53 protein-coding genes, 1 tRNA gene and 3 pseudogenes (2 of these 57 cut by a window edge) are annotated in these 57,671 nt (G+C 41.3%); 19 read left to right on the top strand and 38 right to left on the bottom strand.

The genetic code is table 11. From position 1 onward, the window contains the following. The 4 genes from LC608_RS18935 to LC608_RS18920 all read right to left on the bottom strand — a co-directional run. Window positions 1-511 carry the 5' portion of an FHA domain-containing protein gene (locus LC608_RS18935; protein ID WP_229554986.1) on the bottom strand. 47 nt of this gene lie to the left of the window's left edge, so the window shows 511 of its 558 coding nt (coding positions 1-511); it begins with the start codon at window positions 509-511; its stop codon lies off the left edge, out of view. Next, entirely contained in the window at window positions 501-2,633 is a 2,133-nt protein-coding gene (locus LC608_RS18930) for a substrate-binding domain-containing protein (RefSeq protein ID WP_229554985.1), read from the bottom strand. Before LC608_RS18930 ends, LC608_RS18935 begins: the two co-directional genes overlap by 11 nt. 99 nt (window positions 2,634-2,732) lie before the next feature. Continuing rightward, window positions 2,733-3,413: a response regulator transcription factor gene (locus LC608_RS18925; RefSeq protein WP_229554984.1), complete on the bottom strand. Its 681-nt coding sequence runs from the start codon at window positions 3,411-3,413 to the stop codon at window positions 2,733-2,735. Window positions 3,414-3,496: 83 nt separating this feature from the next. Further along, a complete protein-coding gene (locus LC608_RS18920) occupies window positions 3,497-4,612 on the bottom strand; it encodes a sensor histidine kinase KdpD (protein ID WP_229554983.1) in 1,116 nt (371 codons plus the stop codon). Between the two features lie 542 nt (window positions 4,613-5,154). On the opposite strand from LC608_RS18920, the gene LC608_RS18915 reads away from it, so the two are divergent. The 8 genes from LC608_RS18915 (at window position 5,155) to LC608_RS18885 (ending at window position 12,821) form a co-directional block, all read left to right on the top strand. Further along, on the top strand, window positions 5,155-6,021 hold the full coding sequence (locus LC608_RS18915; RefSeq protein ID WP_229554982.1) for a Pvc16 family protein: 867 nt from the start codon (window positions 5,155-5,157) through the stop codon (window positions 6,019-6,021). 61 nt (window positions 6,022-6,082) lie between these two features. Then, on the top strand, window positions 6,083-7,744 hold the full coding sequence (locus tag LC608_RS18910; RefSeq protein ID WP_229554981.1) for a phage tail sheath C-terminal domain-containing protein: 1,662 nt from the start codon (window positions 6,083-6,085) through the stop codon (window positions 7,742-7,744). A 48-nt stretch (window positions 7,745-7,792) separates the two neighbouring features. Then, a complete protein-coding gene (locus tag LC608_RS18905) occupies window positions 7,793-8,251 on the top strand; it encodes a phage tail protein (RefSeq protein ID WP_229554980.1) in 459 nt (152 codons plus the stop codon). A 206-nt stretch (window positions 8,252-8,457) separates the two neighbouring features. Then, window positions 8,458-8,937: a phage tail protein gene (locus tag LC608_RS18900; RefSeq protein WP_229554979.1), complete on the top strand. Its 480-nt coding sequence runs from the start codon at window positions 8,458-8,460 to the stop codon at window positions 8,935-8,937. Window positions 8,938-8,945: 8 nt separating this feature from the next. Beyond that, window positions 8,946-9,293, top strand: coding sequence for a hypothetical protein (locus tag LC608_RS18895; protein WP_229554978.1), 348 nt, complete (start codon window positions 8,946-8,948; stop codon window positions 9,291-9,293). Window positions 9,294-9,321: 28 nt separating this feature from the next. Beyond that, on the top strand, window positions 9,322-9,702 hold the full coding sequence (locus LC608_RS18890; protein ID WP_229554977.1) for a phage tail assembly protein: 381 nt from the start codon (window positions 9,322-9,324) through the stop codon (window positions 9,700-9,702). Window positions 9,703-9,716: 14 nt separating this feature from the next. Further along, the gene (locus tag LC608_RS37315; RefSeq protein WP_308189894.1) at window positions 9,717-9,851 is read left to right on the top strand and encodes a DUF6760 family protein; all 135 of its coding nucleotides are present in this window, start codon (window positions 9,717-9,719) and stop codon (window positions 9,849-9,851) included. Between the two features lie 366 nt (window positions 9,852-10,217). After that, window positions 10,218-12,821, top strand: coding sequence for an FHA domain-containing protein (locus tag LC608_RS18885; protein WP_229554976.1), 2,604 nt, complete (start codon window positions 10,218-10,220; stop codon window positions 12,819-12,821). Window positions 12,822-12,965: 144 nt separating this feature from the next. On the opposite strand, the gene LC608_RS18880 is transcribed toward LC608_RS18885, so the two are convergent. The 4 genes and pseudogenes from LC608_RS18880 to LC608_RS18865 all read right to left on the bottom strand — a co-directional run. Further along, complete coding sequence (locus LC608_RS18880; protein WP_229554975.1) at window positions 12,966-13,235, bottom strand: hypothetical protein; 270 nt, start codon at window positions 13,233-13,235, stop codon at window positions 12,966-12,968. Window positions 13,236-13,260: 25 nt separating this feature from the next. After that, window positions 13,261-13,488 (bottom strand): hypothetical protein, encoded by a 228-nt coding sequence (locus LC608_RS18875; RefSeq protein WP_229555075.1) that lies wholly within the window; start codon window positions 13,486-13,488, stop codon window positions 13,261-13,263. A gap of 188 nt (window positions 13,489-13,676) precedes the next feature. After that, window positions 13,677-14,210, bottom strand: a pseudogene (locus LC608_RS18870) (hypothetical protein); the annotation flags it as partial. Window positions 14,211-14,341: 131 nt separating this feature from the next. After that, window positions 14,342-15,045, bottom strand: a pseudogene (locus LC608_RS18865) (IS5 family transposase); the annotation flags it as partial. Here LC608_RS18865 and LC608_RS18860 point away from each other — a divergent pair. Then, complete coding sequence (locus tag LC608_RS18860; protein ID WP_229554974.1) at window positions 14,992-15,249, top strand: WD40 repeat domain-containing protein; 258 nt, start codon at window positions 14,992-14,994, stop codon at window positions 15,247-15,249. The pseudogene LC608_RS18865 and the gene LC608_RS18860 sit on opposite strands and share 54 nt — an antisense overlap. 352 nt (window positions 15,250-15,601) lie before the next feature. Here the strand turns inward: LC608_RS18860 and LC608_RS18855 are convergent, their stop codons facing one another. Continuing rightward, a complete protein-coding gene (locus LC608_RS18855; protein WP_308189893.1) occupies window positions 15,602-18,070 on the bottom strand; it encodes a plasmid replication protein, CyRepA1 family in 2,469 nt (822 codons plus the stop codon). A 42-nt stretch (window positions 18,071-18,112) separates the two neighbouring features. Beyond that, window positions 18,113-18,253, bottom strand: coding sequence for a hypothetical protein (locus LC608_RS37310; protein WP_308189892.1), 141 nt, complete (start codon window positions 18,251-18,253; stop codon window positions 18,113-18,115). 221 nt (window positions 18,254-18,474) lie between these two features. On the opposite strand from LC608_RS37310, the gene LC608_RS18850 reads away from it, so the two are divergent. Beyond that, complete coding sequence (locus LC608_RS18850; protein ID WP_229554973.1) at window positions 18,475-19,890, top strand: recombinase family protein; 1,416 nt, start codon at window positions 18,475-18,477, stop codon at window positions 19,888-19,890. 401 nt (window positions 19,891-20,291) lie between these two features. On the opposite strand, the gene LC608_RS18845 is transcribed toward LC608_RS18850, so the two are convergent. The 5 genes from LC608_RS18845 to thrC (LC608_RS18825) all read right to left on the bottom strand — a co-directional run bounded on the left by LC608_RS18845 (window position 20,292) and on the right by thrC (LC608_RS18825) (window position 24,690). Continuing rightward, window positions 20,292-20,798, bottom strand: a complete 507-nt coding sequence (locus tag LC608_RS18845; protein ID WP_308189896.1) for a site-specific integrase — start codon at window positions 20,796-20,798, stop codon at window positions 20,292-20,294. A gap of 144 nt (window positions 20,799-20,942) precedes the next feature. Beyond that, entirely contained in the window at window positions 20,943-22,181 is a 1,239-nt protein-coding gene (locus LC608_RS18840) for a site-specific integrase (protein ID WP_229554971.1), read from the bottom strand. A gap of 232 nt (window positions 22,182-22,413) precedes the next feature. Beyond that, window positions 22,414-22,484: transfer RNA gene (locus tag LC608_RS18835), tRNA-Cys, on the bottom strand. Window positions 22,485-22,766: 282 nt separating this feature from the next. Then, window positions 22,767-23,357, bottom strand: coding sequence for a chromophore lyase CpcT/CpeT (locus tag LC608_RS18830; protein WP_229554970.1), 591 nt, complete (start codon window positions 23,355-23,357; stop codon window positions 22,767-22,769). 241 nt (window positions 23,358-23,598) lie between these two features. Continuing rightward, window positions 23,599-24,690: a threonine synthase gene (thrC, locus tag LC608_RS18825; protein WP_229554969.1), complete on the bottom strand. Its 1,092-nt coding sequence runs from the start codon at window positions 24,688-24,690 to the stop codon at window positions 23,599-23,601. An 842-nt stretch (window positions 24,691-25,532) separates the two neighbouring features. On the opposite strand from thrC (LC608_RS18825), the gene LC608_RS18820 reads away from it, so the two are divergent. Then, window positions 25,533-25,724, top strand: coding sequence for a hypothetical protein (locus LC608_RS18820; RefSeq protein ID WP_109007241.1), 192 nt, complete (start codon window positions 25,533-25,535; stop codon window positions 25,722-25,724). A 100-nt stretch (window positions 25,725-25,824) separates the two neighbouring features. On the opposite strand, the gene LC608_RS18815 is transcribed toward LC608_RS18820, so the two are convergent. After that, window positions 25,825-28,185, bottom strand: a complete 2,361-nt coding sequence (locus tag LC608_RS18815; RefSeq protein WP_229554968.1) for a hypothetical protein — start codon at window positions 28,183-28,185, stop codon at window positions 25,825-25,827. Window positions 28,186-28,505: 320 nt separating this feature from the next. Between LC608_RS18815 and LC608_RS18810 the strand changes: the two are divergent. Continuing rightward, window positions 28,506-29,319 (top strand): annotated as a pseudogene (locus tag LC608_RS18810) (iron uptake porin). Between the two features lie 454 nt (window positions 29,320-29,773). Here the strand turns inward: LC608_RS18810 and LC608_RS18805 are convergent. Next, complete coding sequence (locus LC608_RS18805; RefSeq protein ID WP_109007243.1) at window positions 29,774-30,049, bottom strand: ubiquitin-like small modifier protein 1; 276 nt, start codon at window positions 30,047-30,049, stop codon at window positions 29,774-29,776. A 96-nt stretch (window positions 30,050-30,145) separates the two neighbouring features. Next, window positions 30,146-31,456: a threonine synthase gene (gene thrC / locus LC608_RS18800; RefSeq protein ID WP_229554967.1), complete on the bottom strand. Its 1,311-nt coding sequence runs from the start codon at window positions 31,454-31,456 to the stop codon at window positions 30,146-30,148. A gap of 726 nt (window positions 31,457-32,182) precedes the next feature. On the opposite strand from thrC (LC608_RS18800), the gene LC608_RS18795 reads away from it, so the two are divergent. Further along, the gene (locus LC608_RS18795) at window positions 32,183-32,350 is read left to right on the top strand and encodes a hypothetical protein (RefSeq protein WP_229554966.1); all 168 of its coding nucleotides are present in this window, start codon (window positions 32,183-32,185) and stop codon (window positions 32,348-32,350) included. Window positions 32,351-32,393: 43 nt separating this feature from the next. Here LC608_RS18795 and LC608_RS18790 read toward each other — a convergent pair whose 3' ends face one another. From LC608_RS18790 to LC608_RS18775, 4 genes are all read right to left on the bottom strand, one after another. Further along, complete coding sequence (locus LC608_RS18790) at window positions 32,394-32,963, bottom strand: Uma2 family endonuclease (RefSeq protein ID WP_229554965.1); 570 nt, start codon at window positions 32,961-32,963, stop codon at window positions 32,394-32,396. Window positions 32,964-33,101: 138 nt separating this feature from the next. Beyond that, window positions 33,102-34,466: a tRNA (N6-isopentenyl adenosine(37)-C2)-methylthiotransferase MiaB gene (gene miaB, locus LC608_RS18785; protein ID WP_229554964.1), complete on the bottom strand. Its 1,365-nt coding sequence runs from the start codon at window positions 34,464-34,466 to the stop codon at window positions 33,102-33,104. A 354-nt stretch (window positions 34,467-34,820) separates the two neighbouring features. Next, complete coding sequence (locus LC608_RS18780; RefSeq protein ID WP_229554963.1) at window positions 34,821-35,402, bottom strand: Uma2 family endonuclease; 582 nt, start codon at window positions 35,400-35,402, stop codon at window positions 34,821-34,823. Window positions 35,403-35,544: 142 nt separating this feature from the next. After that, the gene (locus tag LC608_RS18775; RefSeq protein ID WP_229554962.1) at window positions 35,545-36,978 is read right to left on the bottom strand and encodes a carotenoid oxygenase family protein; all 1,434 of its coding nucleotides are present in this window, start codon (window positions 36,976-36,978) and stop codon (window positions 35,545-35,547) included. A gap of 206 nt (window positions 36,979-37,184) precedes the next feature. Between LC608_RS18775 and LC608_RS18770 the strand changes: the two genes are divergently transcribed. Next, window positions 37,185-37,646, top strand: coding sequence for a globin domain-containing protein (locus LC608_RS18770; protein WP_229554961.1), 462 nt, complete (start codon window positions 37,185-37,187; stop codon window positions 37,644-37,646). A 313-nt stretch (window positions 37,647-37,959) separates the two neighbouring features. Here the strand turns inward: LC608_RS18770 and LC608_RS18765 are convergent, their stop codons facing one another. Together LC608_RS18765 and LC608_RS18760 are read right to left on the bottom strand one after the other, a co-directional pair. Then, window positions 37,960-38,220 (bottom strand): type II toxin-antitoxin system HicB family antitoxin, encoded by a 261-nt coding sequence (locus LC608_RS18765; RefSeq protein WP_229554960.1) that lies wholly within the window; start codon window positions 38,218-38,220, stop codon window positions 37,960-37,962. 41 nt (window positions 38,221-38,261) lie between these two features. Next, a complete protein-coding gene (locus tag LC608_RS18760; RefSeq protein WP_229554959.1) occupies window positions 38,262-40,358 on the bottom strand; it encodes an NACHT domain-containing NTPase in 2,097 nt (698 codons plus the stop codon). Between the two features lie 65 nt (window positions 40,359-40,423). Between LC608_RS18760 and LC608_RS18755 the strand changes: the two genes are divergently transcribed. Beyond that, on the top strand, window positions 40,424-41,188 hold the full coding sequence (locus LC608_RS18755) for a thioesterase II family protein (RefSeq protein ID WP_229554958.1): 765 nt from the start codon (window positions 40,424-40,426) through the stop codon (window positions 41,186-41,188). Window positions 41,189-41,319: 131 nt separating this feature from the next. Here LC608_RS18755 and LC608_RS18750 read toward each other — a convergent pair whose 3' ends face one another. Beyond that, window positions 41,320-41,724, bottom strand: a complete 405-nt coding sequence (locus LC608_RS18750; protein WP_229554957.1) for a biopolymer transporter ExbD — start codon at window positions 41,722-41,724, stop codon at window positions 41,320-41,322. Further along, complete coding sequence (locus LC608_RS18745) at window positions 41,708-42,361, bottom strand: MotA/TolQ/ExbB proton channel family protein (RefSeq protein WP_229554956.1); 654 nt, start codon at window positions 42,359-42,361, stop codon at window positions 41,708-41,710. The genes LC608_RS18750 and LC608_RS18745 overlap by 17 nt, the downstream gene beginning before the upstream one ends. A 342-nt stretch (window positions 42,362-42,703) precedes the next feature. Between LC608_RS18745 and LC608_RS18740 the strand changes: the two genes are divergently transcribed. From LC608_RS18740 to LC608_RS18725, 4 genes are all read left to right on the top strand, one after another. Continuing rightward, window positions 42,704-44,215 carry an energy transducer TonB gene (locus LC608_RS18740; protein ID WP_229554955.1) on the top strand — a complete coding sequence of 504 codons (1,512 nt, stop codon included), beginning with the start codon at window positions 42,704-42,706 and terminating at the stop codon, window positions 44,213-44,215. A gap of 188 nt (window positions 44,216-44,403) precedes the next feature. Continuing rightward, complete coding sequence (locus LC608_RS18735) at window positions 44,404-44,784, top strand: signal peptidase I (RefSeq protein WP_109007262.1); 381 nt, start codon at window positions 44,404-44,406, stop codon at window positions 44,782-44,784. 131 nt (window positions 44,785-44,915) lie between these two features. Continuing rightward, the gene (locus LC608_RS18730; RefSeq protein WP_229554954.1) at window positions 44,916-45,440 is read left to right on the top strand and encodes a hypothetical protein; all 525 of its coding nucleotides are present in this window, start codon (window positions 44,916-44,918) and stop codon (window positions 45,438-45,440) included. Window positions 45,441-45,872: 432 nt separating this feature from the next. Beyond that, window positions 45,873-46,721 (top strand): cyanophycinase, encoded by an 849-nt coding sequence (locus LC608_RS18725; RefSeq protein ID WP_229555073.1) that lies wholly within the window; start codon window positions 45,873-45,875, stop codon window positions 46,719-46,721. 324 nt (window positions 46,722-47,045) lie between these two features. On the opposite strand, the gene LC608_RS18720 is transcribed toward LC608_RS18725, so the two are convergent. The 12 genes from LC608_RS18720 to LC608_RS18665 all read right to left on the bottom strand — a co-directional run. Then, on the bottom strand, window positions 47,046-48,323 hold the full coding sequence (locus tag LC608_RS18720) for a glycosyltransferase (RefSeq protein ID WP_229554953.1): 1,278 nt from the start codon (window positions 48,321-48,323) through the stop codon (window positions 47,046-47,048). A 3-nt stretch (window positions 48,324-48,326) separates the two neighbouring features. Beyond that, the gene (locus LC608_RS37305; RefSeq protein ID WP_229555072.1) at window positions 48,327-48,458 is read right to left on the bottom strand and encodes a fatty acid desaturase; all 132 of its coding nucleotides are present in this window, start codon (window positions 48,456-48,458) and stop codon (window positions 48,327-48,329) included. Between the two features lie 537 nt (window positions 48,459-48,995). Then, window positions 48,996-49,391, bottom strand: a complete 396-nt coding sequence (hpxZ, locus tag LC608_RS18710; RefSeq protein ID WP_229554952.1) for an oxalurate catabolism protein HpxZ — start codon at window positions 49,389-49,391, stop codon at window positions 48,996-48,998. A 145-nt stretch (window positions 49,392-49,536) separates the two neighbouring features. Beyond that, window positions 49,537-50,313, bottom strand: coding sequence for a sulfite exporter TauE/SafE family protein (locus tag LC608_RS18705; protein WP_229554951.1), 777 nt, complete (start codon window positions 50,311-50,313; stop codon window positions 49,537-49,539). Further along, on the bottom strand, window positions 50,313-50,966 hold the full coding sequence (locus LC608_RS18700; RefSeq protein ID WP_229554950.1) for an HAD family hydrolase: 654 nt from the start codon (window positions 50,964-50,966) through the stop codon (window positions 50,313-50,315). Before LC608_RS18700 ends, LC608_RS18705 begins: the two co-directional genes overlap by 1 nt. Before the next feature lie 15 nt (window positions 50,967-50,981). Then, entirely contained in the window at window positions 50,982-51,944 is a 963-nt protein-coding gene (locus LC608_RS18695) for a DMT family transporter (RefSeq protein ID WP_229554949.1), read from the bottom strand. 179 nt (window positions 51,945-52,123) lie between these two features. Beyond that, window positions 52,124-52,336, bottom strand: a complete 213-nt coding sequence (locus LC608_RS18690) for an SDR family NAD(P)-dependent oxidoreductase (protein ID WP_229554948.1) — start codon at window positions 52,334-52,336, stop codon at window positions 52,124-52,126. A 150-nt stretch (window positions 52,337-52,486) separates the two neighbouring features. Beyond that, complete coding sequence (locus LC608_RS18685) at window positions 52,487-52,768, bottom strand: hypothetical protein (protein WP_229554947.1); 282 nt, start codon at window positions 52,766-52,768, stop codon at window positions 52,487-52,489. Between the two features lie 21 nt (window positions 52,769-52,789). Then, on the bottom strand, window positions 52,790-53,842 hold the full coding sequence (locus tag LC608_RS18680) for a PstS family phosphate ABC transporter substrate-binding protein (RefSeq protein WP_229554946.1): 1,053 nt from the start codon (window positions 53,840-53,842) through the stop codon (window positions 52,790-52,792). Between the two features lie 16 nt (window positions 53,843-53,858). Beyond that, a complete protein-coding gene (locus tag LC608_RS18675) occupies window positions 53,859-55,145 on the bottom strand; it encodes a Na/Pi cotransporter family protein (protein ID WP_229554945.1) in 1,287 nt (428 codons plus the stop codon). 583 nt (window positions 55,146-55,728) lie between these two features. Further along, window positions 55,729-57,042 carry a dihydroorotase gene (locus LC608_RS18670; protein ID WP_229554944.1) on the bottom strand — a complete coding sequence of 438 codons (1,314 nt, stop codon included), beginning with the start codon at window positions 57,040-57,042 and terminating at the stop codon, window positions 55,729-55,731. Window positions 57,043-57,221: 179 nt separating this feature from the next. Then, a protein-coding gene (locus LC608_RS18665; RefSeq protein WP_229554943.1) for a histidine phosphatase family protein crosses the window boundary here: on the bottom strand, window positions 57,222-57,671 show its final stretch. The gene runs 903 nt beyond the window's last position; 450 of the gene's 1,353 nt are visible here — the last part of the coding sequence; its start codon lies off the right edge, out of view; it ends in the stop codon at window positions 57,222-57,224.

Here is a 57,671-nt window from a genome sequence, read left to right as displayed (position 1 = left end):
GCAATGAATCACCGTGACTCAAGCGATAATTAACACCTGGGGAAAGAAGATTACCGTTGATATAAGTGCCATTACGGCTGTGGTCGTCTAAAATCATGTAAGTATTTTGATTCCAGTCCCAATGCACTCGCGCGTGTGTTCGGGAAACTATTCCTTCATCGGGAATACCTACCAAGTCAATCTCTGGTACTGTTCCCTGAATTTGCGATCGCCTACCAATACAACCATCTTCCCTACGCAAGTAAAATTCTCTCCCTGTTGTATGAACCAGTTTTAGTACTGGTGGCACAGGAGATGGTGGTGAGGGTGGAATCGGCTGTGGGTAGGGCAGCCGAGGCTGATAATTAGTTTGCTCTCCATTGCGAGTAGGTGCTAATGGCAGACTAGGCTGAACTGGTGCAGCAATCATATCACCCAATGCCGTGCCGCATAGAGGGCAGATTTTAGCATGGTTGGGCAAGAGACGATTAAAATATTCGCAACTGGAGTTAGGGCAACGATTAGCAGCCATGAGCAATTTTATCGTTCTCAGGGATAATCTGTAAAGGAACCAGCCCTACTTTTTTTAGCAGGCATTGACCCTCACGGGTGGTAAGCATTTCGGCGAATTTTGAACCGACGTTAGGCAGACTATTATCCTTAGGGTACACTACATTCAAAGGATATCCTAAAGGATAGCGACCTGTTCTAAAACTTTCAATATCAAAATAATATCTTCGGTCACATAAATTCACTTCTGGGTTGATTGGCTGGTTATTAAGCTGCAACAGTGGCTGAGTTTCGCGGTTATTGTCATCAACTAAAGCTAAAGGATAGCCGTTGCATTGATTCCAAGTTTTACTGAGAATGCCAAAACTGATAATACCCGCTTCCCCTTTCTCGAATTTAGCCCTGATTTGCTTTTGAGTGTTCTCAGTTATTTCGGTAAATTGCTTAGTAACTTCTTTATATAAAGCAATTTGCTGTGGATCATCTTTTAATACTTGCTGTTGAAAAAGGCGCACTGCTTCCGGTTCTGTAGGAGCATAAGGTTGTATGGAAAGATTGGAACCACCAAGTTCTCGCCAGTTGGTGATTTTGCCTGTATAAATTTGTCGTAATTGTTCTAGACTGATTTTACCTTTAAGTACTTTTACAGGAGCAGAGTCATCCTTACTAGAACCAACAAATACTAGTAAGCCATCATAGGCAACAGGTTTACTTTCTAACTCTTGATCTACGTTTAAAGATGTTATTGCAAAATAGGCTTGACAACTTTGTTTTTCTTTATACTCTTCTTGACAGCTACGCACCTTTTCTATTGGCACGCTCACAGCCTTTACATCCGAAGATGGCACAGATTGATAATTAAATGTTACATCTGGTTTCGGTTTGGTTAAATTTTCTTCAAGAGTACCGCTCTCTGGTTTTTGTTTTAAAACTGTACTCCATGTACTATTGGTTTCTGCTGTATAAGTAAATTCTCCTGCGGGTACAGAGCTTACTTCTGAAAAACCAGATAAAAGTTTACACCACTGTCCGCAATTAGGGGCTTGTAGGCCAGAATGTAAGAAAAAATACCATATCCCTCCTCCAAGCAAGAGCAAAGCCAGAATTGCTAGTAAAATTAAAGGCGATCGCCAAATTTTATCTGGCTGTTCCAAAGCTGTTAAACCTGCTTCACCGCTTGCTTGGTTTTCTTTCGGTAGTTGCAACAAAGCTTTACGAGCTGCCTCGGCACTTTCAAAAGGTTTGTCTAGCCCAATTAAGTGATAAAGAAACTGCTGGAGGTGAGGGTCTGAATTCGACCAATTTTCAGGTTTTCTCGGATTCAGGGGTTGACCTGAAGTGCTATCTACAGCTTTTCCTGCCCATAGATAAAAAGCTACTAATCCTAATGCCACTAAATCTTGTTCGGGTTGAAGTTTTGCGACTTTAGTAGGGGGTGGGTAAAATAAGCTTTCCCAGATAGCTAAATCATCAAGATATGTATAAAACTGTTGATTACTCTCTACTTTAATTAAAATACTATCTAAATTGAGGTTGCCGTGAGCCAGTCCACGCTGCACTTGATTGGAGGGAAAGCGCAGCGATGAAGTATGAAGGAACTGTAAAGTTTGCAGAGTTTGATTAAGTACTTGGCGTACTTGCGGTGCATCCATTGCACCTTTAGCGATCAGGTATTGGCTTAAAGTTTGGGATGCTTCCACCCCTTTGGTAATTATATAACAGCGTTCTCCTCGCTCATCAGCGATCGCTTCCCAAGGCTCAATCAGGCGAAAGTTTTGGTTTCTGCCATCTGCGAGACTCACCCCCGCCACTTGCTGAAAAGTCTGTTTGCACTGCCGCGTCTCTTCGGCATTAAAACAACGATTGGGTAAAAGATATTCTTTAATTACTACAGATTGGTTATCGCTAATCTGTATCCCAGAATATAATCGCCCCATAGAGCGCGTACACAAAAATTTACCAACTTGATAAATGCCTCGATTGCCCTTAATTTCCGAATTTTGCGCTAAAGTCGCTGGAAAACCACATTCCAAACAAAACTTAGCCCCTGGTATTTCCTGCGCTGTCTGCAAAGGGCGATCGCAATTTAATGGTGCATTACGAGAACAGAGATATTGTTTATACAAATCTTCCTTGACTGGCACTTAGGAAACTCCTTGGCAAATGGAAAGTGGTTTCAAATAATTATTAAGGCAACTGGATTAAATAACTTACAAACCTCCACCTTTAACAATTAACACCCATTAATTAACCTGAATCAAACCTAACTTTAAGGCAGTTACAATAGCTTGGGTGCGGCTAGTAACCTTTAATTTTTCAAAAATACTTGTGAGATGAGCCTTAACAGTAGCCACGGTAACATATAAATGTTTAGCTATTTCTTCATTAGAAGAACCTTGAGTTAACCAGTGTAGAACTTGTTGCTCTCTTTCTGTCAAGTGTAGTTTTTGACTGGCTTGCAAACAAGACTCAGAATAAGCCTGAAAATGACGGAAAAAACCACTAGCAACCTCTAAAGGTAGATAAATTTCCGATTTTATCACGGTGGTAATAGCCTCACACAATTGAGTTGCTAAACGGTTTTTATACACATAACCAGAGGCTCCAGCTTGCATTGCCCTAAAGATCCAATCGTCTTCTTGATGCGCTGATAATACTAAAACCTTGCCATTATAGGAATTTTCTTTTAAATTTAAGAGAACGCTAATTCCATCACCTCCAGCTAATTCCATATCAAGCAAAATTAAGTTTGGATGCTCTTTAAACGCGAGTTGCAACGCTTGTTCTGGTGAAGCCGCTTCACCGACAATCTCTAATAATAATGAATTACTTCCGCTATAAAAATTCAAGAGCGATCGCAACCCCTGGCGAAAGCGTTGTTCGTCATCTACTAGTAAAATAGAAACCTTTTGAGGAGTAGTCATAATATATAATGTTCATTGAAAAAACAAAAAAACTATAGATTAACCCTGTTTTGTTATTTGCACCCTTGTATTTAAACTTTTTACTAACTCTTAGACCGAGGCAATATCAAAGAAAACTGAGCGCCTCCATTTGGCAAATTTTGACCCCAAAGACTTCCTTGATGGTCAAGAACAATTTTCTTGGCAATGGTCAGACCTAGCCCTGTACCTTTTGAACGACGAGAATAGAAAGGAGTAAATATCTTTTGCAAATCTTCCTGAGATAGTCCTGAACCTTGATCAGAGATTTTAATTAGTACTTCACTTTGAAAAACTTGCCAGTTACAGGTAATAGTTCCACCTTCAGGACTAAAATAAACTGCGTTGCTCAACAAATTGTCAAAAACTTGCTTCATTTGTGAACAGTCTATTACTAACATAGTAGAACTCTCAGGCAAAGATACTTGCAAATGCTTTTGATTAATTAAAATCTGTAAATCTTTGATACTTTCTAAAACTAAAGTTCGCAAGTCTTGCAGACTTACCCTTAATTTTGCACCTTGACCACAATAAATCAACTCTGTTAAATTATTATCTAGCTCTTCTATGCTTTCACATAAAATTGTTGCCTGTTCTTGCAAAGGACTATCTTTTAATCCCAAAGATAAATTTTGTGCGTACAGACCAATTAACCCCAAATTATTACGTAACTGATGTCCTGCACGTTGAATTATCTCCTCAAGCAATTTAATTTCAGCTTTCTGTTGCCCGCACTCCAAATAAATCTCTAAATAGTTGCTTACTAAGACGGCAGATTGCTTTACGTAATTTTGCAAAGTAGGCGAGAGAGATTCATCGCTTAATATTTGGATATATTCAGGTCGTTGATTCCTGTAACCTAGTGGACAAATATAACAATTCCCAACAGAATAATTTAACTTTATTTCATTTAATGTAAAACCAGGAAAAAAATCCAACAACCATTCTTCCGACCTTAAGTAAGCTAAGGTATTTTGAGAAAAAGGAAGTCGGGTTGGAGCATAATTAATAACTTCCTCATGAGTTTTCATTAATGGATCGTAATAGACAATCCGAGCGAAAAAAATAGGATTTTGAATTGTTAACTGTTCAAGTTGTAGCTGACATAAACTTTGTACGTTTAAAGAGTGTGAAGATTTATAACCAGTCTTTTTGTGTTGGATAGACGAGTCTACTACCATTGTTTAACTCACTTCTTAAGCTGTCAGGTAAGTAAATTGGTTTTATTTTCTACTAAATGGTAAATACCCTAATCAATTTGAGAATAAAATCTGGCTTAGATAATATTCAATATTTTACTTTTTTGGCTGCACTATTACGTAAGTATTATATAATAATACGTCTACCAATGTAGAATTTAATTGATTTACTAATATAGCCATTTATTTATAAAATCTTAATACTTAGCTATAAATATTACTTAATATAAAAAATTAAGATAAGTAGAGGAAAATTAAAACTACTACTGCTTGCGTTCGGAAAAAGTAAAAAGGAAAGGTTAAAACACTTATACCATAACCTTTTGGCTTATTTTAGATAGGATCTTTATTTACGCGAGTACTGTAATATTTATGTAACGAAATGTAAACATATCCTTCTTTGCCAATGATCTACTTATGATTAATTAGTATTTTTATCATGGTAAATGTCGACAAAAGTCTAATTAACTTTCTCAGGTTGATGCATTTATTCTAAAAGCATCTCCACGCCTGTGAGCATCTTTATGCTTGTCTCCCTTCTTCATACACTAGCGTCCATCCTAGCTGGGGGAACCTCCCTCATTAGTACGGAGCAAATTGACTTTAGTCGTCCAGGAAGTCGCAGGGACGAGAGTACCGGGCCTACTCTCAATTTGTACTTTTATGACATTCGAGAGAGTAAGCAAGTACAACACTCTGGCAGGCAGGTAGAACGTAAGTTTGCACAATCAGGGTTACAACCTGCTACTGTAACTTGGTCTCCCAGTTGGTTTGATGTCTCTTTAATATTAACGGCTTGGGATAGTACGACTTTAGGCGAACATCGGCTATTAACTGAAGCATTAACTTTGCTGCTGCGTCATCGCTCATTGCGTGAGGAATTTTTAACTCCTGAACTGTGTGGTTATGGCAATTTATCTATGACAGTTTCTGTAGAACCACCAGTTGAAGTAGGTTCTTTATGGAGCGCTCTCAATGTTCCCTTACGTCCAGCTTTATATTTAACAGTTACAGTACCCTTTGAACCACAAAAGACTTCCATACCTTTGGTTTGGGAGCGAATTATGAGCGTATATGATCAACTACAAAAAAATGGCAATGGCAAAGTATCAACTAAGCGGGTAGCGATCGCAGGCATTGTCAAAAATGCAATAACCCAGCAGCCAGTTGCTGATACAGAAATTAACATTAGGGGAGCCGAGAAATCAGCAACTAGTGACAAAGAAGGGTTGTTCTTTTTTGAAGATTTAAGACTAGGTAATTATGTATTAACACTGAAATGTATTGATTATGAGCCACAAGTCTGCAACATCTTAATCGATAGCCAAAATTACACAGTAAAAGAAATTTTACTTACACCTGCCTCAGTAATTGAAAATCGTCAAAACTAACAAAGGCAGAGATTACGACTGCATAAAATTATAATCTTTAATCCAAAATGGAGAGACTTTCATGGCAAGACTTGATTACAAAGCTCCTGGCGTCTACGTTGAAGAAATAGACCGAGGTAGCCGACCGATAGAAGGTGTTAGTACAGCAGTAGCTGGGTTTGTCGGCTTTACAGAAGATGTGCGTGGCGGGGCTGAGTTATTTAAGCCCATGTTAGTAACCAATTGGACGCAATATCTTAACTACTTTGCCCATACCAACTCTGATGGCTTCACCAACTTCAATGCTTATTTACCCTTTGCAGTCTATGGCTATTTTATGAATGGTGGCGGTCGCTGCTGGATTGCAAGTATAGGTACGCAATTACCAAGTACTTCCAGAACCGCCACACCAGAAGCTCCATCCTTACAAATTACTGGTCGGGGAAATCGTCCCTCCCTCACCTTTACCCTGCGTCCCGAACAGGTAGCAGATGGGGCAATTAGTATTGTGATTAATGACAGTACACCCCGCGCCCTACCTGAAGGTACTGAGGGAGAAGTGCCGCCAAACACAGGGGAGTATTTTACATTACAAATTATTCGTGGTGAGGAAGTTCTCGAACAGTACGAAAACTTGACTATGAACCGCGAATCAGCAACTCAGGTGGCAACTTATGCGATCGCTGCTTTGCGAAACTCCTTGTATGTCAGCGTTACAGACTCCTCTCCATCTGGACAACCCCTAGCGCGACGACCGGCAAATGGTCAGTACGAACTAACACCTGCGATCGTCGCATCCCCGCCCGATCGCTTTTCACAGGATGTTGAGGGAGTACGCGACGACCGTACAGGCGTGCGCGGTATTTTCGAGATTGATGAAATTACCATGCTAGCTTGTCCCGATTTGATGCGGGCTTATGAAGCTGGAGTAATGAACTTAGACCAAGTTCACGGCATCATGGAACTCATGATTAGCATGTGCGAGGGTTCTGCTAGTGGTGATGTTCCCAATCCACCTAATCGTATGGTTGTACTTGATTCGCCACCAGATCGCGCCAAACCCCAAGAAGTAGTTGAGTGGCTGCAAAGAAGCTTTAACCGTCGTTCTATGTTTGCAGCACTGTATTATCCCTGGATTAAAGTTCCCAACCCGCGCAACGGTGGCAGACCGATACTTGTACCTCCTTGTGGTCACATGATGGGCGTTTGGGGGCGAACAGATGAAACTAGAGGAGTTTACAAAGCGCCTGCAAACGAAGTACCAAGAGGCGTAATCGGCTTAAGTTACGATACCAATTTCCGTGAACAGGAGCTATTAAATCCCCTTGGTATCAATTGCATCCGCAACTTTCCTAATCGAGGTATTCGCATCTGGGGGGCACGTACCTTAGTCGAACCTGATAAAACCGAGTGGCGTTATATAAGTGTGCGCCGATTATTTAGCTATATTGAAAAATCGATTGAATTGGGTACACAATGGGCAGTTTTTGAACCGAATGATGAAGACTTGTGGGCACGCGTGCGCCGTACCGTCAGCAACTTCCTCGAACGCCTATGGCGTGAAGGGGCTTTATTCGGAGCCACACCAGAGCAAGCATTCTATGTCAAATGTAATGCAGAATTGAATCCTCCAGAAACCCAGATTCTCGGTCGTTTGTATATTGAAGTCGGTGTTTGCCCTGTACGACCTGCCGAGTTTGTCGTCTTCCGCATTAGTCAATGGAATGGTGTTGATGGCGAGTAGTTACTGTTACCAAACTATTCATTTTATTCAAATTTAAGGAGTTGATATATGGCTGAATTTCTCACTGCGGCTCGCTTCTATTTTGAAGCGGATGGAATTACCGAAAAAGTAATCAAAGAACTTAGTGGTTTAGGAGTTGAATCTACCCCTGCTCAGGATATTCATGGTTCTATGAAGGGAGGTTTTGCAGCTCGTCAAGCTACTCCTACTGTCGCTAAATTTACAAATATTACTGTCAAGCTCATTGCTACTGATGATTTGAGACTTTATGAGTGGTACGAAGATTGTAACAAGAATAATGGAGGCTCAAGTCAGTGGGAAGGCAATCGTAAAGATGCTTCGATATCAGTTTACGACCAGTCAGGTAAAATGCAAGCGCGTTGGGAAATTCTTAGATGTTACCCCTGTAAATATACAGGTCCTACCTTGACTGCAAGCAGTGGCGATATGGCGACTGAAACCTTAGAGTTAGTTCACGAAGGTATTAAACGAGTTCCTCCAAGGTAGGGATACAAATTCAATAGACTTCTTGCATAAATCAAAAAGAAGAACCCCACCCCGCCTTTAACTTACGTCAAAGTCTCCCCTCCCCCCCTGCGGGGAGGGCTTGGGGGTGGGGTTTTCGGGACTTTTGCTCATAGGTCTAATATAGCGTTGGTTCATGGAGGCATTTAATACCTGCCTCCTTAACTATTCATTTGGAGTGATAAACAATGCCGAAATTTGAAATTCTTACACCACATCGCTTCTACCTAGAATTGCATTTAGATGGATCTAGCGACTTGGTAGATGGTACTTTTTTAGAGTGTCGGGGATTTCAGCAGACTCAAGCACCTATTGAAATCTGTGAAGTCACTATTAATAAATGGGGCAAAGCCAAAAAAGGTCAGGCGATTAGGACTAAAATTCCTGGCAATGTTAAAAGCGGAAATCTGACTCTACGTAGAGGGATGACTAGCTCTGTTGCACTTTGGAACTGGTTTCAAGCAGTTCAAGATGGCAATTGGGCTAAACAACGTAAAAATGCTTCTTTGACTATTTACGGCCAAAATGCAAAACCACAAGCAAGATTTGATTTAGCCGGAGCTTGGCCTAGCAGTTACAAAATTACTGATGTTAATGCCCGTAGTACAGAGATAGAAATTGAGGAAGTCGAAATTGCTTTCGAGGAATTTAAAAGATCGAAATTATAGGAAGTTTTATGTTTCAAACAGAGTTTGAGTTTACATTACCTAAAGGCTATCTAGACTCTGATGGCAATCTCCATCGCAAAGGGATAATGCGGTTAGCAATTGCCATTGATGAAATAGCTCCTCTGCGCGACCCTCGTGTTAAGTCTAATCCAGCCTATGCTACGATAATTATTCTGGCTCGTGTAATCACCTCACTAGGGGCATTATCTGAGCTAACTCCTTTAATAGTGGAAAACTTTTTTGCTCAAGATTTAAGTTACTTACAAGACTTTTATCGTCACATCAATGGCTTAGAAAAGGAAACAGCCATCTTAGAAGATACTGTTAATAATTCTGAGCCTCTAGTTATCAATTAGATATTTTATTGTTCATTTCTAATTGTCTATGCGCCGCAAGGATATTGTTTGTACTGAATTTGCCTTTACTCTTCCTAAAGGTTTAGTTGATAGCCAAAACCGAGTACATCGTCAGGGAGTCATGCGTTTGGCTACTGCATTAGATGAAATTTTATTGCAAAAAGAACGTAAAGTTCAAGAAAATTCTGCTTATGGGGTTTTAGTGATGCTTTCACGGGTAATTACCCGCTTAGGTAGCCTTACTTCTGTTAGCGCTAATTTGCTGGAAGGGCTTGTAGTCAGTGACTTAGCTTATCTTAGGGAATTTTATAATCGAGTAAATCAACAAGGAAATACTCATATCCCTACTGAATGTCCTCATTGCAATGCTAAGTTTTTAGTGGAGCTAGAATTAGCGGGGGAGTCATAAGCTACCCCTCTGATATGTTATATGAGGAGGTAGCGTTTATTGCTTACCACTTTCACTGGTCACAAGATGATCTTTTAAATTTAGAACACACTACGCGTCAGCGTTGGGTAGAAGAAATAAATAAGATTAACCAAAAGTCAGGAGATTAGTTTCTTGAACAGTTGAAGAAAATGCAAAATTCAGAATTCAGAAGACGGTAATCAGTCCGAAATTCAGACCCATGACGCAATTGTTTAACACCAAATCTCTATATTTGGTGGGTGACTTAAAGAGAATGAAATTCAAAATAAGGCTTCGTACTCTTTTTCATACACTCCTAAGTAGCTCTAGAAAAAACGAATTGTTTCTTATTAAGAGTTTATATTTTTTCATAAATAATTAATAATATTTAATAGTTAATATAACTTTTTTATCCCTAAAATAGGATTAACTATAGATAAATAAAATTATCCTTTTTATAAAAATAAAGGGTTTAATTTTTTTTGACAAAAAATATCATAGCTTAATTTTATATTATGAAAGTAAAAGTTTTTAATTCACAGACCTTAAGTGAAGTCAAGGAACTTAACCTAGCTCTAGCAACCAGAACACAACGTGAATGCATAGTTGGTCGCTCTCCTAACGCAGGTTTAGTCATCGATAGTCCTGATGTGAGCCGACTGCATGGTAAGTTTTTTTACCAAGATGGGGATTATTACTTCTACGACCTTGGTAGTAGAAACGGCTCAATAGTTAACGGTTATCTGGCTCAGACAAATCAAAGCTACAAATTGAAAGCTGGGGATGTTATTCGCATTGGTGAATTTGTTCTTACAATTGAAGAAATAAACTCAGTACCTGAAGATTTACCAGAAACTGTCTACAAAAGCCTAGATGCTACAGTATTTTCAGGTTTACGAGAAGCTGCTAATTTAGATATTTATAAAATCCCTAATCAACCTCAAGAAGCTGTTAATGAAGTTTCGGAATCAGTAATCGCAGAAAAAGTTACCGAAACCTCCAATCAAGATGTCCAGTCTATAAATGCTACAACTGATACTTCTGATGTAATTAATTTTCAAGAAACAACTAACTTTCAAGAAGTAACTTTTGTTCAATCCCAGGAAGCTGAATCTCAAGTAATAGCTAAAACTCCAGAAACAATAAGTGAAGTTTTTGAAATAACTTATATTCAATCTCCTAAATTATCTGAAGAGCTAACAGTTTCCCAACTAAGTACTGAAACTGCTCAAGTAACTGAAGAACCAACCGTTCCCGAAGTAAGTACTGAAGCTGCTCAACTAACTGGAGAACCAACCGTTTCCGAAGTAAGTACTGAAACTAGTCAACTAACTGAAGAACCAACAGTTTCTGAAGGAAGTACTGAAATTTATCAAGCAACTGAAGAACCAACCGTTTCCGAAGTAAGTACTGAAACTTATCAAGCAACTGGAGAACCAACCGTTTCCGAAGTAATTACTGAAACTAGTCAACTAACTGAAGAACCAACCGTTTCCGAAGTAATTACTGAAACTAGTCAACTAACTGAAGAACCAACAGTTTCTGAAGTAAGTACTGAAACTAGTCAACTAACTGAAGAACCAACCGTTTCTGAAGGAAGTACTGAAACTTATCAAGCAACTGAAGAACCAACCGTTTCCGAAGTAATTACTCAAACTAGTCAACTAACTGAAGAAGCAACCGTTTCTGAAGGAAGTACTGAAACTTATCAAGCAACTGAAGAACCAACCGTTTCCGAAGTAATTACTCAAACTAGTCAACTAACTGAAGAACTAACAGCTTTTGAAGTAATTACTGAAACTTATCAAGCAACTGAAGAACCAACCGTTTCCGAAGTAATTACTGAAACTAGTCAACTAACTGAAGAACCAACAGTTTCTGAAGTAAGTACTGAAACTAGTCAACTAACTGAAGAACCAACCGTTTCTGAAGGAAGTACTGAAACTTATCAAGCAACTGAAGAACCAACCGTTTCCGAAGTAATTACTCAAACTAGTCAACTAACTGAAGAAGCAACCGTTTCTGAAGGAAGTACTGAAACTTATCAAGCAACTGAAGAACCAACCGTTTCCGAAGTAATTACTCAAACTAGTCAACTAACTGAAGAACTAACAGCTTTTGAAGTAATTACTGAAACTTATCAAGCAACTGAAGAACCAACCGTTTCCGAAGTAATTACTCAAACTAGTCAACTAACTGAAGAACCAACAGTTTCCGAAGTAAGTACTGAAACTGCTCAACCAGCAGAAGAACTAACAGTTTTTGAAAATACTAGCTCTATTCCTGAGGTGATTTCTGATTTAACTACTATTGAAACACCTGAAATAGTAGGTGAAGTTTCTAAAGAAATGACTCCAACACCTGCTGAAGATACTTATTTGCAGGCTGTTGAGGCTTTAAAAACAACAGAATATGTTGATGCAATTGCGCTACCAGAAAAAGATGCTGTATCTCAAGTTACTGATATATCAACCATTGACTTAGGAATGACAGCATTGGAAGAAGTCAGCGAACCCTCGCAAACGAGTGTTGAAGTTAAAAGCGAAAGGGAAACATCTCAATTAAGAGAAATTCAGCCTGCGGAAGTAGAAGTGGTGGAAGATGTTGCGGTATACACTCAAGTACCTGCTGAAGAATCTAAAACAGAGGCGGTTACACAAAAAAGTAATGTTGAATCTCCTAATTTAGCATCTTTACAAACACCTGTAAACGAAACTCCTAAGGTTTCCTCAATTATTTATACAAAATACATAGCGCTCATCGCTCACGAAAGTAAAAAATCGGATTTGGCAAAATTTGTTGCTCAACATCAAGAGTTTTTCTCCCAGTGTTTAACGCTTGCACCACCCTCTATTAGTCAAATATTAATCCAGCAACTAAATATATCTATCAGTTTGCAAATTTCTGCTACAACATCTGGAGGATATCAAACTATTGCTTCTATGGTTGCCTCAGAAGATATATTGGCAGTAATTTTATTGAAAGATTTTATGATGGCTCAATCTAGTCAGGCAAATGAAGAAGCACTCTTGAGGGTATGTAACATCAACGAAGTTTTAGTTGCAACCAATATCCCTACAGCAGAAGCGATTATACATTATATTCAATTTAAAGCATGATCGCGCTCTTCTTAACTTTCCAAACATGATGCATAAGCTGCACAAAGATTTTTTTGTAAAGCTTTAATATGAACTGTAAACTATCTTTGCACCAAGTCAAAGCTATAGTTGCATTATGCCCATAACACAATCTGACTTTTCCCGCTAAGTCTTAAAATGCTTACTGGCAAAGGCTTTAAGAAACAGCGCAGCATATACGGTACAGTAATTAAAATTCGGTGCTAAAGGTAATAAGCAATGTTGGATTGGTGGGAGAAAAATTTTGCAACCTGTGAACTGGGCGATAAGCCTGACGGCATGGCTACGCTTACCGCCGATTAGATGAGCGTGCAATGTCAATAGGCTATGCTCTAAGTCTTGGTTTGGCAAAGCACTGTCGGAAATTTTCAGCAGTGGAAATGTACTGAATGGCACTAAGAAAATCCGAAATACTTGTGGTTTAAGCAGTTTGCAATTGCTTTCGTAATTCGTGGCGGGGTTTGGTCATCAATGGGTAAATTTTAGGGCGACGTTTACGGACTCGTGGTTCATTTCTAGCAGGGCGGTCAGGAAAAGCCTTGTGAGCAATAACTTTTAGCAAAGTGCGATAAAGTCGGAGACGTTTTTGGGAAGAAGCAGCTAATAATTTGGGAATAAAGTTAATTAAATGGTGGCAAGTACCCTGCAACGATAGGCGTAACGGAGGAGTGGTGCATCAGTGAGAGGTTAGAGTGATTGCACATTTGTCAAGAGGGTGCGGGGAAAGGGGACATATCTAGCTTGGAAACTGGTTTTCGCAGCGCTTTGACAACTCCTAAATCTTGATTCTCTTTTGCAGCGAAGTACTTAATAGGGTCATCCGCCTTACCTTTGTCATATTTTCCCAGCTAACTGTTTTGTTTTCAGGTCTTCCAGGCTTTTTAGCTTCCTAAATAACGCTTCTAGGGTTGACCCATCAGCAATCCAAATTTGTTCAAAATTACGGAGTGCAAATTTAACACTATCTGGCAATGGTCGTCGGAGTCTTTGTTGCCAATTAAATTGTAACTTAGGTAGTAAATCTTTAAATACACGCTCAAATAATTCAGCAGGGAAAACTAAAAATCTTTCTGATAATGATTGTTGAGCAACTTTTGTGGGATGACACCATAATAAACCAACTCTAGCTAGCAGACGATTTAACTCTTGAACGCCAGGAACTTGCCGCCATAACAGTGTTAAAACTGCTGCTATCATTAACGATAAATTCAGAATTTTATCTCGTAATCCTAACTGCTTATAATATTTTTGTTTATTAAAAACTGCTGGGTTTAATAAAGCTTCTAAATGATTAGCGATCGCTTCATTATCTATTGTGGGAGTATTATACCATTGTGCGTGATCAGAGTTTTGTTTTGGTCGCTTGGGCATGACAGTAAACTAAACTTTTCATTACCTCATTTGATAATTGAATTTACCTAACAATGTTGTCCATGTTTTACGTCTTTACAATACTTTTTCATCTCCTGTTTAGCTGTCAAAGACTTTAAAGATAATGATAATCAAAAACTAGAGGGAGGATTCAAGCCTTGCTTGAATCCTCCCTCTTTCCCCATACGATTATCATTCTTATTAATAATGTAGATCATGGTTTCACTAGTTTGAGGATGATATTCGTAGTCTTTACTGAGACGACGATAGCGACCTAACCATGCAAGTGTACGGTACGTTCCACAACCTAACGTCGAGGCAATACTTTAAAGCCTGAAGTGTCATCAGAGCGTTTAACAATCTCCATTGCACAGCCAATAAAATACCTAACCCAATCAACTAGTTTTCCAGCATATCCGGCATCTGCCCAAATTAAATTGGTATTAGGGAATGAGTATTGAATTTTATCTAGTACTAGTTTTGCTCCGTCACGGTCTTGAATTGAAGCGGCATGTACAACAACCATTAAAAGCAAACCCATCGTATCGACAAGGATATGGCGTTTGCGACCATTAATCTTTTTTCCTGCATCATACCCCTTGACTCCTCCTTTTTCAGTTGTTTTAACTGTTTGAGAGTCTATAATTCCTGCGGATGGTTCTACGTCTCGTTCTTCGAGTTGCCTGAGTTGCGTTCGCAGAATTGAATGAATTTTTTGCCATACCCCTTTACGCTCCCAGCGTCGAAAATACGAGTATACAGTTTGCCATGCCGGGAAATCGTGAGGCATCATTCGCCAGGAGCAACCTGCACGCCTGATGGAAAGTATATTATCAGTGGTAGTGATGACAAAACATTAAGATTGTGGCGAGGTGGTCATTGGAAATCGTGGCTTCAAGTCTGCTGCGATCGCCTCCGTTACCACCCCATCTTCAAAAATCCTGAATCAATTGAAGATATAGAACAGCGTGAGACTGCGATCGCAGCCTGTGAAACTTGCCGAAAATATGTTTGGAGTAAGGAAGATATCTCAGTTTAGACAATGAAGTTCAGGCAGTTTACGCACTTGTCAGCTAAAGATGAAGAGCAATTACATGTTCTCATCCTGGAATTTTCAGATGATGGAGCGATCGCCTCTTTCATTATCCAGTTTTCAATAATTCTAAAATCTCGTTCCTGCCATAATTTCTAAGTATACTGGTGTTGTTATGCTCTTTTGTACCAAAATTGAAGGATGGTAATTCGTTGATCGTGTCAAAGAAAAGTCTAGACTTCTTCAAGCAATGTCTGTGATGACATCTGAATATCAAACTGGGTTGGGTAGAAAGCTTGACTTTCAGCCGGAAATTTGTTCAACCAAAAAAAGATGCAGTTCATGTTTGGGAACTTTCTTACAATTTTGTGTCCAAGCTAGCTGTATATATCTCTGTATTATCAGTGGTGGACACGGCATTTTCATCGCGCTTTAACCACCCCTGAAAAATTACCTCACGCCCATCCTCAGCTTCAACAAACTGGTAAACACGCTCACGATTTTCTCTCGCCCCAAACCGACCAACATAATCCAACTTTAAACCCACCTTATCCAGTAACTTCTGAGCGATCATAATTGGAGTATATTTGTCCGAAATAGAAAGCTTCAAGTAAGTTTTAATAACCTGCCTGTACTGCACCGCCAACGCTTTCAATTGTTGCAATTCTGGATCAGAACCTCGTAACATTACTCCAGGTGAAAGAAATTGTAAAATATTGAGACTTTTTAACACCAGGACTGCTGGCAACATCTGTCTCCGGTTAAAGTCAGGTTTCCAGATAGCATTCTCACCCGCATCAATCTGTGCCTTGGCTCTTTTAGCATCATGAACTGATAGAAATTCTCGTCCCATAGTCAAGTAATAATGCATTCGCAATTGAGGATACCAACCCTCATCATCTTTCTCAACCAACTCCGCCGTTACCTCAACTCCATAACGCTGTTGTAACTCGGCTTTGCGCTGCTGTTGTCGTTCAGCGCGAGTTTTGGCGCGTTTGTCTCTCAGTTTTTTGAGTTCCGTATCAGAGAGTGTTTCACCGTTTGCGATCGCGCTACACTCGGCAATATACAAATCTTCCGAAACTGCTCGAACTTCATTGATTACTTGCTGATTCTCTTGCGGTTCCGCATCAGTTGCATCGATGATTGTGTAGCCGTCAGTTTGCAAACCCTGAAGCACAGACTCACGGTAACGCCTCATTTCGGCGTTGATGGCACAAGCCCGTTTCCCCCAGCTTTGTAAAGATTCAGGCTGAAAGTTCTGATCAATGCAACTGTAATCTGCATTATCCGCCGCCGACAACAGCGCAATATTAGTCCGTGTAGCTGCGTATTGACTTCCCAAAAGCGCCCCTATCGACATTAAGCCGTTTCCAACAACACCTAGCCCATGCTTTCTGATCCAAATATGACGATCAACAGTATCTCTCAGCCTTGCTAACATCTGCCGCACGGAGTTAACGGGCTGTACTCCCTGGAAAATACCCCAAACTGCTGTGAAATGCGCTTTAATGTCTATTGATATCCCAGTTTCCAAACTTGGGGAAGTAATAACCAAGTCATATTTTGTGAGAATTTCGTTTAGGTGAGCAATGCAGCCATAAGCAGGGTGTGTAGGATCGGCAACAGACTCGCTATCAATTCGCAAAATCCGTAGATGTGGGAATTTGCGGCGGAACCGTTCTTCTAAAACCTGTGTTCCCCACTTGGATTTTGCTTTTTGAGCAGAACAACACAAGAGATGATGACCACCTTTAGCGATCGCTCGATCCATCGCTGCAATCAAATCTTTTGGGTCGTTCCCTTTGTAGCTGTAGCAGTTCCCAGCTTTGGATTGATAATTCTTGACAATCACAAAGGGGTTAACTCTAATTTCCCCAGCTAGTGATAGTACATAATTTACATCACAATCGGATACATCAGCAGAAGATAGATAAATCTTACCTTGTGGGCTGCTCAAAACGTTTTGAATCAATTGCTTGAGGTTTTTGAGGACGGATACGCGACGGTTAGCTACTTCTGTACCTGAGTTGAGAAGATGTTCTGGTATGAGAAGTTGACCCAGAAATCTTTGGTTGAGTGCGATGGCTGCTGGATAAGTGAGCAATGTAAAAAGCCGAAGTTGCCACATCTCTAAAGCTTCGGCTATATTGTAAAGTCCCTTAAATGCGTCTTGAGCTTGGGCAACAATAAAGTCATCAACACCCTTTTCTGGCCCTGGTAAATCAATTACTCTAACTGAACAGCTCTCGGCAACTAATAACCGTCCCATGCGATTAATGGCAGTTCTCACCTGTTGAACAGTCTCACGTTTGGTGTCCCGGTCAAAGCAGATGTCAACAGGTCTACCCTTGGTGGCAAAATGCTTGAGGTCAGGAATAAGAGATGGTTTAGCAATAGGGTTCCCCTCTTTATCTTTGGGAGTGCGATAGCCAGCGTTCACACCAGGAATAGCGATCGCTGCGTAACCAGCAGTGAGTAATGTCCCAGCTTTCTTTGCACCTTCCACAATTACCACTGGTACATTTCGCCGCCATACCCAGTACCAAAACCCCCAAGGATGCTGCCAATCTTCTTCAGTGCTGGGAATACCGCAACTGTCTGAGACTTTTGCCCAAATGTGTTTTGGGACTCGTAGAAAAAAAGCCCGTATCGGTTCTTTGTAAGGATGTTCGTACTTGATAAACTTATAAATTTTATTGTAGTCACGCCTAGGCTTGTCGCCCTTAAAACAGCCCCAGCCCATATCAATGTAGTCGTTGAGGGGGTCAATGCCACTACACCACCAACCCCCATACTCAATGTGGCGATATTTCTTTAAATCCAAATCCCGTAACCGTCCATCATTGCGGCGTGAGATGTTTGGACTTTAAAGTAAATACTCGTAAGGTGTTGTTCCTTCAAGTGACTTCACGTTGAGGTGAAAGATTTCCTGGTCAACTCCACTATCAAGCCATTCTTGGAGATGCCGAGCTTGAAAATTAGTCTCATTTATATCAATTACATTCATGTTTCCTCCTAGTTTTGATGCACGACAAAGATGCGGCATGGACAAAGTGCCGCTGTCAAAGCTGTTTGTTGTATTTGTGCTAGTTACAAACTCATCAAAAACTTGCCAGCATTCTTGTCTACATCGTTCTCACAGATGCACACAGAAAGTTAAATTAATTCTTGTGCTAACTAATTTTTTGATTTTGGCAACTTAATGCAGATGGTCAGAGTGATAGCTAGGTGATACTATCTGTCATATACTTCCTTTTTATTACCAGAATTGATCGCATTACTCGCTCTTTACCTACTCTGAGAAAAATTGTTGATGTCCTTCAAAAATATGATGTTAACCTGGTGATTCTTGATCAAAAAATGGATTTGAGTACCCCACAAGGAAAACTTATGCTCAATATGCTAGGGGTACTAGCTGAATGGGAAGTAGATTTACTTTCAGAACGGATTAAGCGAGGTAAAGAACACCAACGAAAACAAGTCTGGGCTAATGGTTCTTGTCCTTTCGGTCTAGTTGTTATTGATCGCCAATATTTTTTGGATCTCACCCCTTTTCTGTGTCTACTGACAGATCGACCCGAAAACTACCGGGATTTTTACAGTAACTCTATGGACGAGGAAGCAATCCAGCATTTGCCGCATCGAACAATAGCTGAAATCGCCAGAGATTGTATTGAGGTTTTTCTTGAGGTAAGAGGTATTACTCCTGCGATCAAGAAAATTTTTGAGAAGTATGGTGTTTGTAAAACAAAAGCTAAGTCTAATGGAACAGACAAAGTTCTTCATTGGACTAAACGAGGTTTGTCAGTATGGCTTCAGAATCCAATTTTGGATGGGCATACTTGCTATGCTAGGGATGAACGAACTGCTAATGGCAAAAGAAGGCTCAAACCTCGTGAAGAGTGGCAGATAACATACAATACTCATCCTGACCAGCGACTTCTCAGAGATGGAGAAGCTGAAGAAATTCAACGAATTATTGCAGCGAATATTAAAATGGGTGCTGGGGCATTTGGAACTAAGCACCGTCAAGAAGAATATCGTCCCTATGCCTATCAAATTGGTTTAGTTTACTGTGGCGAGTGTGGTTCTCGGTGTATTCACAAAGGAGTTTACACCGCATCTAAGCAGTATAGGTACTATGCCTGTCGGCATTCTGGGGTTGGTTGCAATAATTCCAAAAATGTAAAACAACCTGAAATTGAAGAAGCACTCATCACAGCATTACTGGAAAAATCTCATAATCTTAGTCAGGAGAATAATAAGACAACTAATTTGGTTCCTTTCAAAACTGAGCGTTTGCAAAAGCTAGAAGCACAACTCGCTTTTTTAGAGCAGTTTCCTGGATTTAACCCTGGCGCAGAGGATCTTAAAGCAGAACTACAACGCCAGATTGAAGAGGAAACTAATTTCTTTCAGTCTAACGCTAAAACTAGCCCTACCACATTATTTATAATATTTCCTATTAAAACCAAAGGAGAACTCAATATAACCCATGCAAAATGGATCAGGGGAACCAATACACTAAATATCAGACTAATAGGAAAACTTACTACAAACCAAATAAGCTTTAAAGGAATAATCAATAGACTGATAATAATGTCCATGTTTTATTTAATTAGAATATTTTTATTTTTTTCATAATAATTTATAAAATTACTTTATCCAACAGTCTTAGTACTGAATAGTAGGCTTTATCTACCAAGTAAGATAGGATAAACACGCATTAAATTTGAAATTTTAAACAGCATCAAGTGTTAATTTCATGCCAGATAGTCCTGGCAAACTACACCTATTTCATTCTCTGATTTACAATGCACTATTTCGGTAATTGCATAGTCAATTTCTAGAATCACATCACGCTCAAGCAGTTCGATAGCTCGTTGTATAACTTCAATCCAAAAGCGAACACCGCTATAGGTTCCATCTTTTAGTAGTGTTTTCGTACCACCTATGCTCCATTCCTTGCATCCACCAAGAAAGCGATTAGTAAACGGCTTGCATGGCGGTTGGTGACAGCTTGTCCACTTTTAACCCAATAGAATTCAAAAATTCAACATAGAGATAGCATTTTCCTTTTGCTGGTCAGTAATACCTAAATAATGCTCTAGGGCAGACAATGAGCGATGCCCACTGATTGACTGAATGCGGCGTAATGGAATCCCAGAATTACTCATCCAGGTCAACGCTGTCCTTCTAAACGAATGCGTGGATATTCCTCCTTCATCCAAATCAACACGACGTAGTGCCTCCCTGAGAATCCGATCAGCACTAGTTTTATGGATATGCCCAAGTCCATGCCTTCCTGGGAACAAATGAGGATTTCTCCCCTTTAGCTCCTGGCTGTATTCCGACAAATATTCATTGAGCTTGGGGTGAAGCTGAATTTCTCTAGTATCTTGGCCACCTTTAGTGTTGTATGCCCTGATGATCAGCTTGGGACGAACCCCCCTAGTGCCAATGACATCTCCCTTGAGCAAAGTGCAGCTCTCGTTGATTCGGGCAGCGGCATAAAGGCAGACACCGAATAAAGCGTGATCGCATCCTTGTATTATTTACACAGGTGCTAAGAGTTAATGAACAAGGTGATCATAAGTAGTGGCATTCTCTGCAAAAGCTACTTTTATCAGATCACCGTATTTTTTTATTGACACAATTGCTTTGTAGGCGATCGCCTATATTTTAATTCAACAAATTTATAATTCTGGCACCTGTAGGTTACGTTTATTACCTGCGTAATGCTTGTAAATAATTTCTGGAGAGTTACCAACCCACCTTCCTACATCCTTCGCATCAATATCAGCTTCCAGGCAAAGAGTAATAAAAGTGTGTCTACATTGGTAAGGTTTGCGATATTCGCTGACTACACCCTGTTTTACAAGTTGAGTTACGATTCCATCTATATGTGTACCACGATGATTTTTGTAACCTTTCCAGGCATGATTGAGAAAATCCCCAAAGTCTACTATGCCACCTTTCTTGCTTCTAAAGATAAAATCATCTGGGTTACAGTTCTCAGGTTTGATAGAGTTTAAAATTTCACAGTGCTGATGATTAATCGGAAAACGTCTTTGGCTTTGGGTTTTTAATCCATCTTTGAGAGCTAACCCTTTAGTACTGATGGTAATTGCTTGCTCAAAGGTAATGTATTTATCACTGATATGCTTCCATTGTAGAGCGATCGCTTCTGATGGTCTGCACCCAGTAAAAAATAATAATTTTACTAAAGGAGCATAGTAGCTGTAGAGTTTGCTCTCCTCAAATGCTTGAATTATGCTATCCCGTTCTTCCTTAGTAAATGGATTGATTTCATATTCTGCTGATTCTGACTTCGGTATCTGAATATCTTTTGCCATACCCTGGAAGGGATTTGATGTAATCAACTGGCTTTTAAGTGCCCAATCACAGCAAGCATTTATGTTTGTCAAAGTACGTTTAGCTGCATTAGCACTGAGATTTGCAATGAGATAATCTCGAATTGCGATCGCATCATCCAATGTTTTATTTGGGAAACTGGCGATGTGATTGCGATACTTTCGATAATCAACAGCGTAAGTAGAAGGACTAACCTGTGGTCTTTTAAACTCACTGTATTTTTCCCATAATTCTCCCAAGTCATATTGGGGGTTAACTGAAGGACTAATGGGCGTAATTGGGCTAACAGTGCTTAATGAAGCTGCTGGTTTGTACTTAGCTAAACTGGCATCAAACTCTCCATAGTCAATATCTCTCTGAATTGTTGCCGCTAAAGTCGATGCTTGATGTCTTCCTAAAGTTGTATCGTAGTGCCTTGTCGAAAGGTAGAAACGCTTGGTTTTTAGCTCTCCCGTCGGCGTAACAATAGGATGAGAAAAAACTAATTGGAGACTGCCGTTAGAGTTCTTAATCTGCACTGAACCCCGACGGGCAATACTTTGAGATTTTTGAGATTCCATAAGGGTAATTAACTGGGGTAAAGACCTTTATCCTTCTACTTTACCCCAGTTTTACCCCATAAATACCTATTGGGGTAAAGACCTCTACCTTACATTTTTACCCCAGTTTTACCCCAGTTCTTTACCCAAACTACCCAAAATTACCCCAAAAATATTGGAAGGCTCTGGAAACAAGCCCTACAACTACCATTAAAAAAGGGCTTCAAACCCTGTAATGCTTATATTTCTTTGAAGGCGGCACCCGGATTTGAACCGGGGGTGGAGGTTTTGCAGACCTCTGCCTTACCACTTGGCTATGCCGCCACAGCACAATTCCTTCAACTACTTTAATATTTATAAGATATTTTAGTAGCCATAGGGCGCTAGTTAACCCATAATAGCATAGGATTCTGACGTAGAGATAGTGGCTTAACTAGAGTTTCTGGTAGTCTTTAGGCGATCGCTAGATGGACATCATGAACTAAATCTAAAGTTTTTCAGGTAGAGATAGTAGGATGATAGTCTTTATGCGATCGCTAAAGAGTCCTGATTACAGGTTGACCATAAGTTATGAGTTATGAGTTTTAATTCCTCACTCCTCACTTCTTAAACTTTGACTTCATCGGCAAAACTACCCCATCGGACAAAGTGAAATGGGCCGGCGATAGAACCCCACAGATGTTCATCAGTGTCTAAATCCCTTCCCCGGTCGAGGCTGGAAAATTCTTTAGCGTCAATCTCAAATTCGTTATCCAGATAAGTATTTTTGCCGTCACGAACCACAATGCAGCATTTTCCAGGTTCAACCCTGCCTTTAAAGCTGTTACCTGTCCACTCTACGACCATGTTGCAACCTGACATTTTTTCCAATTGGTCAACGGATAAACCTTTTAAACGTTCAGGATCACGAGATGCGCCGTAAAATTTTTGTTCTTCTTTAACCGTGTAGTGTTCAATAACAATGTGGTTTTCTACCGGAATCAACTTCATTACCCGCATCCGGTAGGGTTGATTGAGCATAAAATCATAAGCTTGTTCGAGAAACAAACTTACTCCTGAGAAGAATTCCAACGGAAGGGGACGGATACACACGCGAATGTGGGCGTACAAAGGCGGATTTTCAAAAGCTTGTTCTTGATTGCTAAAGTCAGCTGCCATCCACCGAGCTAAAGTGGCAATATCAGTAGAATGAGTCACGTCGCTTCCCTCCGAATTCAAAGTTCACGCATTCAAAATTAATAATCCCCATAAATAAATTTAGAGGCTTGTATTATAAGTGTGTTTCGGTCATTACAAGATGATCACCTAGTGTTTGAAAATTATCTAGGATTATTTTGACACTCTCTAGACTGAAAAATCCTGGCTATGATACCTTTAATGGGGTTTAGCTACGCAATTTTTCAATTAGCTATTACGATCGCTTTGAGTTCCAGAGTACTTAAAATCCCATTGCTTCGGCTACTGCACCCAATTTTGCTGCAATACCCTGTTTAAATTGACTGTGATTGTGTTTAATGGCTGTATCTGGGTCTTTTAGACCATTGCCTGTGAGGACACAAACCACTGTCGCCCCTGTAGGAACTTGGTCTTTCACCTGCAACAATCCGGCTACAGAAGCGGCGCTAGCAGGTTCGCAGAAGATACCTTCTGATGCTGCCAAAAGTCGATAAGCGTCGAGAATTTCTGCATCGGTAACGGCGTGGAAATTTCCCTGACTTGCGGTTTGCGCTGCAATAGCTAATTCCCAACTAGCAGGGTTACCAATCCGAATTGCTGTCGCTAAGGTTTCGGGATTTGCTACTGGCTGACCGGTCACCAACGGGGCTGCACCTGCGGCTTGGAATCCCATCATTCGGGGTAAGCGATCGCACTTTCCATCTTGATGATATTGACAAAATCCCATCCAATATGCTGTGATATTTCCCGCATTGCCCACGGGGATACACAACCAGTCTGGCGCATCACCCAGCGCATCGACAACTTCAAAGGCTGCTGTTTTCTGCCCTTCTAGGCGGTAGGGATTGACGGAATTTACCAAAGTCACCGGATAGCTTTCAGCCATCTCGCGGACAATTTCTAGCGCTTGGTCAAAATTCCCTTTAATTGCCAATACTTCTGCACCGTAGAGTAAAGCTTGGGCTAATTTGCCCAGCGCCACATAACCGTCGGGAATCAGCACAAAGGCATTCATGCCCCCACGCCTTGCATAAGCGGCGGCGGCGGCTGAGGTGTTGCCCGTGCTGGCACAAATTACTGCTTTCGCGCCTGCTTCCTTGGCTTTGGAAATTGCCATAGTCATCCCCCGGTCTTTGAAGCTGCCGGTGGGATTAAGACCGTCGTATTTTACAAAAACCCGTACTTGTCTGCCAATGCGTTCTGCGATCGCAGGCGCTGGTATTAGGGGTGTGTTACCCTCCAACAGAGTGACAATCGGTGTTTTTTCGCTGACAGGCAAATATTCGCGATAGGCTTCTATCAGTCCGGGCCAGGGTTGGCGATGAGATTTAGCAACAGACAGGCTCAAAGTCACGGGATTTAAAATTTCTTAATGTAAAGGATTGGATATTTAGAAAGGGTGGCATAGGGAGGGCAGAATCGGGAAGAGGAAGAAAACGAATTTTTCTTTACCAGTTTCTAGTTAAGAGTCCCCTAATTCCAAAAGAATATTATTTAAGAATATTATTTTTTGTGGTGCAGGCGTTTGATTTTGCCATTTTTATTTATTTCGACTGTCAGTTTATCATAACCGCCACGGCGAACTGGGGGTGCTGACGGAGTGAAAAATGATAGACAAATCTGTGGGACTTACGTAATAACCCTCTGAAACACTTATTCTTACTTTGCAAAAAGCCACTTTTATGCTGGGCGCTCCGCGAATGCTTTTATGTGTATTTTACCACTTTAATATCTCCATTTTTTAACTTCAAATACGCAGTAACCTGCCTTTCCTTTGCGGTAGTTTTATTTTTCTCCTGACAAAGACGTTGCGCGTAGCTTGCTTTTACAAAGTGCTACAAAGGCTCTAGACGAACGGCGGTGCTTTCCCATACATTTTTAATAATCTGGTGTAATTTTTTAATATATAGGAAAATTTTTAAGTAAATTACTCAATAACAGCGAGAATAATTAATACAACTAGAATTGGCAGGCTATCAATTAAGTATTGCTAAGTACCATTGAGTGGACGGAAGCTTTGCACACTTCGGGTAATGTTTTCTCAGGAACACAGCCATTACGATCACCGTCCCTTATGATTGAACCTGAAATCCATTAGAGTAATTGATTGAAAATACACAATATTTTAATAAAGCTTAAAAAAGCAATATTATAATATTTCTAATGGTGTGAGTTAAGTTTTGGATTTAATTAGCGATGCCTACTTGTTTACCTAGTGTTTCCGATCGCGAGTCCCACGCTAACTGGGTCAGTAAGTTAACCAAGTCTTATTATCAAGACGATCAGCAAGCTAAGTTGATGCATTTACAAGCAGAGGTAGACTCTCTGTTACAGCAGTTGGAAAACTTGAAGCAGCAACGTCTAGCCGAAACCAACCAAAAAGAATAATTTTATTTTGGAGATAGCGATGTCTACGACGGGCTACGCCTACGCTTTTCCCCTCTTTAATCTAAATTTAAGTGAGGGGTAAATTTGAGTAAGGGGCGTGCTATTCAAAGCGCTGATTTTTCTCTGACCAGCGCCTCAAACTGTAGTTACGAGCATTTTCTACTAATAAAGCTAAGGATTGCACGCCTGAAAGCTTGGCGATCGCAGATAGTCTTTGTAAGTCATTTCCTGTAAAATCAGTGTAGATGACTTCATTCCTATCAGACAAAATTATAGTCCGGTCACGGCGTTGCTCTGGGTTTTCCTTCTGACTTTCAGGTGTAGGCTGATTCAAAGATGCTATTGCACCTGCTGAAATAGTCAGTATTATTTCTGGTTGAGCATTATTTGTTAAATCAATCACTTGAACCGGCCAATCACCCAACTTTTCCTGCATCTGCTCAAAACTAGGAATAGCACCACGCGGAACTTCATCAGATTGCTGTAAAGATTTCCACACACTCGATAAAATTACCTTCACCCCTTGGGGATTTTGTTGATGCAGTTCTCGTAGAGTGATAGGAGATGGTTGTACCCATTCCAGTGCTGCATTTGTCAACGCTAAAGGTTTGGGTTGGAGAACATTGTTTTGATTCTCTGGCATTTTTGGGCCAGCAGCTAATAGGCGCAAAACTTTACCTCGTAGTTGCACTGCTTTGATAGCGGCTATAGTAATTTGTTGTTCTCCATTTGGCAACCAGACCACAATTTGAATTTCTGGGTCAGAACTGATTCCCAAAGTTTTCCATAAAAATTTGGCGGCGTCAGTTTTGGGTGGGTTGAAATTCTCAAAAGGTGAATTTAGCCAGCGTTTCCCGTTATGAAATGCACTTACCTCCACCTGATACCAAACTTGATTATCTGTGAGTTTCAAATCTGCTAAGGAATTTGGTTGTAGCCAGTCGGTGTTGGTAACTTGAGTGATTGGTTGGACTGTACCAACAATCTGACTAGGGTGAGTAGAGGATATTTGCGATTTTGTACTCTCACCATTGAGTCTGGCTAACAGACCTTGAATATAGGCAAGATTATCTTTTGTAATTTTTGGTTGCGCCTTTAACCATGAATTAGCATGTTCTTCTCCCTGCTGAACTTTTAAAATCAAGGCGAACCAAGCTTGCACCTCTAGTCTATTTGGGTTCACCCGCAACGCCGCCGCCATGCGATTCCACAACCGTTTTTCATCAGTTTTGAGTAGGGTAGCAATTTCTTGGGCGTTATGTGGCGATGCTTCAAACACCTGTAAAGCTTTCCCCCAGCGACCATCAATCACATCTGCCAGCACTTCTTGACTAGGACTTCCCCAAATTTTCTCGGCTTGGGTTTTAGTAAGTTGAGAATGTAAGCGAATCAAATCTATTTGCGCCTGTGCTGCCTCTGGCAAAACTCCTTTGCGCTGTTTCTTGATGAATTTTAACCATTCCCAGGCTGGTGTCCACAGTCCACTACGGGCAATTGACAAAGCGTTTTGGTATGCATAATCATTGAGGGCTGGTGATTTGAGGGTAATCGCCTCCAATTGAATTGGTTTGAGGAATAACTTTAGAGGCTTGACTTGGTAAACCTGAAATTGCTGTTCTAAACCTATAGTTTGATCGAGAACTAACTCTTTTTTACCATCACCAGTTACCTGCCGCCATTTGGGCAATTGTCCATTAGGACTAGTCCAAGACAGCATTTGTAGTAAATTCCTGCGTTCTGGATTGTAGTAGACGACATAACCGTAGCGGATTAGACCAGTTCCTTGTTGGCGTTGACCGTGCAAATCAAACCAAACCCCTGGTGATGGTGTCGCATCTTCAAAGCGTTGCACTTCAGTTAAAGGTAGGGGAATGGTGATATCTTGGAGTTCTGATGTCCCATCAAGCAAAGAAGAAATTACAAAGGATTCTTCTGGTCCAGTTACAGGTAATTGAGTTGCTAGATAGTAGTAATTTTCTGACTGAGATTTAAACTCTAACTCTTCTGAGCGTTCATAAACCCTGAGTTCCACCAGTTCTTCACAATCAGATTGACAATTAGCACGCTGTTGAAAAACTGGCAATAAAAACGAATCTTCCACCTTTTGATGTAAAGGCAGAGTTTCCCCAAATATTTGGTTTTTTTTACTTAAATCGAGTTGAATTTGTTTGAGAGTTTGGGGGCGTTCGTGCTTACCAAGGGGGATTTGTGCCCATACAGGTAAAATTTTATTTAACCAGCTTACCTGATCTGGATTGAAGATGAAGAGAACACTAATCCAGGCGAAAGCCATAATTAGACTAGCACTACTTAAGAGAATTGCGCTCGCTAGCATTGACGACAACCAACTTCCCCGTTTTAGCTTTTTCTGGGGTTTCTTAACGATGCGTTTCACCATACCTGCATGAGGTTTATGTTGTTTAGAGGTTTTTGGCGTCAGCTTGCGTGGGCGATTTTGCATATTAGTTTTCAATCAATCCAGTAGATATTTTTGGGCATTAGACACAAGAGGCACAATAAGCAGAGGGGAAACACTTAATGCAACTTCTTCCCTGCTTCCCTACTCCCTACTCCCCACTCCCCACTCCCCATTACCTAATACCCTGTTATACTCGTCCTTTCAGAAGTTGCCCAGAAAGATTAAATCTAATTTGGGACAAATACGTAAATTTTCCCATGTGAATGCTTGATGATTGCGAATACACTTTTCACTTAAGTATGTGAGCAGAATTTAAAAAGTTGAAAAGTATACTTATAAGCCACAGCCATAGCAAAATCTGGATGCTCGCATGGTTACTAATTGTGGGAGTAAATGGAGTTGCACAAAAAGCACTAGCACAAGAGTATACAGACACAGAAACTACTCAGGCGCAGGAGAGTATAGATTTAAATTCTTCTTCCCTCTCCCCAGTAAATCCGATGGCGCAAGTTACATCGGTTTCTCAACTCAAGGATGTACAACCCAACGATTGGGCATTCCAAGCATTACAATCTTTGGTAGAACGTTATGGTTGTATAGCTGGCTATCCAGATAGCAGCTATCGCGGTAATCGCGCCTTAACTCGGTATGAATTCGCCGCCGGAGTGAATGCTTGTTTAGATAGAGTCAACGAATTAATCACTACAGCCACCAGCGATTTAGTCACCCGCGAAGATTTAGCAATATTACAAAAATTGCAGTCAGAATTTACCCCTGAATTAGCAACTTTGCGCGGTCGTGTCGATAGTTTAGAAGCCAAAACCGCCGAAATCGAAGCCAACCAATTCTCAACAACAACCAAACTCAGTGGACTACTAATAGTTGGTATTCAAGGACGGACTAGCAATCGTGGTGATGATTTATGTCGGTCAACCTCCTAAAATTACCAGTAGCAACTTACCTGTAGGGAATAATGTTCCTGATTTTATTAATACTGGTTTAGGACGTGCAGGTGGACAACCAGGGACGACCACTCAAATTGAGGCATTTTATCGTTTTCAGCTAACAGATAACATCAGCATTACACCAGGAATAATTCATATCATGGAGCCTGGTCACACACCAGATAGTGACTCAGTTACCATTGGCATTCTGCGGAGTACTTTTCTTTTTTAATTCCGGTTGCACATAAATATTATTGAACTTCAGTATTGACAAATACTTGTAGCCAATTGACCACAAAAACCAATGAAATTTCTTTTTCAATCCCCCATACTCAATTTCCTATACACCACGCCGCATTTTGAATAGATATAAAAATAAGGTTTGGCGGAGAACCAAACCTCTCTATAAATCCAGTGCATAACAACATCCCGAATTAATTTACTCATTATTTATTCATGGGGCATCTTTCCATAGGAACTATGCAAATATCCTGAAACCTGATATAAAATTACCCTAGTATAGCCGAATACTAAAATAGAAAATCAATCTGCCATAGGCTACAGGCTATGGCAGATTGATTAGATGTTAAATTCAATAAAATAACTAGAAGGATTTTTACGTCCAGAACTTGCATTAAAACGATTTTTCCAACTAGCAAGCCAAATAAAAGATGAGATAAATAGTATTAACCACCGGCGACAGCAGGGACAATACTTACTTCATCGCCATCTTTCAGTGCTGTGTTAATACCATCTAAATAGCGGATATCTTCGCTATCGACGTAAAAATTTACAAACCGACGTAACTTTCCTTCTTCATCGCATAACCGCGATTTAATCCCAGGAAAGCTTTGTTCTAAAGAGTCTAATAATTCAGCAATGGTGCTACCGCTAGATTCGAGAGTAGCTTGATTATTAGTCAAATTCTGAAGAGTCGTAGGAACTAAAACTGTTACAGCCATAGAAGTACAAAGTGAAGAGTGAGGAGTGAGGAGTGAGGAGTTAGGAGTTAGGAGTTAGTAATAAAAAACTCATAACTCATAACTCCTAACTCATAATTAAACAAGGACTTGTTGCCATTCCAAGCGATCCAGAGTACGCGATCGCTCTAGCGCACGTTCAAAACTATCGAGTTTAGCATCAATAGTCAAGGGTTCGCCAACGTAGCCTTGGATTGCTTCTTGAGTTTTCAGACCATTGCCGGTGATGTAAATCACGGTGGTTTCATCTGGATCAATTTTGCCAGCTTCTACCAGTTTTTTCAGCACCGCCACAGTTGTACCACCAGCTGTTTCTGTGAAGATGCCTTCGGTTTCTGCCAGCAGCTTGATGCCATCAATAATTTCTGCATCATTGACTGATTCAATGTTACCACCAGTTTTCTGAGCTAACTCCACAGCATAAATGCCGTCTGCTGGATTACCGATCGCTAACGATTTAGCAATTGTATTCGGTTTTACTGGCTTAATAAAGTCGCGTCCTTCTTTAAAGGCTTGGGCGATAGGTGAACAACCTTCAGCTTGAGCGCCACTGAAACGGACGCTCTTGTTTTCTACCAAACCAACTTCGATAAATTCTTGGAACCCTTTATAAATTTTTGTAAAGAGTGAACCAGAAGCCAAGGGAGCAACAACATGATCAGGTAGTTCCCAGCCTAGTTGTTCCGCAACTTCAAAACCTAGCGTCTTAGATCCTTCAGAGTAATAAGGACGCAGATTAATGTTGACAAAACCCCAGCCATGTGTATTAGCAACTTCCGAACAAAGACGATTTACTTGATCGTAGTTGCCCTTGACGGCCATCAAGGTGGGACTGTAGATCAGGCTACCGATAATTTTACCGGCTTCTAAATCTGCGGGGATGAATACACAGCAGTCTAAACCTGCATGAGCTGCGATCGCAGCTGTAGAATTTGCCAAATTACCAGTGCTAGCGCAAGAAACGGTAGTGAAACCCAACTCTCGCGCCCTCGATAGAGCAACTGAAACTACCCGATCCTTAAAGCTAAGGGTGGGCATATTAACGGCATCATTTTTTATATAAAGCTTATTTAGACCCAGGCGACGGGCAAGGCGGTGAGAACGAACCAAGGGAGTCATACCCGTTCCCACATCTATAACATTGTCAGTTGCAACAGGCAAAAAGGGACGATAGCGCCAAATTGAATTGGGCCCGGCTTGAATTTTTTCACGAGTGACAGTCAGACGGAGGGCGCTGTAGTCATACTTGACTTCTAAAGGGCCAAAACATAACTCACAAACATTACTGGCTTTGAGTTCATATTCCGCACCACATTCCTTACACTTCAAGGCTGTAAAGTAGGCAGTGCTGGTTTGGGTTTGGGTTTGGGTTTTGATTGCCTGAGTCATAAACTAGCTTTCCCTGTTTGTCTTTCTGCGTTTGTCTGTCTGCTGTCGCCTGATACTAACACGAGCAAAAATACCCGTCAAACATACCCGACTAAAAATGTCGGGTATTGCTAGTATTCAAAAAAAGGATTTCTGTAAAATTTTTATATACGTAATCGTTATATTTAGTATTTACACATAGATTATACTTGTTAAAAAATTAGATACTAGCTCCAGATACTCAGTCTTAACACTGATGATTAATATGATGAATTTGCATTAATTGAAATTACTACCCAATTTTGAGTGATCTATATCACTTAAATTAACCTTCTATTTTTTATTTCAATGACTCTAGCAGGTAGTAAACATTGATGACAAAAAAGACTCAAAAGCATTTATATATATAAGTTTTAGTCTTTTTAATGTCTGATTAAACCCCTAAAATTGCTATGTGTGTTGCCAAAATGAAGTTGACTTTTCAGCTTTGATGCACTAATTCATTGCTAAAGAAGTTACTTATTTATACGGAAGTCTTTTTTTGCTACAAAAGAAAGCTACATTTCTATTTACATCGACGATTCAGCAGGACACAGTAGTAAGTTATCTATATTTGCGATCGCTAGCTTTGATAATCAACGGTAAGCGACCACGGTAAACAGTGATGTCACAGGGTAAATGATATGAAAAACAATTGTTTTGACGTAGCAATGCCACGTCTCTATAAGGGTTTTGTAACGCAAATTAATGAAAGTAGGACTTACGCATGAGTTACGGAATAACGTAGACGCTTCTCTACGAGACGCTACGCGAACGGCTTGCCGCAGGCTACCGCAGAGGCACAGAGAAGCCAGTGCGTTGGGCGGGTTCCCCGACTTGAAGCAACTGGCGCGACACGGAGAAATCAGAGTTTGAGAGATATTTTGCGTAAGTCCTAGAAAGGTTGAATTTGCACTTTTCACCATACTTTATTTAAATTCAATTCAAACCCAGGTAAAACATCTTCACCAAATACAGTTGTAGGAGATTTTAATATTTCTACCTCTTTCTCTAAACGAAAAATTTCTACTGTTTTATTCTTCGGGTCAAGTAACCAACCTAAACAAACACCATTGTTAATATACTCTTGCATCTTTTCTCTGAGTTTTTTCACAGAATCACTACTAGAACGCAATTCGACTACAAAATCAGGTGCGAGAGGAGAGAATTCTTCTTCTTGTTGAGTCTGAGTTAAAGCCTCCCATTTTTCATTACTTACCCAAGAAGCATCGGGTGAGTAAACCGCCCCATTAGGTAAAGTAAAACCACTGGAGGAATCAAATACAATACCTAAATTTGTGCGATCGTTCCAGTTCCATAGTTGAGCATTCAAACCAGAGTTTTTCTTACCTGTCGATGGATAGGTTGGAGGCATAATTATAACTTCTCCAGTTTCAGTACGTTCTAACTGCAAATTTTGATTAGCTTGACAAAGTTCATAAAATCCCTCGATACCCAGATTAGGGATATTCAAAGTGATGGCGTTCATAAGCTTTAATAATGAGGTTTTGTGCTTATATCAATTCTAGACATAGGAGTGAAAAACAATTGTTTTGACGTAGCATTGCTACGTCTCTACAAGGGTTATGGATAACGCATATTTAATTTCACTCCTATGTCTATTTTCTCAGACAGATAAAGCTTGCTTAACTTCAACTGGTTCACCCGTCAAGCTAAAAGGGCGAACTTCGGTAATTTTTACCTTGACTAACTGCCCTTTCAATTCTTTGATGTCACCACTGAAGAATGTCAGACGATTACCGCCAGTGCGTCCCATCACCTGGGTTTGATCTTTGAGATTTTGGTCTTCTACTAAGACTTCTTCAATGCGTCCAAAGTAACGTTGCGATCGCTCGGCTACTTTCAAGTTTCCTAAATGATTCAGGCGTTGGAGGCGATCGCTTTTAACTTCTTCACTTAGCTGATTGTCCCACAAAGCGGCTGGTGTCCCTGGACGCGGTGAATATGCTGCTGTATTCAACATGTCAAAGCCAATATCTTCCACCAGTTTCAGGGTATTTTCAAACTGTGCTTCTGTCTCCCCAGGAAAACCGACAATCGCATCAGCACTAATGGAAGCATCTGGCATATACCGCCGAATGGTATCAATAATCCGGCGATATTTTTCATGGGTATAACCCCGCGCCATCGCTTTTAAAAGTTCATTATCTCCAGATTGAAAGGGAATGTGGAAGTGTTTGCAGACTTTGGGCAACTCAGCACAAGCCTTAATTAATCTCTCTGTAAAATAGCGGGGGTGGCTAGTAGCAAATCTTAACCTTTCAATTCCTGGTACATCATGGACGTAATAAAGTAAATCTGTGAAGTTGTGCAGATGCCGTCCTTCTGCTGTTGCTCCCGGCAAATCTCTGCCGTAAGCATCAATATTTTGACCGAGTAGAGTAATTTCCTTGTAACCTTGCCTTCCTAATTCTTCCATTTCAGCCCGGATAGCTGAGGGTGTACGAGATTGTTCGATACCGCGCACATTGGGAACTACACAGTAAGTGCAGCGTTCATTACAGCCGTAAATTACGTTTACCCAAGCTGTTACTTTACTATCCCGTCGCGGCTGGGTGATATCTTCAATAATATGAACAGACTCGGTTGCGACAACTTGGTTGCCCTCAAACACTGACTCCAGCAAATCTTTGAGGCGGTTGGCGTGTTGTGGCCCCATAACCAAGTCTAATTCTGGGACTCGCCGCAATAGCGCTTCACCTTCTTGCTGGGCAACACAACCTGCAACGATGAGGGTTAAATCAGGCTGCTCATGTTTACGCTTCGCTTGTCTGCCAAGGTAGGAATATACTTTTTGCTCGGCATTATCCCGAATTGTGCAAGTATTGTAGAGAATCACATCTGCATTATTCGGATCTTCTGACCATTCAAAGCCCATGTCTTCCAAAACGCCAGCCATGCGTTCTGAGTCAGCTTTATTCATCTGACAACCGAAAGTAGTGATGTGGTAGTGGCGTTTAGAAGTGGTCATGGGCAATTGTGTTTAATCAGGGTAATGTATCTAAGGTTTATTTCTATTCTAACCCGCGTAACGCAGTGTCTCTTTTTTACTCGTTATCTCAGCCGTAGTCCATTCATCTGTAAAAATGTTTGTAGTCAGGACTGAAGTGCTGCTTTTATTCGCGTAACCCTCTTGACGAGACGTTATGCGTAGCAAGATCCCCAAAGGGGTACACTACAAACTAACGTTTTTATTATGGAAATTCTGACCGAGGTTAGATAAATTTAAATGCAGTTTTTTGCAGCTTTATATACATAATAATAGACTTATCAGTGATAAATGCTGATATTTACGTTGTTGCTTAGTTAACCACTTAGAGTGAGGTTATTCTTGAGCCTCAAAGTCAACTTTATCATAAATATCTGATAGAGGGATTTGAAATTGAATAGAGGATAGTGTTAAGATATTACCTTCTTCTTCATACTCTGAAAAAATCCATTTATTTTCGTCAGTTTTAGAATACTGTTCTACATGATTTTTGTATTGATCAATCAAAACATATTCCTGAAAACTGGGTATGGTCCGATAAGCGGCAAATTTTTCATCTAGGTCATAGCTTCTGGTAGATTTGGATAGCACTTCACAAATCACTAAGGGATTAGTAATTGTATCTTTACGTCCCTCAGAAAATTCTAATGAACCTGCAACAACCATGACATCAGGATATGTATGAATTCGCTTTTTGGGAATCCATAGACGTTGATCAGCCATGAATACTCGATAAGGTTGCCGCTTGAAGGCAAAATTGAGGGCTGCATAAAAATTACCAGCTATTTGGTTGTGATTTGGTGTTCCACCTGTCATAGGTATAATTTGACCATCTATATATTCATGACGATACTCGGAAATGACTTCTAGTTCTAGGTATTCTATGGGAGAATAGTCGCGTTTTTCTTGTAATTGCATAGGGCAAGATTTTTTGGTATTTTTGATTTTGCATTGACCAGATGCGATTAAGTCCGATCAATGCTATTCGTTTTTACTGTAGCGTTGTTTTTTTAACGCAGAGGAACGCTAAGGGAAACGCAGAGGTAACGCAGAGGGTTTGTTAGGCTGGGTTCCAAGTACCGTGGAAGCTGTGGGGGATGACGCTGGGTAATCCTAGTTTGCAAACGGGTTCGGCATCCAGGCGATCGCTATCAAATACCCAAACTTCGCTAGTATGAGAATTACCATCGTAGACAACGGTTAGTATCCAACCTTGTTCAGGGTTTTGGGTGTCTTGGGCGTGGATGGGTTCTGAAGGATAACGATTTTCTCCTAAATTTGCTTCGGTGAGGGTTTCGGTTTTATGATCAAAACTAGCGATCGCATTTACTATTTCTTGGCTAATATCTGTTCCTGAACGGGATTTTGACATATATGTGTACCGCGAAGCTTTCCCCACGTTTTGCTGTGGTACATTCGGAAATTCGCAGTGTCCCTTGAAGAGTTGCTGAATTGACGTAACTTTGCCAGTTTGGGGATGCAAATGAACTCGTGTTAGTGTACTTTTAGCTGGGGTGTGAGTCTCACCTGTAGCTACTTCCTTGAGATATTGGTTAGTTTGAAAATCTTCATAACGGGCGATATCCACAATCACTGAGCCGCTAGCATCTACATAACCGTTACCAAAATGCCACTGGAACCAAGGTTCGGTTTCTCCACGACTCACCACAGATAGGGTTTCTCGATCAATAACTAAAATCTGAGTTCCTAATCTAGGTTGCCACTCTAGCGAATCACTATAGTTGTTTATCCCTATTAGCAGGGGTAAGACATTCAACCGCACTGGCGGAATGAAAAATACAAGATACTGCCCTGCTAAAACGAAATCATGCACCAATGGTACACCATCTAGCTGATATGCGGCTTGTTGGATAATCCGACCAGTCGAATCGCTTTTGTAAATATTAAGCGTCGCATTTTGTCCAGGGCTAATGCCAAAGTTAAAAATCTCCCCTGTTTGCTTGTCACGCTTATAATGTGCGGAATAGTTTAATCCTTGAGTTAACCCCCCTAAATCATCTTCGCCTGAAGTTTCTAAAGTTTCTAAATCAAGGGCGTGGGGTTTACCACCTTCCCACAGCGCCAAAAGTTTATCTGGAAGTGCTAGCACTGAAGTGTTGGCAGCATTCTTGATGGGCTTTTGCCATTGATTCCAAATTGGCCCTGGTGCAGTCATGCCATAATTACCGTAGAGTAATTTACCTGCTGCGGCTTCTTCTTGATAGCCAGAGGTTTGTACGTAGCGATAAACCCCGGTTGCACCTGCATCGTTAAAATTTACAGCTAGAATTGCTCCATCTCCATCAAACCAGTGTCCCATGCGAATGCCACCGCGTTCTAGCCGTGCGGGGCCATTGCGGTAAAGTGTGCCACGCAAGCCATCTGGAATTTTGCCAGAGATAATTGGCAGTTGGGTAGAGGGGAATTCTGTAGCTGGTTTGGCGTTAGCACCTGCCCAAGCTTTTTTAGTTGACTTTTGCTCGATGGTATGCATTTTAAAGTTTTGTTTGATAAATTATCGATGTACATAGTTGCATTCTTACATTTTTATCTTTGTTACAATTTTTTAACAATGCCTCTGGCTGTAGATGTATAGAGGCTTTGACATGATATTAGCCGTTAACTGAGCTAGCTCATAGTAACTCCCAAAAATAACCACTAAATTGAAGTCAATCAACATTCCCAGTGGTTCAAGATACTATGATTAGCCAACAAACAATAGATATCGTTAAATCTACTGCACCTGTTTTGAAAAAGAACGGACAGCAAATCACAACTCGGATGTATGAAATTATGTTTCAGAACCATCCAGAAGTCAGAGAACAATTTGATATGTCTGCTCAAGCAAATGGTTCTCAGCCTGCGAGGTTGGCTACAGCAGTTTATGGCTATGCTGCCCAGATTGATAATTTGCCTGCTTTAAAATCGATGGTGGAAAAGATTGCCCATCGTCATGTGCAAACCCATGTTACACCAGAGCAATATCCTATTGTTGGAGAAAGTTTACTGCAAGCGATGAAAGATGTTTTAGGGGAAGCTGCTACAGAAGAAGTTATGACAGCTTGGACTGAAGCTTATCAGGCATTGTCTGAGGTGTTTATCAACAGAGAACATGACATATATATAGATGAAGAGAAAAAACCACAGCTTGTGCATTCCTAACCACAGAACTTAGTGTTATAACGACAGAAGTTAGTAGAGCATTTCATTAATTCGTAGGAAATTAAATTTGGCAATATCCTACAATGCCAATGCATCCCTCTGCAATACTAATGCATTCCGATACATTGTTAATGCGTGCCGATACAATGCCAATGCATCCTGATACAATGTTAATGCGTGCCGATACAATACCAATGCATCCCGATACAATGTTAATGCGTCCCCCTGCATTAAAAACGCTATGTTTATTATGCAAAACTGTACTAAGCGTTCCAGAACACTAATAACTTTAGAGGCTCGAACTCTTGGTAGCTTAGGCACTGGTTACCTCAAATGTGGTTAGCAACAGACGAGGTGCTGTCTCAGAAAGTGGGAACTCTTCTAAATAAAGTTCCATTGCTTCCCGCAAATTAGCGTAGGCGTAGCCCGTCGTAGACATCGCTTCTTCTATCGTCTCTCCTTGGCTGGCGGTTCCCACCTCTGGACATTCAGCTACGTAAACATCCTCTTCCCAATGCAAGATTGCTGTAAAGGTTCGAGTTTTTGTATCTTTAGCCTGTTGTAATGAACTCATGGAGCGTTTATCTGGCTATCTTTTTATTGTTCTATTGTTGCTTAATCACCTGGAACCAACAACATTCGCGCCTCAATTGCTTCCCAGGTTTGGGGTGACACCCGTACTGCTGCTTGTTTGCATTGCATGATGAGGTAATTGGCGTAGAGATAATCGCCGAGTGCTTTCGCTTCTTCCTCTGATAAGTTGACCATTTCTTGGGTGAGATTGAAAGCATTAAGTAAAGTTTTTTGGAGGCGTTCAGGAAATACAAGACGCGCTTCTTGTGGCTGTTGATCATCAGTAACTTTAGCTCTCAGTGCTTCTAGCCGAGCAATCAGCACAGTAAAATTGATGTTATTGAAGATTTTTAATTTTTCTAGTTCACGAGAGTAATTGATACCTTTAGCGATGTTGATGGGGTTGGTGATGGCGATGGCATAGGTGTTGGCAATCTCAATGGCATAGGTGTTGGCAATCTCAATGGCATAGGTGTTGGCAATGGCATTAGCAAAGCTGTTGTCAAGGTTGTAGCTGTTGGCGTAAGTGTTGGCGTAGGTGTAGGCGATCGCAATTGCAACTGCGCGTTTACCCACAGGTTTAAAATCCCCTGGCGATCCAGCTGTTACCTGTTCTGCCCAGTTTAATAAAGCTTGTAACTTCGGGGTATTAATATATTTTTGCGCTTCCTTTTCCATCAACCGCAGCAAATCATCTGCACCACCACGCATTAACCCAGCTACCAACAAAAATACCTCTTTCCAGCGTTCATCTACAAGATGTTCAGTAACTAATTTCTCAACTTGCCGATGGTCATCAATATACTGTGCTGTTAAATATTCCTGTAGCGTTAGATGTGAAAAAGAAAATACATCCTCGGCGCGTTCTACTAAAATTCCTTGTTGAATAGCGATCGCATTCAGCACCGATTCCCCATCTAAATGCTGAGGTGCATTCAGATTACTCGCTAAAAATGTTTTAATTTGCTGAACAATATCGCGCCCTGAAAAGAACAGTCTGTCAGACTCAAAACCTGTATAAGCAATCTCTGATAGTAATATCTCTTCTAATTCTGTATGTAGTCCTTGATAAATCTCATCTCTGAGAATTCGCTTTTCTGATGCCCACTCTTCTAGCAATATCCGCAGTGCCTTCCGATAAAGAACACTGCGATTATCTGGAAAACTTTGGGAACGGTCATAAACTAAACACAAAAATGTCAGCAATAAAGGTGTGTGTGCTAATTCTTTTGCAGCTTGATGTTCTGGTTTTTGTAGTAGCTCCCAGCATTTCTCGCCTGTCTTCTCCTGCTTATCTGTATCTGAATGAAACCAGTTATAAATAAATTGCTGAATTTGAGCATCGTCAAAATCTGCCATTGATACATCGCTAAAGCGACGAAAATCGCTGCGATAAGCCGCCGTGCGACAGGAGGCAATGAAACGATTTTGATCATACTTGTCAACAAAGTTTTGAATTTGGCTAATTGCCTCAGTCAAATTTTTTGTTGGTACTTCATCCAACCCATCCAGCAAAATTAGTAATTTACGTTCTTCTAAAGCTTTGGCTGCAAATTTATCTGGTGATGGAAAGCCACAAATACCAAACTCTTCAGTAATAAATGCTTTAATATCGATATTGCCAGATCCAAACCTTTTCAATTCGATAAAAACTGGAATGCAGGCATGTTTAAATCCTCCTTTTTTACCTTTGAGTGCTTCTAGTCCTATCTTCCGTACAAATGTAGACTTTCCTGCACCAGGTCCACCAAGAACCATCAGATATTGCTTATCATTAGCAACTTTTATTCCTTCTTGTTTGCCACAATTTTGAGATTGGAATCTGCGGCTGTTAGCTTGGCGATATAAATTTTCTAAATTTTCAATAGATTCAAAACTCTGAATAGCATCATCATCTAAAAACTGCACCGATGTATAGAGCGATTCCAGCTTGACAGGTTCATGCATTCCTAATACTTTGATAATGCCATGCCGTTGTTCGTAGTTCTTTTCATATTGATTTGATGCAGCAAAAATTAACTTCTTGGTTTTTTCATCCAGAGTTTTGCCCAATACTCCTAAAGCCTGACCACCGATTTGGACAAACATAGCGGCGACACCGCTAACGGCTGATATAGCCCAAGGTTCCATTCCTGTCATAAGATTATCAGTTAATATACTTAAAAATTAAAGCAAAGTTGTATTATCCAACTCTAAGCTCTATTATGACAACTACACCAAGCTTCAATTCCTGGGTTATCTGTCCTCAACCAAATCCTCAAGCCAACTTGCGTTTATTCTGCTTCCCCTACGCTGGTGGAAACTCGGCAATTTTTCGCACATGGCCTAATAATCTTCCTAGTAATGTCGAAGTCTGCGCTGTGGAATATCCGGGACGAGGAAGACAGATTAAGTCAGCACCTTTGATGCGATTAGAATCTCTTGTTGAAGCGATCGCTCCAGTTCTATTACCATACTTAGACAAACCATTCGCTTTCTTCGGTCACAGTATGGGCGGATTAGTTAGCTTTGAGTTGACCCATCTACTTCGCTCTCAGTATAGTCTTGCTCCCTTTCATCTCTTCATCTCTGCTCGTCGCGCCCCACAAATCCCGTCCACAAAACCACCCTTCCATATCCTATCAGACCCTGATTTGCTCAATGAGCTACGCAGTCTTAACGGTACACCCAAAGCAGTACTAGAAAGCCAGGAACTGATGCAGATGTTCCTCCCCATTTTGCGGGCAGATTTTGCCGTTCTAGAAACTTATATTTACACTCAAGAACAGCCCTTGGAGTGTCCTATTACTGTTTTTGGTGGTTTGCAAGACCAAGAAGTTAGTCATGAGGCATTGCAAGCATGGCGAGAGCAGACTATCGCTGCTTTCTCATTACATGAGTTCAACAGTGACCACTTTTTTATCCATTCACAGCAAGAATTATTATTAAAACTTATATCTCAAAAATTGCAAATGCGTCAGCGCCTTTAGAGAAGTCAAAAATCAAAATTAATAATCCCTATAAATAAATTTACTTGCTCTGCCATCACACAAAAAAGAGTTAGGAGTCAGAATAGAGAAATTTTCTGACTCGCTGAACTTTTTATGTACAATATTGAGACTTATTGTTTTTGGGTAGCGATCGCTAACTTTGCCCCTTCAACTTGACGTACCCGATCCATCACCGCTACTACCCGACCATAATCAACTTTTTCATCAGCATTAATAATTACCAACACTTCTGGGTTTGAACCAACTAGAGTACGTACTTGCGCTGTCAAATCATCAATTGCAACTGGGTTACGGTTCAGGCTTACCTGTTCTTTTTCATCTACCGTAATCGTAATTCTAGTGGGAACTTGCTGTTGTTTCGCTGTGGTGGCCTTGGGTAAATTTACTGGTAAACCTTCTGAGCGGGTTAAAAACAGAGTTGACATGATAAAAAATGTCAAAATTGCAAATATCACATCAATCATCGGCACGATGTTGATCTGTAATGGAAGTTCTGGCTCATCTGGTAGACGCATACATTTTTTCTCCTCGTTCATAGCGACGGCGGTAAAGTAATTCTAGCTGTCCCCCATACTCCTGAATTAGTGCAATTTGCCGTTGGTACAGCCCCCGGAAGGTATTGGCAAACAAGAGTATGAATATAGCAACTATCAATCCTGATGCTGTTGATACTAGGGCTTCACTAATCCCAGCTGTAACACTTGCCGTTTTGCTACCTCCCACGTCACCAAGATTTAGGGAAGCAAAGGAGGTTATCAATCCTAATACTGTGCCGAGAAGACCCAACAGTGGTGCCAGACTAATGATTGTCTCGAAAAGGTTTTGGAAACGTTTTAACACAGGGATCTCAGCCTGCGCTTCGCTTTCTAACGCCAAACGAAATTCCTCTGGATTTGGCTCCTCTAATTCTAAAGCCGCTAGAAAAATCCGGGCGAGTGGCAAATCTGCGTTTTTCTGAAGTTTATCCATTGCACCGACAACATTATCGAGACGGTAGAGATTCAAAACATCTCGCACCACGCGGCTTTGACGCTGATTGATCCTTACCCAAAACCTGATCCGCTCGATGATCAGTGCCACGCCCAAGACCGAAAACGCCAACAGGGGCCACATGACGATACCGCCTGCTGCAAACAAATTCTGAATTCCCATGTAGTGCCTCTATAACGTCATCCACAATACAAAATTAGACTACCAGAATCTAGAGAAAAGCTGAAACTTATTCTCAATAAAATATAAAATATAATGATAATTTTTTCAAATGTAATGCTGATGATTTTTATTTACTTGTTCGTTTGTTTTACATAAATTAATTTAATTAGATTGCAACAAAAATTAATTTTATCCAAAAACCATGATATAGGTGGTTTGATAAGATGTTTTTACTAATGCAGGGTTCCATAAGGCGATCGCAAGTAATTTTAATTTTTTACTTGATATTTGTAACCTTGCATTCTAAGATAGCTAAGTTAGTGAGAATGGGTAGCAATAGCTATGAGCTTTTCTGGCATTACTGTCGAGCAACGTTCCAAAGAAGTTGAGGCTCTCAAGTCTTTTCTGACTTACAGTCTGATAGGTTCACTGGCGCTGCATATCGGCGTACTGTCCTCAGGCATAAGTAATTATTTGACGAGAGTCCCTACAGGAGAAGAAGAACCAATAGAGTTGGCGATGGTTGATTCTCCAACTGCGGAACCAGAAAAACCAATCGCACAGATTCCAGAAGAAATAAAAAAAGAACCAGAAGTTGTCCAAAAACAGCCTATAGAAACTCCACCAGTAGAAAAAGTTCAGCAGCAATTTGAACAGATTACAGCAGTTGCTCAGAAGCCACAGCCGACAAATACACCGCCAGAAGCAATTGCTAGCAAGCCAGAAGTTCCTGTGAAGTCTGCACCCATTCCACGATTAGCGCCAGAAGTTCCTGTGAAATCTGCATCCGTTCCACGATCAGCTTTATCTGGAGATTCCAAAGCAAGTTCGGCGGGTGGTGGCGGTGGTGGCGGTGGTGGTGGCTCTGGTGTTGGTTTAGGTTCAGGTAGTGGTATTGCTGTAGGTACAAGTAGTGGTACTGGCACTGGTGGAGGTACTGGCACTGGCACTGGCGGTGGCATTGGTAGCGGAACTGGCACTGGCACTGGTAGTGGAATTGGTAGTGGCATTGGTAGTGGTACTGGTAGCGGCATTGGTAGTGGCATTGGTAGTGGTACTGGTAGCGGCATTGGTAGTGGTACAGGAAACCGTCCCGCAGTAGCAACAGCGCCTACACCTCCAAAAATTAACAGTCCAGGTAATGGTCGTGCAGCCTGCCGCGAATGTAATGCCAAGTATCCAGAGGCAGCAAGACGGCGGGGAGTTGAAGGCAGAGTAGAAGTAGCTGTAGATACTGATGCACAAGGCAATGTTACCAATGTGCGGATTGCTCGCTCCAGTGGAAACCGTGAATTAGATGAAGAAACCGCCAGACAAGCGCGTGAGTGGAAATTAAAACCCGCAGAAGGTGGTAGACAAGGGGTAGCTATAGCCACTGAATTTGCCATAAAAGGTTCACGGCGATCGCGCCAAGTTCAAGAACGGCAAGCACAAAGACAAGCACAAAGACAAGCAGAAGAAAGAACCCAGCAGGCAACTACTGCAAACTCCACACAACAAACTTCAAGACGTAGGCGCAGAGAGTTGCCACCTTCATTTAATGGAGCTACAGCCACAAAACCAGCAATATCTGGATTTAGTCGGCGACTAGAACCTCAAAGAGCGGAAAGTCCTGCTACAAGCCCATCATCTCCAGCTAGAACAACTCGCACTCAAGGAAGTGCAAGAGATTCCTTACGCAGTATCCAACGTGAGCAAAGGGCTACCGATTCATCACAAAAGCCACCAGCAACCATAAAGCGGCGGCGGCGAAGAGATAACACTAGCCAGAACAAGTTGCGGGAGTCTTTGCGCGGTTTACGCCAACAACCTCAATCACCTCAATCGCAACCTGCTACTCCCAGTCAAGAGTAGCTACGGTGTACGCAAACTTACTTATCTATCCCCTTGCAAAGCCAGATCGATTTTCTTCCAAAGGAAGAGGTTAGTCGAACTCACCTTAATCTAAATCCCTAGATGGACGCAGATGGACGCAGATAATTTTGATAATTAATTATCTGTGTTCATCTATTTTGATTAGTTATGAATGAAGAAGGTGAGTGATGCAGCCTAAAGTTATTTTTGGGAATGCTGCTAGCGAAGGTGCAAATCGCTGGGGTTGGTTTATGGGTTACTTCATCACCCCAGATGATGATCCTCGCTCAACCACAGCACTAGAAATAAAGTGGGGTGTCCATAAAGCAGGAGACAGTAGAACTGAGTGGGGAGTAAATGACACAGCCGCGACTCTTTCGATTTTGATTAATGGCCAATTTTGCCTTCAGTTTGAGGATCGGGAGATGATTCTATCTCGTGAGGGTGATTATGTGCTGTGGTCTGCGGGTGTGCCACATTGCTGGGTTGCTCAGTCTGACTGTACTATTCTGACGGTGAGATGGCCTTCAACACCAGGTGATAGTGTAGCAGTGCGATCGCCACAATAAATAACAATAATAATTTTCAACCCACATTCCGCACTTCTTCGGAATAAAGGGGTAACTATCCACTTTCATAGAAACAACTAAAAGCTTTCTTGGCTACAACCTAAATAACGTTTTATGCTATACGAATTTCTATGTTAATTTCCATTGATGCTCGTATCCCCTTTCCTCGTCCTTCGGTTTATGCGACTTATCGAGACAAGCTAACGGAACTTGTACCCTACATATCAAAGGTTAGACAAATTAAGTTCAAATCAAGCCAAGAGCAAAACGGGCTTTTATACTTAGTACATGAGTGGTATGGTGGTGCTAATCTTCCAGCAATAGCGCGTGCTTTTCTAAGCGAAGATTTGCTCAATTGGACAGAAGATTCTATTTGGAATAATTCTGAATTTACAACTAGTTGGCATATTAAAACCCACGCTTTTACTGAAGCAGTTCACTGTACAGGCAAAAATCACTTTCTCGAAGATGATAAAGGAACGCTAATCCAAAGCCGGGGTGAACTAATCATTGATCCGCAGCAGATCAAGGGTACACCACAGCAGTTAACAGTGGCGATCGCTGGTATCGTTGAGAATTCATTAGTAAAACAGATTACACCTAATTTCCAACAAATGAGCGAAGGAGTTCGTCAATACCTGAAGAAAGTGCAATAAAGTGCGAACTTGCATGATTGCCAATTTCACAACTTATTAGTCAACAGCCTATAGCTTTTGATGACATTAGGACTTACGCACGAGTTACGAAATAACGTAGACGCTTCGGCTTGCCGCAGGCTACCGCAGAGGCGCAGAGGACACGGAGAAATCAGAGTTTGAGAGATATTTTGCGTAAGTCCTAGACATATCAACATAGGCAATTTCCAAACATCAAGCAAAGTCACAGGACTGCTGTACAAAAGGGAAACAGGTTGTCTTTTTAATTACAGCAAAGCTGAGAATTTTATTTTAGATTATTCACCCTAAATTAAATAATTTTAATCAAAAATTTCATCTTCAAGGATGTAGTTCAATATCTCCAAAGACTGATGGAGTAATGTTAATTTTCATAGTTAATTGAAGTTACTTAATTTAATATTAGGAGTCGTTATTGTGGAAAGTAATAGCAAACAACTCATAATTATTGGCGGAGCTGAAGATAAAAAGGAAGATTGTGAAATCCTGCGCGAATTTGTACGACGCGCTGGGGGTACGAAGGCAAGAATAGTAATTATGACAGCAGCGACAGAACTACCTAGAGAGGTTGGAGAAAATTATATTAGAGTATTTGAACGGTTAGGATCTGAAGATGCTCGGATTGTTGATACAGAAACTCGTGATGATGCATCTTCTTCTAGTGCATTAGAAGCTGTCAGCAAAGCCACAGGAATATTCTTTACTGGAGGAGATCAAGCTCGAATTACAAGCGTTATTAAAGATACTGAACTTGACAGAGCTATTCACAAGCGTTTAGCTGAAGGGGCAGTTATTGCAGGCACAAGCGCAGGAGCAGCTATGATGCCAGATAAAATGATTGTAGAAGGCGATTCTCAAACTAACCCTCGGATAGAAATTATAGAGATGGGCCCAGGTTTAGGCTTTCTGCCAGGAGTAGTAATTGACCAACATTTTTTACAGCGTGGACGCTTGGGGCGCTTAATTTCAGCTTTGGTACAAGAGCCTGCTGATTTAGGATTTGGTATTGATGAGAATACTGCGATGGTAGTTACTGATAGACAAGTTGAAATCATTGGTGAAGGTTCAGTCACAATTGTTGATGTAAAGGCTACATACGACAATATGGGCGAAATTTTAAAGGATGAGGCTTTAGCAATTTGTGGAGCAAAGCTTCATATATTACCGCGTGGCTACAAATTTGATTTGGAAACTCGCCAACCTATCTTAAATAATGGCTCTATCCCAAATGTGTCTGTATTAGCAGGTTCACCAAATACTTAGGGACTTCCAACTAAAAAAATATCCTATCGCTGTGTAGGCAGGGGGCAGGGAGCAGGGGGCAGAGGGCAGGGGGCAGGGGGCAGAGGGCAGGGAGCAGGGAGCAGAGGGCAGGGGGAGAAAGAAAATATATATTATCTGAGTAAATTGGATAATTTATTTTCTGGAAGTCCCTTAACTTTGAAGCCTTTAACTCATCCCACGGCTACGAAAATATCGTAAGTCTTTTTGACACGCTCTTGCGATCGCGACACTCGTAGACTCGTTAACGCTCCGCTATCGTTTTCATAAAAAGCCGTGGGAAAATCTAGTCATTAGCCATTAGTACTAATGACTAATGACTAAATCCACCGATTTTCGTTGAGTAACCTGCTCAATTATATTTGCTGCTTGTTTCACGCCGCCTGAAAGTTCAATTGACTGCTGAATTCTGCGGGCATTTTTTTTGTAAGAATTTTCCGTCAACACTCGCTTAATTGCCCTTCGCAGGTTGGAAATATTTAGTTTCTGTAGAGAAATCACTTCTCCTACTCCTGTAGAGCGAATTCGCGCAGCAGTTCCTGGTTGCTCAAAGGTGATTGGAATCGCTACTACAGGTACGCCATAGGTAAGTGAATCTAATGTCGTATTCATGCCTGCATGAGTTATTGTCAGGCTAGCGTGCGCTAATATATCTGGTTGCGGAGCATACTCAACTACTAAAGGAGAACCCGGAAGCGAACGCACTGCTTCTTCACTCATCCCACCCCCATGCGCGATTACTAGTTGTACATCCAGTCCTTGACAAGCAGCAGCAATACAATGAAATACTGCTTCTTTGGTGTTTTGCACACTTCCAAGAGAAGCATAAATCATCGGTTGTCCAGTCAACTTCTCATAGGGAAATGTAACTAATTGTGGTGAAGCATTTCGCAACGGGCCAACATAATGCAGATGCGATGGCAGGTCGGGAATGGGAAACTCAAATAACTCAGGCTGTTGACTAATATGGGCAAGTTGTGCGTTGGAAGCATAGATGTGGCGATAATCAGACAACTTCCATTCTTGGCGGTAGCGATTAATTGTTTGTAAAATCGGTTGACAACTGCGGTCTAAAAAGTAATAAGCCAAGAGATTGCGGATTTTTGACAGATGGGTATTCTGATAATTCCAGGGAGTGAAAAAAGGAGGAACATCGGCTTGACGGTGAATTACCTGTCCACAAGAAACGCAAATGAACGGGAGATTGAGATATTCTGCTACCGTTTCACCAGCCGGTTCGAGTTGATCTACCAGTAAAACTTCTATTCCTGTCGCTGCGATCGCTTTAGGTGCATCTTGGCAAATTATTTCAACCATTTGCTGGCAAAAGCCGAGGGAGTAATCCAACGCCTTCAGGGCGCTTAACTTTCCCAACTGAGCAAAAGTTTGAGCCATTGAGCCAGGTTGATAAATCGCTTCGCCAATCGGATAGAAATTTAACCCCTCGCATTGCACCTTTGATTCCAAATCTGGGATTTGTAGGAAGGTGACGCGATGACCGTGCGATTGCAGTTCTCTTCCCAAAGCAGCTTGGGGATTCAGGTGTCCGGGATAGGGTGGACAAATTATGCCAAAGTGAGTCATAAGTCAAAAGTTAACAGGGTATTGAGGGCTTAGGGGTGATTGCCATGCTTTGTGCTTGTATGCTGGAAGTTTCCACCAAGGTACATCGGGATACTCATGATGTTCTTGATGGTAGCCAAAGTAATAGCAACTAATGAGTTACCAAAAAACTGGTAATAAAATTGTTTGAGCGTGATGGGGATGAACGTAACTTGGTTCAGGTTATTGTTGGAACAAAATTTACCAAAATCAAATAGTTCAATGAGTCGGTAAAAAAATAAAATGCAAGCATTAACTACAGCTTTTCGTTTCGGCTTAATTAGCTGCATGTCTAAATCTAAAATTAGGTTGGTTAAGTTATATGAAACTAGAAAGCTGTTGAATTAATTGCTTGGTTAATGCCTTCATATATACTATCGGTTTAACAAGTTTCTGCTTTCTATCTGTAGTTCTACTTGGAAGTCATCCTAAATATTTATTTATGCACGATTACTTAAATAGCAAGCATAAAATATTCTATTAGTAAAGACTGTAAAACAGATTTAATAAAGGTATATTATTATTGGCTACTGGTAAGAGTTCTCCGCATTAAACTTGATTTTTTCCACAAGTAATACTACTGCTTATCAAAGTTGCTCTATCTTTTAAAACAGACTAATGTTAAATACTTTTGTGCTAATAAACACAAAAGCATTAAAAAACATCCCTTCCTATGAATGAAACATGGGCTGAAACCACCTTCCATCCTTCGGTAAACCTATACCAAGTCTGGCTTTGTCGCCCGAAACGCTCTACACCATTAATAATCCGGCGAAACTCTAGAGTCACTGTTGCTGCATCTTTCCCAAAGGTTATAACCTTGAGGTTCGAGATTTCTCGCTCTATTTTTGGGTTTGGTCGATTCTGGCGAAAATTACGAAGTTCATCGCTACCATAGAGGTTTTCTGTGATTCCAAAGCGCACTACTTCTGGCGCATCCCAAAACAAGCTATCCATCACCTCCAAATTGTTATTAGAAAGGGCTTCTTCGTACTTGAGGTACAAATCGGTTACTTCAGCTACAACAGTAGGGTCATTTATAGTAGTCATTGTTGTTACCAATTTTTGATGTTATGGCTGATTATGCACTCTTTCAAATAGCCAGAGCTATTTTTCTTTTAAGCTTCTTCAGTACGTAGATTCAAATGTAATTTTCTGATGCTTCCATACATCACGCCTGAGTTGTTCCCAGTTCTTAACCGTGAATAAAAAAGTAGGCAGTCATCGTAAAGCCAACAATCATGACAAATTTCCGAATTAAGTGCGGTTCAAGTTTACGAGCATAATGGGCGCTTAAATAACCACCAAGAGAGCCACCAACTGCCATCAAAATAGCTTGATGCCAAGCAATCACACCTGCAAAAATAAATGGAACGATCGCAATACCATTGATACAACTCCCTAAAAATGTCTTAAAAGCATTCATTTTGTGAATACTTTTGATACCTAAAAATGTCAGAGTTGCCAGCATTAAAATCCCTAAACCTGCGCCAAAGAAACCGCCATAGATGGCGATCGCTAGTTGAGCCAGTAGCAAATTAAACAAGGGTACAGATTCCGGTGATGTATTCTGGTTTCGACGCTGCAACCACTTTTTGAACGGTTCGCCAAAGGTAAACACAACTGTTGCTAGCAGTAATAGATAGGGAATCAGCTTTTTAAAGATATCTGGCGATGTATACAACAAAGCTATGGAGCCAATCATGCCACCAACTAAACTGACGCCACATAGAAGTAAAAAATCTCGCCGCTCAATGCCCAAATCTTGACGATATGCTCCAGCACTGGCTAGGGAAGCCACCCAAATTGCAGTATTATTGGTGGCATTAGCTGCGATTGGAGCGACACCCGTAAAGATAAGAGTTGGAAAGGTGATAAAGCTTCCACCACCCGCTACAGCATTTAAGCCGCCTGCAATGAAAGCGGTACTAAATAGAAGTAAGCTATGGAAAAGTGTTAAAGATGGCGGCATTATTTACGAATTATTAATTTGGGAATATCACTTGGAGAATGGGCAATCAAGTCAGCACCATGAGCTTTTAATTCCTCCTCAGTTCCATAGCCATAGGTGACACCAATTGAAGCTATTTGATGGCGTTTGGCTCCAATAATGTCATGTGAGCGGTCACCTACCATCACCACAGTTGAGGGTAAAAGTTTTTCTGTTAATAAAATATGCTGAATTAAGTCGCCTTTTATGCTCCGTGTTCCGTCAAGTTCGCTACCATAAACACCATCGAAAAGCAATGATAAGCCAAAAAATTCAATAATTTGTGTAGCATAAATATATGGTTTAGAAGTCGCAACAAAAGTTTTATAGCCAGCAAAACGAATAGCTTTTAAAACTTCCGTAATTTGGGGATAAAGGGAGTTTTCAAATAATCCAATTGTGGCAAAGCGACGACGATAAAGTGAAATAGCCTGTTCAATTACTGTGCTATCCAAGGTATTGAGTAATTGCGTAAAGCTATCTTTCAGTGGTGGGCCAATACACCAATGTAATTCATCAGCATCCGGTGGTTTGTAACCGAGTTCAGAGAGCGCATACTGAATGCAACCAGTGATGCCAGGTTTAGGATCTGTCAAAGTTCCGTCAAGATCAAAAAGGATAGCGGAGAAAGGCATATCTTAATTCCCAATTCAACCCCTAATTTTGAGCGATTTCACAAAGCCTTCTGCACTAAGTAACGCGATGCCCAATGTGACAACACCAATCCCTATACTCTGAATCACATTTAAAGTTTCGTTAATGGTTATCCATGCAACTAACGCTGTCAATGCTGGACTGCTAGAGCCGATTATGGAAGCGGTAGATGCGCCAACCATCCGAATTCCCACATTGTTTAAAGTGTGTCCGAGAAAGCTGACAAGACCTGAAAATATGCTACCAATCCATAAGGGTGTCCAATCAAGTTGACCGCTTTTAGCTGGCCAAAACAGTAAGCTAACACCAGAAAGCAGTAGAGTGGAAGCAAAACTGATCCAAGTAAAGGGAATTGGATGGAATTTTTCTAAACATTGTTGAGCAATGATGCAATAAAAGGCGTAAACGATCCCAGCGCCAAAACTAGCGAAAATGCCGATCGCAATGGTATGACTGCTGTAGGTAGCAGAAGATTGGGGAATGGTGAGAGCGCTTCCCACTAGAATAATAGCCATTACCAGCCAACGGAACAATGTGGGGCGATCGCCAAAAAACCTCCAAGAAAGCAGTGCTGTAAATACGGGATAAGTGAAGAAGAGGGTCAAGGCAATACCTGTGGGAATCAAGCCAATAGCAATGTAGAGTGAGGCAATATACACAAACATCAGCACCCCACAGCCAAGAGCTTGGATTAGAACATCCCTGCGCTTGCGGGTTAACAAGTCTTGAAATTCTGTCCAAGCAGATGGATACAGCTTAAATGATAGAGATGCCATGAGTGGAACTACTAGCAGCATTCGCATGAACATCAGCAAGAAGGAATTCTGCAAATCCGGTTTAACGTATCCACCAAGTAAAAATAAACCTAGTACGAGATGTTCTGAAAACAAAACTCGGACAGTAACGTTGTGAAACGTCAAAACAAAAGAGGATAGTAGAACCGTCAGGATGCCCAACACGATAAAAAGTTTCCTTAGACACGACTTGATTGTATTGTTAAAACCACTGGAATAACAAACCAGATGAAGTTTGAGGAAATCAAAGCCGTCGCTTCAAAAACGCTGCCAGTTGTTCAATCAAAACTATGCCAAGGAACCGACGCCCACAGGTTCAGGAGCAGTCTTTGTGGTGAACTGGTTCACCGGACGGGCTGGATGTCTGCTACAGCCTGATCTAAGCGTTCTTGATTGCGGGCTGCGTAGGCGTAGCCCGTCGTAGACATCGCTACATTTACACCTTCACTATAAAGTGCTTTGGCGGTGGCTAAACCAATTCCCGCACTTCCTCCTGTGATGATCGCTCCCGGAATCAATGCGCCTTTTGATCTGATGGTAGATGATGTTTTTGCCACCAGAGATACTTTTAAAAAGTGGGGGCTGACTGTTTCTGAGATCGAAACAGGCAGAATCCACACTTCATTTACTTTGACCGGGCCGGACGGCTATTTATTGACGTTAACTTCTTCACATATAGGCGGTAGAGAAGTGTGAACGGGAGCATCTCACCGAAGAGGCGGAGGGGCAGTTCTTGCTGGGAGCAAGGGGAGCAATCCCTGCCTCGTTCGCGCAGCGTCTCCAAGAGTTGCCGTGAAGCGGAGTACAAGCTCCGTTTCAGCTTTCTCCCCTGCTCCCTGCTCCCCTGCTTCTTTTGACTTTTGTAAAAATACCCATAGCCCTAGCGAATGGAATTCGCACCCCAGTTGCTTCAAGTCGCCAGAGAGGCGTCGGATTTCATCTGGGTTTTCAGGTTTAAATCTGTTTTTGGAGAAATTGGTATTAGACATAGCTAAATTGCCCTTTCCACTCTAATTGAGAGCTTCTTGTTTCACGCCAATCACAGAACCTCTACCGCCAAATTTAGTCCCCGTCTCACCCCTATCCAAGCGACCACTGGCTGCTTGTAAGGCGATGCTGGGTAGGGGTACATCACCAACTTGGAGGATTAAATCGGCGTTCTGTGGTGAGAGATAGAAATTGCTAAAAGCTTTAACTTCAGGACGTTTTGCAGCCGATTTCTTGACGTAAATAAATACGGGGCGAGCAAGCGGTTGGTAACGAGAATCGGCGATCGTTTGGGGACTGGGCTGTAGACAACCACTACCGCTATCAACAGCCACAAGTTTTAATTTGTCTCGATTTGCTAAGTAGTAGGCATAGCCAAAATAGCCTAATCCATTAGGATTAGCCGCAATTCCTTCCACCAAAGCTGTGTCAGTTTTGCTCTTAGAATAGTCACTGCGGCTTTTTCCTTCCTCACCTACAACTGCAAGTGTGAAATAGTCATAAGTACCAGACTCAGTGTCAGGCCCATAAAGACTTAAGGGTTGATTGGGAAAGTTAGAACGAATTTGATTCCAATTCGTTACTTTGCCTTGGGCGGCTGGCTCCCACATCTTTTTCAATTCACCCAACTTTAAGCAGCTGGCAAAATTGTTTTGGGAGTTGACCACAACTGCTAGCCCATCAAAGGCAATGGGTAGCTCAACAAACTCTACATTATTTTGCTTACAAAGCTGCATTTCTTCAGCATTGATCGGGCGAGATGCGCCACTAATATCAGTTTCATTGGCACAGAATTTTTTAAATCCTCCGCCTGTTCCTGACACTCCTACTGTGAATTGCACACCAGGATTTGACTTCTGGAATGCTTCTGTCATCACCTTTGAAATCGGAAATACTGTACTAGAGCCGTCAATCTTAATCGACCCTGATAAATTTCCCGAAGCGCTCACTTCCTCTGCTTGAGTTACAGCTTGAGGAAAGGAAACTGTTGTATCCTCTGTTTGATTATTACCGCAAGCTGCCAATCCCAAAGTTGCCAACGAGATTAAAAATGCCAATCGAGTTTGAGAAACCATGATCGTTTTACCTACTTTAAGCACTAGCACCGACTTGTTCAGACGTTTTCTGCTTCTCTTGTTGGCGACGTTGCCGTTCTAAATCAGCTTGACTATCAGGAACGAGCCTTTCTAACAGGCGAACGACTATAGGCAGAAAGCCAATTACAAGTACAACACCTAAGATGTTAAAGATCATCTGAGCATTAGCAACTTCTCGCCCTACGCCACCTCCACCAGAGATTGCTTGAGCTAGTTGGACGAGTTGAGGTGCAAAAATAATTCCCACAGTGACACTGACCAGGTTAAATAGTAAGTGAAAAACGCCTGTTCTTAGAGCCGCGCTACCCCGACCAATGGTAGACAATAGTGTATCAGCGCAAGTACCAACCTCTGCACCTAACATAATTGCGATTCCCGCAGGCAGAGCAATGATGCCAGAACTTGCCAAAGTAATCACGATCGCCACCGTTGCAGAGGAAGATTGAATGATCACGGTAAAAATGGCTCCGACTACAGCACCCAAGAAAGGATTACTGCCTAAGGTTTCCATCCAAGTGATGAATGGTGTGTATGTGCGGAAGGGCTTCATCGCTTCGTCAATTGCTTCTAGCCCATAGAACATTAAGCCAAATCCCAGTATGATAATGCCGATGGTTTTCTGCCGATCTGTTTTTCCCAGAAATAACAGCAATAACCCGGCAAACATTAATAGGGGAACATATAGTTTAATGTCGAGAGAGATGATCTGTGCCCCGACTGCTGTACCAATGTTAGATCCGAGTACCACACCGAGGGATTGCACGAAGGTCAATACACCAGCACTCACCATTGCAATTACCATGATAATTGTCACTGAGGAGGACTCTAATAGCGTCGTTGCTACCGCTCCAGTGAGTACACCAGCAAAGCGATTGGTGGTACATTTACTTAAGAAATTTTTCATCCGCTCTGTCCCCAGGTTTTCTAGCCCTTCAGACAGACGAGTGACACCAAAGATAAACAGCACTAAACCTGCTAACGCACCCATCGCCATTTTGAAGAAGTCAAGGACAGGATCTTTCTTGTCGGCTTTTGCTTCTGAACCTTCAGATGCAAAGGCAGCTTGACTAGTATCAAATTGAATGGTTGCTGGTGCATTTTCAGGAGCGATACTCCCTTGGAGTGGCTTTGCCAACGCCTGGATAATGCTAACCTCTGATGAAAGTGAGCTGACTAACGGTACACGTCCCAAAAGAGAAGGGTATAAAACTAACGTCAGCACGAACAAAGCAACACTTAAAAATTTCAGAAACTTCTTATTAAGTTTTTTCAAAAAAAACACAGCTACTCCTTGCAATTGCTACATTTTTCTTCATGAAAGTCATGTGTTCTGCTTAACAAAAACAGTTACACTCAAATATCTTATTGCTCTGACTCGTACACGCATTTGTACTACAAATGCTGCTCCAAAAAAGTTAAAAATTGATTAATTTAAGGTTATAAGACTTACGCATTCACAAAAAGAGAAGTCCTAAGAATTCAGTGGTGGGGTGTTGACAAAAAGGACATAAAGGTTAAAGTATCGCAATCATGAATAAAGACTTGCGGCTCTGCCGCAATTGATTTGCATTTCTAGTTAGAGGCTAGAAACGAGGTTTGAAAAGGGTTTTAGCTTAAGTTGACACCAATGAGCAATGCTGTGCCCGTAAGGCGTGGTCTATTTAAGACGAAAATTGCTGTCTGTAACAACAAAGAATAAAGGCATCAGTCGTCAGAATTGGCCATGATTTGGAGTCCGACTTATTGATGTTTGCTTAATCACTTATGATTTAGGCTGACGCTTTGGTGCGGGGACGCGTCAGTTTAAATGATAAGTCTTCAACCGTACATGATATCAAACATCCTCTCAGAGTGTTTGGCATTTTTCAACACCAAGTTTGCACAACATGACCCTTAATCTGTTGTCCTAACCAAGGTGTATTTTGTGAAAGTGTATAAAGACTTTTCCGTTCGACTTTCCAGATTTGCTCGGGATCAAATAAAGTAAGTTCTGCTGGTTGATGAGGTACGATCGCACTGACTTTTTGCCCCAAACACTCTGCTGGACTAGTACTCAATGCCCGCCATAATTCTAAAGCTGTAAATTCCTCAGTTTCAACGAGATATTGCCACAGCAAAGGTAATGCTAACTCTAAACCAATTGCTCCTGGAGGCGCTTCGGCAAAGGCTTGGACTTTTTCTTCGTAGCTGTAGGGTGTGTGGTCAATAGCGATCGCATCTATCACACCTGCACGCACTCCTGCACGTAACGCCGCTACATCACTAGAATTTCCTAATGGCGGGTCTAAATGCAAGCTAGTGTTATAACTCTTAACTGCTTTTGTATCAAGTAAAAGATGCATCCAGGTGGTGCTGGCGGTGATGGGTAAACCAGCAGCCTTAGCTGAAGCGATGAGTTCCACGCTGCGAGATGTAGAGACGCGCATAATATGGACTGGTGTACCGATGGTTGCAACCAATTCAAGCATTGCTGCGATCGCACTAGTTTCGGCGCTGGCGGGTATTGGGGGTAAACCGAAACGCAGAGCATCTGCTCCTTCTCTCATTACACCATTTGCTGATAACTGGCGATCGCTTGGCCAAAATGCGATTGGTTTACCCAACGGCTGGACATACTCTAACACTCGCCGCACCAGCGCCAAATTCTCCAGTGGCTCACCATCGCTAAAACCAACAACTCCAGCAGACGCTAAATCTGCCAATTCCGTCATTTGCTTGCCAGCAATATCTAGGGTGATAGCACCCCAGATATGAAGCAGGGGGAGAGGAGAGGCAGGGGAGGCAGGGGGAGCAGGGGGAGCCGAATTAATTTTTTCCCTCTGTTTCATCTCCCCGTGTCTCTTTTGCTGCAACTGTGCCACAAGTGCAGGATTATCAATAGCTGGGGATGTATTGGGTAAGATGCTAATTCTGGTAAAGCCCCCAGCAGTAGCAGATTGCAAGAGAGACAATAGGGTTTCTCGTTCTTCAAACCCTGGTTCACCGGAATGGCTGTATAAATCCACTAACCCGGGGCCGATAACTAATCCCCGACAATCTCTGATTGGAGTATCGGGGCTGATGTCAGTAATGTGCGAAGCTACTTCTTGAATATAACCATCAGCAATCAGCACATCAAAAAGTTCATCGATTTTAGAAACTGGGTCAATTACCCGTACTTTTTGCAGCAGTTCAATCATAAAAGTTTTTAGTTATGAGTTAGGGGTAGAGACGCGATTAATCGCGCCTGTACAAGAGTTAAGAGTTAAAAGTTATTTGTTCCTCGCTCATCACTTCTAACTTTATTCATCACTCATAATTTTTCACTCCTAACTTTATCCCTAACCTTTGTACAGACGCGATTCATCGCGTCTCTTTTTCACAACGCTCCTGCTGCTGTTTTATCTAGTACACCTCCGCCGAAGTGAGCGGTGATGTTCATCGCTTGCAATACTGGTAAACTATCGATTCCCCAAGTATAGTCAATAACACTAACTGCGCCATTACCCTGACGGAAATTCCAGAAATTTTCCAGCGATAAACCTAGAACGTGACAAAGTAAGGTTTTATTAGTTGCGTCGTGAGCTACTACTAATACAGTTTTGAATTGATTAGTTGATGCGGTTTCTACAATTGATTGCCAAGCTGCAACGCTACGTTCCCACACCTCTTGCAAATTTTCTCCTTCAGGCATTTGCACTTCGGCTGGTACTAACCGCCAGCGCTGCAACTCTCCGGGATATTCTTGTTCTATTTCGGTTTCAAATTTTCCTTCCCAGAGTCCGTGGCTGATTTCTCTTAAACCATCTTGCAGGTCTAACTTTACATT

Origin of the sequence: Nostoc sp. XA010 (genome assembly GCF_020829625.1) — a bacterium.
Taxonomy (GTDB): domain Bacteria; phylum Cyanobacteriota; class Cyanobacteriia; order Cyanobacteriales; family Nostocaceae; genus Nostoc.
This window is presented reverse-complemented; position numbering and strand designations above follow the sequence as displayed.

Bases quoted from the DNA above. Each gene is read 5' to 3' on its own strand.
- LC608_RS18925 (WP_229554984.1), bottom strand. From the start codon at position 3,413: ATGACTACTCCTCAAAAGGTTTCTATTTTACTAGTAGATGACGAACAA.
- LC608_RS18920 (WP_229554983.1), bottom strand. From the start codon at position 4,612: ATGGTAGTAGACTCGTCTATCCAACACAAAAAGACTGGTTATAAATCT.
- LC608_RS18915 (WP_229554982.1), top strand. From the start codon at position 5,155: ATGCTTGTCTCCCTTCTTCATACACTAGCGTCCATCCTAGCTGGGGGA.
- LC608_RS18910 (WP_229554981.1), top strand. From the start codon at position 6,083: ATGGCAAGACTTGATTACAAAGCTCCTGGCGTCTACGTTGAAGAAATA.
- LC608_RS18905 (WP_229554980.1), top strand. From the start codon at position 7,793: ATGGCTGAATTTCTCACTGCGGCTCGCTTCTATTTTGAAGCGGATGGA.
- LC608_RS18900 (WP_229554979.1), top strand. From the start codon at position 8,458: ATGCCGAAATTTGAAATTCTTACACCACATCGCTTCTACCTAGAATTG.
- LC608_RS18895 (WP_229554978.1), top strand. From the start codon at position 8,946: ATGTTTCAAACAGAGTTTGAGTTTACATTACCTAAAGGCTATCTAGAC.
- LC608_RS18890 (WP_229554977.1), top strand. From the start codon at position 9,322: ATGCGCCGCAAGGATATTGTTTGTACTGAATTTGCCTTTACTCTTCCT.
- LC608_RS37315 (WP_308189894.1), top strand. From the start codon at position 9,717: ATGTTATATGAGGAGGTAGCGTTTATTGCTTACCACTTTCACTGGTCA.
- LC608_RS18885 (WP_229554976.1), top strand. From the start codon at position 10,218: ATGAAAGTAAAAGTTTTTAATTCACAGACCTTAAGTGAAGTCAAGGAA.
- LC608_RS37310 (WP_308189892.1), bottom strand. From the start codon at position 18,253: ATGAATGTAATTGATATAAATGAGACTAATTTTCAAGCTCGGCATCTC.
- LC608_RS18840 (WP_229554971.1), bottom strand. From the start codon at position 22,181: ATGGAATCTCAAAAATCTCAAAGTATTGCCCGTCGGGGTTCAGTGCAG.
- LC608_RS18820 (WP_109007241.1), top strand. From the start codon at position 25,533: ATGCCTACTTGTTTACCTAGTGTTTCCGATCGCGAGTCCCACGCTAAC.
- LC608_RS18815 (WP_229554968.1), bottom strand. From the start codon at position 28,185: ATGCAAAATCGCCCACGCAAGCTGACGCCAAAAACCTCTAAACAACAT.
- LC608_RS18805 (WP_109007243.1), bottom strand. From the start codon at position 30,049: ATGGCTGTAACAGTTTTAGTTCCTACGACTCTTCAGAATTTGACTAAT.
- thrC (WP_229554967.1), bottom strand. From the start codon at position 31,456: ATGACTCAGGCAATCAAAACCCAAACCCAAACCCAAACCAGCACTGCC.
- LC608_RS18795 (WP_229554966.1), top strand. From the start codon at position 32,183: ATGAAAGTAGGACTTACGCATGAGTTACGGAATAACGTAGACGCTTCT.
- LC608_RS18790 (WP_229554965.1), bottom strand. From the start codon at position 32,963: ATGAACGCCATCACTTTGAATATCCCTAATCTGGGTATCGAGGGATTT.
- miaB (WP_229554964.1), bottom strand. From the start codon at position 34,466: ATGACCACTTCTAAACGCCACTACCACATCACTACTTTCGGTTGTCAG.
- LC608_RS18780 (WP_229554963.1), bottom strand. From the start codon at position 35,402: ATGCAATTACAAGAAAAACGCGACTATTCTCCCATAGAATACCTAGAA.
- LC608_RS18775 (WP_229554962.1), bottom strand. From the start codon at position 36,978: ATGCATACCATCGAGCAAAAGTCAACTAAAAAAGCTTGGGCAGGTGCT.
- LC608_RS18770 (WP_229554961.1), top strand. From the start codon at position 37,185: ATGATTAGCCAACAAACAATAGATATCGTTAAATCTACTGCACCTGTT.
- LC608_RS18765 (WP_229554960.1), bottom strand. From the start codon at position 38,220: ATGAGTTCATTACAACAGGCTAAAGATACAAAAACTCGAACCTTTACA.
- LC608_RS18760 (WP_229554959.1), bottom strand. From the start codon at position 40,358: ATGACAGGAATGGAACCTTGGGCTATATCAGCCGTTAGCGGTGTCGCC.
- LC608_RS18755 (WP_229554958.1), top strand. From the start codon at position 40,424: ATGACAACTACACCAAGCTTCAATTCCTGGGTTATCTGTCCTCAACCA.
- LC608_RS18750 (WP_229554957.1), bottom strand. From the start codon at position 41,724: ATGCGTCTACCAGATGAGCCAGAACTTCCATTACAGATCAACATCGTG.
- LC608_RS18745 (WP_229554956.1), bottom strand. From the start codon at position 42,361: ATGGGAATTCAGAATTTGTTTGCAGCAGGCGGTATCGTCATGTGGCCC.
- LC608_RS18740 (WP_229554955.1), top strand. From the start codon at position 42,704: ATGAGCTTTTCTGGCATTACTGTCGAGCAACGTTCCAAAGAAGTTGAG.
- LC608_RS18735 (WP_109007262.1), top strand. From the start codon at position 44,404: ATGCAGCCTAAAGTTATTTTTGGGAATGCTGCTAGCGAAGGTGCAAAT.
- LC608_RS18730 (WP_229554954.1), top strand. From the start codon at position 44,916: ATGTTAATTTCCATTGATGCTCGTATCCCCTTTCCTCGTCCTTCGGTT.
- LC608_RS18720 (WP_229554953.1), bottom strand. From the start codon at position 48,323: ATGACTCACTTTGGCATAATTTGTCCACCCTATCCCGGACACCTGAAT.
- hpxZ (WP_229554952.1), bottom strand. From the start codon at position 49,391: ATGACTACTATAAATGACCCTACTGTTGTAGCTGAAGTAACCGATTTG.
- LC608_RS18705 (WP_229554951.1), bottom strand. From the start codon at position 50,313: ATGCCGCCATCTTTAACACTTTTCCATAGCTTACTTCTATTTAGTACC.
- LC608_RS18700 (WP_229554950.1), bottom strand. From the start codon at position 50,966: ATGCCTTTCTCCGCTATCCTTTTTGATCTTGACGGAACTTTGACAGAT.
- LC608_RS18685 (WP_229554947.1), bottom strand. From the start codon at position 52,768: ATGTCTAATACCAATTTCTCCAAAAACAGATTTAAACCTGAAAACCCA.
- LC608_RS18680 (WP_229554946.1), bottom strand. From the start codon at position 53,842: ATGGTTTCTCAAACTCGATTGGCATTTTTAATCTCGTTGGCAACTTTG.
- LC608_RS18670 (WP_229554944.1), bottom strand. From the start codon at position 57,042: ATGATTGAACTGCTGCAAAAAGTACGGGTAATTGACCCAGTTTCTAAA.